The 55,545-nt window shown below is 64.4% G+C and carries 57 protein-coding genes, 1 tRNA gene, 1 other RNA gene and 1 pseudogene (2 of these 60 cut by a window edge); 20 read left to right on the top strand and 40 right to left on the bottom strand.

Annotation, left to right across the window (positions count from 1 at the left end; translation table 11 throughout):
• From AAC645_RS00570 to AAC645_RS00545, 6 genes are all read right to left on the bottom strand, one after another.
• Positions 1–817: the 5' portion of a hypothetical protein gene (locus AAC645_RS00570; RefSeq protein WP_340313063.1), read on the bottom strand. It extends 17 nt beyond the left edge of the window; the window shows 817 of its 834 coding nt (coding positions 1–817); the start codon lies at positions 815–817; its stop codon lies off the left edge, out of view.
• 219 nt (positions 818–1,036) lie between these two features.
• Positions 1,037–1,198 carry a hypothetical protein gene (locus tag AAC645_RS00565; protein ID WP_340313062.1) on the bottom strand — a complete coding sequence of 54 codons (162 nt, stop codon included), beginning with the start codon at positions 1,196–1,198 and terminating at the stop codon, positions 1,037–1,039.
• Between the two features lie 373 nt (positions 1,199–1,571).
• Entirely contained in the window at positions 1,572–2,861 is a 1,290-nt protein-coding gene (locus tag AAC645_RS00560) for a nucleotide sugar dehydrogenase (RefSeq protein ID WP_340313061.1), read from the bottom strand.
• A 30-nt stretch (positions 2,862–2,891) separates the two neighbouring features.
• Entirely contained in the window at positions 2,892–3,920 is a 1,029-nt protein-coding gene (locus AAC645_RS00555) for an SDR family oxidoreductase (protein ID WP_340313060.1), read from the bottom strand.
• Positions 3,921–4,207: 287 nt separating this feature from the next.
• Complete coding sequence (locus AAC645_RS00550) at positions 4,208–4,573, bottom strand: type II toxin-antitoxin system VapC family toxin (protein WP_340313058.1); 366 nt, start codon at positions 4,571–4,573, stop codon at positions 4,208–4,210.
• Entirely contained in the window at positions 4,570–5,034 is a 465-nt protein-coding gene (locus AAC645_RS00545; RefSeq protein ID WP_340313056.1) for a DUF7662 domain-containing protein, read from the bottom strand. The genes AAC645_RS00550 and AAC645_RS00545 overlap by 4 nt, the downstream gene beginning before the upstream one ends.
• A gap of 88 nt (positions 5,035–5,122) precedes the next feature.
• On the opposite strand from AAC645_RS00545, the gene AAC645_RS00540 reads away from it, so the two are divergent.
• The 3 genes from AAC645_RS00540 to aguB are packed head-to-tail and all read left to right on the top strand — an operon-like array spanning position 5,123 to position 7,314.
• Positions 5,123–6,109, top strand: a complete 987-nt coding sequence (locus tag AAC645_RS00540; protein ID WP_340313317.1) for an agmatine deiminase family protein — start codon at positions 5,123–5,125, stop codon at positions 6,107–6,109.
• Complete coding sequence (locus AAC645_RS00535; protein WP_340313055.1) at positions 6,106–6,456, top strand: DUF3147 family protein; 351 nt, start codon at positions 6,106–6,108, stop codon at positions 6,454–6,456. Before AAC645_RS00540 ends, AAC645_RS00535 begins: the two co-directional genes overlap by 4 nt.
• 9 nt (positions 6,457–6,465) lie before the next feature.
• Positions 6,466–7,314, top strand: a complete 849-nt coding sequence (gene aguB, locus AAC645_RS00530; RefSeq protein WP_340313054.1) for an N-carbamoylputrescine amidase — start codon at positions 6,466–6,468, stop codon at positions 7,312–7,314.
• Between the two features lie 9 nt (positions 7,315–7,323).
• Here aguB and AAC645_RS00525 read toward each other — a convergent pair whose 3' ends face one another.
• Positions 7,324–8,586: a dicarboxylate/amino acid:cation symporter gene (locus AAC645_RS00525; protein WP_340313053.1), complete on the bottom strand. Its 1,263-nt coding sequence runs from the start codon at positions 8,584–8,586 to the stop codon at positions 7,324–7,326.
• Between the two features lie 85 nt (positions 8,587–8,671).
• Here AAC645_RS00525 and AAC645_RS00520 point away from each other — a divergent pair, with 85 nt between their 5' ends.
• Both AAC645_RS00520 and AAC645_RS00515 read left to right on the top strand, forming a co-directional pair.
• Positions 8,672–9,091, top strand: coding sequence for a response regulator (locus AAC645_RS00520; RefSeq protein ID WP_340313052.1), 420 nt, complete (start codon positions 8,672–8,674; stop codon positions 9,089–9,091).
• Between the two features lie 481 nt (positions 9,092–9,572).
• The gene (locus tag AAC645_RS00515; RefSeq protein WP_340313051.1) at positions 9,573–10,943 is read left to right on the top strand and encodes an AmpG family muropeptide MFS transporter; all 1,371 of its coding nucleotides are present in this window, start codon (positions 9,573–9,575) and stop codon (positions 10,941–10,943) included.
• On the opposite strand, the gene AAC645_RS00510 is transcribed toward AAC645_RS00515, so the two are convergent.
• Positions 10,914–11,708 (bottom strand): transporter, encoded by a 795-nt coding sequence (locus AAC645_RS00510; protein WP_340313050.1) that lies wholly within the window; start codon positions 11,706–11,708, stop codon positions 10,914–10,916. The genes AAC645_RS00515 and AAC645_RS00510 overlap by 30 nt on opposite strands.
• A 140-nt stretch (positions 11,709–11,848) precedes the next feature.
• Here AAC645_RS00510 and AAC645_RS00505 point away from each other — a divergent pair, with 140 nt between their 5' ends.
• Together AAC645_RS00505 and mtgA are read left to right on the top strand one after the other, a co-directional pair.
• On the top strand, positions 11,849–13,267 hold the full coding sequence (locus AAC645_RS00505; protein WP_340313048.1) for a hypothetical protein: 1,419 nt from the start codon (positions 11,849–11,851) through the stop codon (positions 13,265–13,267).
• 14 nt (positions 13,268–13,281) lie between these two features.
• Positions 13,282–13,977, top strand: a complete 696-nt coding sequence (gene mtgA, locus AAC645_RS00500) for a monofunctional biosynthetic peptidoglycan transglycosylase (RefSeq protein ID WP_340313046.1) — start codon at positions 13,282–13,284, stop codon at positions 13,975–13,977.
• Positions 13,978–14,020: 43 nt separating this feature from the next.
• Here the strand turns inward: mtgA and AAC645_RS00495 are convergent, their stop codons facing one another.
• The 6 genes from AAC645_RS00495 to AAC645_RS00470 all read right to left on the bottom strand — a co-directional run bounded on the left by AAC645_RS00495 (position 14,021) and on the right by AAC645_RS00470 (position 18,654).
• A complete protein-coding gene (locus tag AAC645_RS00495; protein WP_340313045.1) occupies positions 14,021–14,359 on the bottom strand; it encodes a YbaB/EbfC family nucleoid-associated protein in 339 nt (112 codons plus the stop codon).
• Positions 14,356–15,975, bottom strand: a complete 1,620-nt coding sequence (locus tag AAC645_RS00490; protein ID WP_340313044.1) for a DNA polymerase III subunit gamma/tau — start codon at positions 15,973–15,975, stop codon at positions 14,356–14,358. The genes AAC645_RS00495 and AAC645_RS00490 overlap by 4 nt, the downstream gene beginning before the upstream one ends.
• A 53-nt stretch (positions 15,976–16,028) precedes the next feature.
• An RNA gene (gene ffs / locus AAC645_RS00485) (signal recognition particle sRNA small type) lies at positions 16,029–16,126 on the bottom strand.
• 46 nt (positions 16,127–16,172) lie between these two features.
• Positions 16,173–16,508: a 2Fe-2S iron-sulfur cluster-binding protein gene (locus AAC645_RS00480; RefSeq protein ID WP_340313042.1), complete on the bottom strand. Its 336-nt coding sequence runs from the start codon at positions 16,506–16,508 to the stop codon at positions 16,173–16,175.
• Positions 16,505–17,599, bottom strand: a complete 1,095-nt coding sequence (locus AAC645_RS00475) for a cysteine desulfurase family protein (RefSeq protein WP_340313040.1) — start codon at positions 17,597–17,599, stop codon at positions 16,505–16,507. The genes AAC645_RS00480 and AAC645_RS00475 overlap by 4 nt, the downstream gene beginning before the upstream one ends.
• The gene (locus tag AAC645_RS00470) at positions 17,596–18,654 is read right to left on the bottom strand and encodes a cysteine desulfurase family protein (protein WP_340313039.1); all 1,059 of its coding nucleotides are present in this window, start codon (positions 18,652–18,654) and stop codon (positions 17,596–17,598) included. Before AAC645_RS00470 ends, AAC645_RS00475 begins: the two co-directional genes overlap by 4 nt.
• A gap of 108 nt (positions 18,655–18,762) precedes the next feature.
• On the opposite strand from AAC645_RS00470, the gene AAC645_RS00465 reads away from it, so the two are divergent.
• A complete protein-coding gene (locus AAC645_RS00465; RefSeq protein ID WP_340313037.1) occupies positions 18,763–19,410 on the top strand; it encodes an alpha/beta hydrolase in 648 nt (215 codons plus the stop codon).
• A gap of 65 nt (positions 19,411–19,475) precedes the next feature.
• Here AAC645_RS00465 and AAC645_RS00460 read toward each other — a convergent pair whose 3' ends face one another.
• The 6 genes from AAC645_RS00460 to aspS form a co-directional block, all read right to left on the bottom strand.
• Positions 19,476–20,939, bottom strand: coding sequence for a globin-coupled sensor protein (locus tag AAC645_RS00460; protein WP_340313036.1), 1,464 nt, complete (start codon positions 20,937–20,939; stop codon positions 19,476–19,478).
• A gap of 120 nt (positions 20,940–21,059) precedes the next feature.
• Entirely contained in the window at positions 21,060–21,236 is a 177-nt protein-coding gene (locus AAC645_RS00455) for a hypothetical protein (protein ID WP_340313035.1), read from the bottom strand.
• Positions 21,237–21,450: 214 nt separating this feature from the next.
• Positions 21,451–21,525 (bottom strand) — tRNA-Val (locus tag AAC645_RS00450).
• Between the two features lie 152 nt (positions 21,526–21,677).
• Positions 21,678–21,950, bottom strand: a complete 273-nt coding sequence (locus AAC645_RS00445; RefSeq protein WP_340313033.1) for an HU family DNA-binding protein — start codon at positions 21,948–21,950, stop codon at positions 21,678–21,680.
• 145 nt (positions 21,951–22,095) lie between these two features.
• Positions 22,096–22,881, bottom strand: coding sequence for a polyphosphate kinase 2 family protein (locus AAC645_RS00440; RefSeq protein ID WP_340313031.1), 786 nt, complete (start codon positions 22,879–22,881; stop codon positions 22,096–22,098).
• Positions 22,882–23,160: 279 nt separating this feature from the next.
• Positions 23,161–24,939: an aspartate--tRNA ligase gene (gene aspS / locus AAC645_RS00435; protein WP_340313030.1), complete on the bottom strand. Its 1,779-nt coding sequence runs from the start codon at positions 24,937–24,939 to the stop codon at positions 23,161–23,163.
• A 92-nt stretch (positions 24,940–25,031) separates the two neighbouring features.
• Here aspS and rnd point away from each other — a divergent pair, with 92 nt between their 5' ends.
• The gene (rnd, locus tag AAC645_RS00430; RefSeq protein WP_340313029.1) at positions 25,032–26,207 is read left to right on the top strand and encodes a ribonuclease D; all 1,176 of its coding nucleotides are present in this window, start codon (positions 25,032–25,034) and stop codon (positions 26,205–26,207) included.
• Between the two features lie 5 nt (positions 26,208–26,212).
• Here the strand turns inward: rnd and AAC645_RS00425 are convergent, their stop codons facing one another.
• Positions 26,213–27,712, bottom strand: coding sequence for a Ppx/GppA family phosphatase (locus tag AAC645_RS00425; RefSeq protein ID WP_340313027.1), 1,500 nt, complete (start codon positions 27,710–27,712; stop codon positions 26,213–26,215).
• Between the two features lie 111 nt (positions 27,713–27,823).
• Here AAC645_RS00425 and AAC645_RS00420 point away from each other — a divergent pair, with 111 nt between their 5' ends.
• The 4 genes from AAC645_RS00420 (at position 27,824) to AAC645_RS00405 (ending at position 30,936) form a co-directional block, all read left to right on the top strand.
• Positions 27,824–28,333, top strand: coding sequence for a thioredoxin family protein (locus AAC645_RS00420; protein WP_422785775.1), 510 nt, complete (start codon positions 27,824–27,826; stop codon positions 28,331–28,333).
• 44 nt (positions 28,334–28,377) lie between these two features.
• A complete protein-coding gene (locus AAC645_RS00415) occupies positions 28,378–28,617 on the top strand; it encodes a hypothetical protein (RefSeq protein WP_340313024.1) in 240 nt (79 codons plus the stop codon).
• 533 nt (positions 28,618–29,150) lie between these two features.
• The gene (locus tag AAC645_RS00410; protein WP_340313022.1) at positions 29,151–29,858 is read left to right on the top strand and encodes a PEPxxWA-CTERM sorting domain-containing protein; all 708 of its coding nucleotides are present in this window, start codon (positions 29,151–29,153) and stop codon (positions 29,856–29,858) included.
• Positions 29,859–30,330: 472 nt separating this feature from the next.
• Positions 30,331–30,936 (top strand): phosphatase PAP2 family protein, encoded by a 606-nt coding sequence (locus tag AAC645_RS00405; RefSeq protein ID WP_340313021.1) that lies wholly within the window; start codon positions 30,331–30,333, stop codon positions 30,934–30,936.
• Here the strand turns inward: AAC645_RS00405 and AAC645_RS00400 are convergent.
• The 3 genes from AAC645_RS00400 to AAC645_RS00390 are packed head-to-tail and all read right to left on the bottom strand — an operon-like array spanning position 30,933 to position 34,951.
• Positions 30,933–33,059, bottom strand: a complete 2,127-nt coding sequence (locus AAC645_RS00400) for an RNA degradosome polyphosphate kinase (RefSeq protein WP_340313316.1) — start codon at positions 33,057–33,059, stop codon at positions 30,933–30,935. The genes AAC645_RS00405 and AAC645_RS00400 overlap by 4 nt on opposite strands.
• Positions 33,060–33,116: 57 nt before the next feature.
• Positions 33,117–33,740: an HdaA/DnaA family protein gene (locus tag AAC645_RS00395; protein WP_340313020.1), complete on the bottom strand. Its 624-nt coding sequence runs from the start codon at positions 33,738–33,740 to the stop codon at positions 33,117–33,119.
• A complete protein-coding gene (locus AAC645_RS00390; protein WP_340313019.1) occupies positions 33,737–34,951 on the bottom strand; it encodes a heavy-metal-associated domain-containing protein in 1,215 nt (404 codons plus the stop codon). Before AAC645_RS00390 ends, AAC645_RS00395 begins: the two co-directional genes overlap by 4 nt.
• Before the next feature lie 133 nt (positions 34,952–35,084).
• On the opposite strand from AAC645_RS00390, the gene purM reads away from it, so the two are divergent.
• The 4 genes and pseudogenes from purM (at position 35,085) to AAC645_RS00370 (ending at position 37,777) form a co-directional block, all read left to right on the top strand.
• Positions 35,085–36,191, top strand: a complete 1,107-nt coding sequence (gene purM / locus AAC645_RS00385; RefSeq protein ID WP_340313018.1) for a phosphoribosylformylglycinamidine cyclo-ligase — start codon at positions 35,085–35,087, stop codon at positions 36,189–36,191.
• Positions 36,167–36,763, top strand: a pseudogene (gene purN, locus AAC645_RS00380) (phosphoribosylglycinamide formyltransferase); the annotation flags it as partial. The gene purM and the pseudogene purN, both read left to right, overlap by 25 nt.
• A 7-nt stretch (positions 36,764–36,770) precedes the next feature.
• Positions 36,771–37,397, top strand: coding sequence for a hypothetical protein (locus AAC645_RS00375; RefSeq protein ID WP_340313016.1), 627 nt, complete (start codon positions 36,771–36,773; stop codon positions 37,395–37,397).
• A complete protein-coding gene (locus AAC645_RS00370) occupies positions 37,397–37,777 on the top strand; it encodes an MmcQ/YjbR family DNA-binding protein (protein ID WP_340313015.1) in 381 nt (126 codons plus the stop codon). Before AAC645_RS00375 ends, AAC645_RS00370 begins: the two co-directional genes overlap by 1 nt.
• 99 nt (positions 37,778–37,876) lie before the next feature.
• Here the strand turns inward: AAC645_RS00370 and ndk are convergent, their stop codons facing one another.
• On the bottom strand, positions 37,877–38,299 hold the full coding sequence (gene ndk / locus AAC645_RS00365) for a nucleoside-diphosphate kinase (RefSeq protein ID WP_340313014.1): 423 nt from the start codon (positions 38,297–38,299) through the stop codon (positions 37,877–37,879).
• Positions 38,300–38,447: 148 nt separating this feature from the next.
• Between ndk and AAC645_RS00360 the strand changes: the two genes are divergently transcribed.
• Entirely contained in the window at positions 38,448–40,070 is a 1,623-nt protein-coding gene (locus AAC645_RS00360; RefSeq protein WP_340313013.1) for a GMC family oxidoreductase, read from the top strand.
• 85 nt (positions 40,071–40,155) lie between these two features.
• The gene (locus AAC645_RS00355; protein WP_340313012.1) at positions 40,156–41,799 is read left to right on the top strand and encodes a M28 family peptidase; all 1,644 of its coding nucleotides are present in this window, start codon (positions 40,156–40,158) and stop codon (positions 41,797–41,799) included.
• Between the two features lie 39 nt (positions 41,800–41,838).
• On the opposite strand, the gene queA is transcribed toward AAC645_RS00355, so the two are convergent.
• From queA to AAC645_RS00315, 8 genes are all read right to left on the bottom strand, one after another.
• Entirely contained in the window at positions 41,839–42,867 is a 1,029-nt protein-coding gene (gene queA, locus AAC645_RS00350) for a tRNA preQ1(34) S-adenosylmethionine ribosyltransferase-isomerase QueA (protein WP_340313011.1), read from the bottom strand.
• Between the two features lie 27 nt (positions 42,868–42,894).
• Positions 42,895–43,686 (bottom strand): peptidylprolyl isomerase, encoded by a 792-nt coding sequence (locus tag AAC645_RS00345; RefSeq protein WP_422785774.1) that lies wholly within the window; start codon positions 43,684–43,686, stop codon positions 42,895–42,897.
• Between the two features lie 125 nt (positions 43,687–43,811).
• Positions 43,812–44,312 (bottom strand): pantetheine-phosphate adenylyltransferase, encoded by a 501-nt coding sequence (coaD, locus tag AAC645_RS00340; protein WP_340313008.1) that lies wholly within the window; start codon positions 44,310–44,312, stop codon positions 43,812–43,814.
• 24 nt (positions 44,313–44,336) lie between these two features.
• A complete protein-coding gene (locus tag AAC645_RS00335) occupies positions 44,337–45,227 on the bottom strand; it encodes a polyprenyl synthetase family protein (RefSeq protein WP_340313006.1) in 891 nt (296 codons plus the stop codon).
• A 2-nt stretch (positions 45,228–45,229) separates the two neighbouring features.
• A complete protein-coding gene (locus AAC645_RS00330; protein WP_340313005.1) occupies positions 45,230–45,475 on the bottom strand; it encodes an exodeoxyribonuclease VII small subunit in 246 nt (81 codons plus the stop codon).
• A gap of 150 nt (positions 45,476–45,625) precedes the next feature.
• Positions 45,626–46,309 (bottom strand): DUF1013 domain-containing protein, encoded by a 684-nt coding sequence (locus tag AAC645_RS00325; RefSeq protein WP_340313004.1) that lies wholly within the window; start codon positions 46,307–46,309, stop codon positions 45,626–45,628.
• A gap of 115 nt (positions 46,310–46,424) precedes the next feature.
• On the bottom strand, positions 46,425–47,453 hold the full coding sequence (locus AAC645_RS00320) for a glycosyltransferase family 4 protein (RefSeq protein WP_340313003.1): 1,029 nt from the start codon (positions 47,451–47,453) through the stop codon (positions 46,425–46,427).
• 5 nt (positions 47,454–47,458) lie between these two features.
• Positions 47,459–48,298 carry a UDP-2,3-diacylglucosamine diphosphatase gene (locus AAC645_RS00315; protein WP_340313002.1) on the bottom strand — a complete coding sequence of 280 codons (840 nt, stop codon included), beginning with the start codon at positions 48,296–48,298 and terminating at the stop codon, positions 47,459–47,461.
• 228 nt (positions 48,299–48,526) lie between these two features.
• Between AAC645_RS00315 and AAC645_RS00310 the strand changes: the two genes are divergently transcribed.
• Positions 48,527–49,111 (top strand): glutathione S-transferase family protein, encoded by a 585-nt coding sequence (locus tag AAC645_RS00310; RefSeq protein ID WP_340313001.1) that lies wholly within the window; start codon positions 48,527–48,529, stop codon positions 49,109–49,111.
• Between the two features lie 63 nt (positions 49,112–49,174).
• On the opposite strand, the gene AAC645_RS00305 is transcribed toward AAC645_RS00310, so the two are convergent.
• The 7 genes from AAC645_RS00305 to AAC645_RS00275 all read right to left on the bottom strand — a co-directional run.
• Complete coding sequence (locus AAC645_RS00305; protein WP_340313000.1) at positions 49,175–49,714, bottom strand: peroxiredoxin; 540 nt, start codon at positions 49,712–49,714, stop codon at positions 49,175–49,177.
• 100 nt (positions 49,715–49,814) lie between these two features.
• The gene (locus AAC645_RS00300; protein WP_340312999.1) at positions 49,815–50,573 is read right to left on the bottom strand and encodes an ABC transporter ATP-binding protein; all 759 of its coding nucleotides are present in this window, start codon (positions 50,571–50,573) and stop codon (positions 49,815–49,817) included.
• The gene (locus tag AAC645_RS00295; RefSeq protein WP_340312998.1) at positions 50,573–51,355 is read right to left on the bottom strand and encodes an MlaE family ABC transporter permease; all 783 of its coding nucleotides are present in this window, start codon (positions 51,353–51,355) and stop codon (positions 50,573–50,575) included. The genes AAC645_RS00300 and AAC645_RS00295 overlap by 1 nt, the downstream gene beginning before the upstream one ends.
• 11 nt (positions 51,356–51,366) lie before the next feature.
• The gene (locus tag AAC645_RS00290; RefSeq protein WP_340312997.1) at positions 51,367–52,413 is read right to left on the bottom strand and encodes an alanine racemase; all 1,047 of its coding nucleotides are present in this window, start codon (positions 52,411–52,413) and stop codon (positions 51,367–51,369) included.
• A gap of 28 nt (positions 52,414–52,441) precedes the next feature.
• Positions 52,442–54,052 (bottom strand): MFS transporter, encoded by a 1,611-nt coding sequence (locus tag AAC645_RS00285; protein ID WP_340312995.1) that lies wholly within the window; start codon positions 54,050–54,052, stop codon positions 52,442–52,444.
• 44 nt (positions 54,053–54,096) lie between these two features.
• On the bottom strand, positions 54,097–55,020 hold the full coding sequence (locus AAC645_RS00280; RefSeq protein ID WP_340312993.1) for a tyrosine-type recombinase/integrase: 924 nt from the start codon (positions 55,018–55,020) through the stop codon (positions 54,097–54,099).
• Between the two features lie 47 nt (positions 55,021–55,067).
• Positions 55,068–55,545, bottom strand: partial view of a hypothetical protein gene (locus AAC645_RS00275; RefSeq protein ID WP_340312992.1) — the 3' portion only. It continues 1,322 nt past the right edge of the window; only the last 478 of its 1,800 coding nucleotides appear in the window; the start codon falls outside the window, past its right edge; the stop codon is at positions 55,068–55,070.

Raw genomic sequence — 55,545 nt, 5'->3', positions numbered from 1 at the left:
CAGCGACAACGCCCACTCCCGTCACCGTGATCGCCGCCGCGAAACTCGCCAGGCCGAACAAGGCTGCGCCTTGGCCTACATGGAAATATTCGAAATGGCTGGGAAAGCGAGCGATCGTCGCCAGCCTCAGGATGTTCACCATCGCCATGGAGGCTGCCGAAGCGGCGCAGACGGAGAGGAGTGCCGGGGTCAGCCTTAGCTGCAGCATCTGGGTGACGACGGCGAACAGCAATATGGACAGCGACATGTTGTGCAGCGATGAACAGCCGAGAGCGACATATAAACGGCCGGCGCCACCGAACAGGTCGACGACGTTGCCCTGAACGCTCGAGCCCGCGATAGCGGCAGCGAGATAGGCATCCAGTCCGAGCAACATCGGCCCGAAAAACGCCAACAACAGGCGCCCCCAGATCAGCGGCCCGGTCAGCGCAAGCATGATGATCGCAACATGGCGGGCCGCGGATGCGCTCGTCGATGTGGCCAGGAGATAGGCTCCGCCGAGCGCCACCGCGATGGCCCCGCCGAAATTGAACGGAACGGCGGCGAGGATCACCATCGACGCCAGCACCGGATGATCCAGCGGCGTCAGCGCTTCACCCTTGTCGATCTTGCCCGGAATCACGAGCATGACGATCAGCGCGAACCAGATGATCGCGCTGACGCCGCCCAGTGAAAGCAACGCGCTGGCAATGTCCTGCCCATGCCATGCGGTCGCCAGCTTGCCTGCCAAGGCATTGACCGCAGCGATCGCACCGACGATTGCGAATGACTCCGCCCTGCCATTGAGGAAGGGCAGCCAGTGGATAGACCGGCTCACCTCAAGAGCCGGCTGCAAAGCCCGGAACGGACGTTGCACACCAGCTTAGGGTGGCGACCAGGATGGCGAGCCGCATTATCTTCTGCATGGATCGGTTCCCAATCTTGTGTAGAAACCTACAAATAAGCGCCGGCCGCCTGTCTTTCACATGCGCACTATGTGTAACTCCAAGTTTCCGGGAAGACCGGCACCGAAATGAACATTACGAAAGCAGGTCGATCAGCCATGGGCTGCCCCGATCAGCCCTATCGCCACAATTATGACGACAAACGCGACCGTATCTCTCCATATGAACACGCCGTTGCCCGAGTGCGTATCGACGGCGTCCTTCACGGCCCGAACTCGGCAATATCCCCATTGGCGGAAATGCAAGATATTCATCGCCTGCTCCTTTATACCGGATGTCGCCGCCAACTTTGTGAAACAGGCCAAGCGATCAGATAAATTGGTCAGCTCCGAGCGCGGGCCATCAATATCTGGGAGAGGCCGAGTGGACTGCATCCTCTCCGCCTGCCCGGCCCCTCTGCTGGCGAGGATAGTCGCCGGACATGGCGACGCCAGCGCTCGCACGAGGTAGTCCGGAATCCCGCAACAGGATCAGGAAGCGCGACAGCCCCGGTTCCGATCAGCTTCAGCCAATTGCTTGGCTGCATGGCCGCAGCTCTCTGGCTCGCGCTGTCGCTGTTGAGCGGCGACGCGCCCCAAAGTCAGGGCATTGGCAACAGGCTGACAGCGACCGCCTGCTATCGCAGCGTCAGAGCGACCAGCGCCGCACATGCTGGGGAAGATCGAAGCCGCTCCACATACCCTTGAGATCCGCAACCAGCCCGCCGTCGTTCACCAGGCCCGCAAGCGTCGCCGCCGGCAGGCCGGCATAGGCGGCGTGTGATACCGCACCGACGACCACGTCGTAGCGGCCTGCCAGTGCATCGCCGGCCAGCGTCACGCCATATTCGTGTTCTGCTTCAGCCGGGTCGGCAAGCGGATCGTGGATCACGACTTCGTGCCGCAGCCATTCGAGCCGGCGCACCACGTCGATGACCCGCGAGTTGCGCAGATCTGGCACATTTTCCTTGAAGGTCAGCCCCATCATCAACACCCGCGAGCCGTTGCCGATCCGCTCGTGAATCTGGTCGGCGATCCATGCGCCCATGCCGTCGTTGATGCCGCGGCCCGCCAGGATCACGCGCGGATAATGGCCGAGCTGCTGCGCCAGATAGCTCAGATAATAAGGATCGACGCCGATGCAGTGACCGCCGACCAGTCCCGGCACGAAGCGCAGGAAATTCCACTTGGTGCCGGCCGCGGCGAGCACGTCCCAGATCGATATGTCGATCTTGCCGAAGATCTGGGTGATCTCGTTGACGAAGGCGATATTGATATCGCGCTGGGCGTTCTCGATGACCTTGGCCGCCTCTGCGACCTTGATCGACGCCGCGCGGAAGGTGCCCCCCGTGGTCACCGCGCCATAGATTGCGCAGAGCTTGTCGAGCACCTCCGGATTTTCGCCCGCGACCACCTTGGTGATGCGATCGACGGTATGCTCGCGGTCGCCCGGATTGATCCGCTCGGGGCTGTAGCCGAGAAAGAAGTCGACCCCGCGCCTGAGCCCCGACAGCTTCTCGATCTCCGGCCCGCACAGATCCTCGGTCACGCCGGGATAGACGGTGCTCTCATAGACGATGATCGTGCCACGCCCCGGCTTCAGCACCTTGGACAGGCTGCGCGTCGCGGACATGACCGGGCCGAGATCGGGCCGATTGGCGTGATCGACCGGCGTCGGCACGGTGACGATGAACACGTCCGCATCCGCCGCTGCCTGAATGTCCGTCGACAGCTCGAGCGACGATGCCGCGAGTTGTTCACCGGTCAGCTCATTGGTGCGGTCATGGCCGCTGCGCAGTTCGCCGACCCGGCCATCGTCGATATCGATGCCGACGGCGGAAAAATGGCGGGCCAGTGCGACCGCCAACGGCAGGCCGACATAGCCCAGGCCGATCACCGCAACCCGGCTGCCGCCTTTTACGCCCTCTTCGCTACTCACAAGCCTTCGTCCCCCGCTCGCCAAGCCCGGCTATGGCGCCCCCACCTTGGCGGTCTGCATATACCAAGGCAATGCCTCGGCTAACCCTTCGGCGATGCCGTGGCTGGGCCGGTAGCCGATCATGCCCGCAGCGGCGCTGGTATCCGCCAGCGAATGCCGGACATCGCCAGCGCGAAACTCCGCATGGACCGGCGCGCGATCATAGCGGACGCCGTGCTCGGCCAGCCCGTCGCGCAGATATCCGAACAGCTGGTTGAGGCTGGTCCGTTCTCCGACCGCGACATTGAGCAGCGCAGCCTCGCCGACCGGCCCGAACAGCGCCCCCCGCACATTGGCCTGCACCGCATTGGCGACATAGCAGAAGTCCCGGCTCGTCTCCCCATCGCCGTTGATGACGACATCCTCGCCAGCGATCATCGCCGCGGTCCAACGCGGGATCACCGCGGCATAGGCGCCGTTCGGATCCTGCCGCGGCCCGAAGACATTGAAATAGCGCAGGCCCACCGAACCGAAGCCATAAGCGCGACAATAGACCTCGGCGTGAAGCTCATTGTTGAGCTTTGTCAGCGCATAGGGCGACAACACTCTCCCGAGCCGGTCCTCGACCTTGGGAAGATTCGGCTCGTCGCCATAGACCGAGCTCGACGAGGCATAGACGAAGCGCTTCACCCCAGCGACCCGCGCCGCATCGAGCATGTTGACGAAGCCGGTGGCGTTGACGTCATGCGTGGTCAGCGGATCGGCGAGCGAGCGTGGGACCGAACCGAGCGCCGCCTGGTGGAGGACATGCTCGACGCCATCCACCGCCCGCTCGCAGGTTGCGCGATCGCGGATGTCACCTTCGATGAACTCGAAATCGGCCCATGCGGCCGGCCCGACCCGGTCCTGAACATCCTGCAGATTGCTGCGGTGGCCTGTCGCGAAATTGTCGAGCGCGCGCACCTTCTGTCCGGCGCGGAGCAGGCTTTCGACGAGGTGCGATCCAATGAAACCCGCCGCGCCGGTCACGAGCCAGTGCGCCGGATGCGACGCAAGCGCGTGCTGGAGATCCATCGTCATGACCGAGGCGTAGCCGAACTTTCGGAGTACGGGAATTGCGTCGCCTCGTTTTTCCCAGGGCAATCGGGTGAATGTCGAAGGCCTATCCTGGCCCGTCATCCCGACGAAAGTCGGGACCCATAACCGCAACGAAGACGGATAGAACCGCGCGGTTCGGTCCTTTTTCTTCCAATCCAGCGTGTATGGGTCCCGACTTTCGTCGGGATGACGCGCTTTTGACCGACAAACCTTAGCCCAGGATAGGCCTGCGACATTCACCCGATTGCCCTGCTCGTTTTTCCTCGCCGCTAGTCGGCCTTTGAAGCCAGGCCCATACGGTCGGCTGCGGCGCGAAGCCTGCGGTCGCGCGTCCACAACGCTGCCCCAGCGCTGCGAACCGATGCGAGCAGGTGAACATCGACATAGCCGATCCCGGTTCCGGCGAGATCTTCACATTCGATCAGCTTCAGAACATCGTCTTCAGGCGCGACAGGCGCCTGCGGAGCTGCGCGCAGGTTTTCGAGTATGGAGGCCCGCGAATGCAGATGGCCCAACGCCAGTTCGCCGATCACGAACGGATGCAGCATCACCAGTTGCTGTGTGAGACAGGAGATCAGCGCTGCTTCGCCGCGTCGAAAATGATCGGCCCATACCGATGTATCGACAAGGATCATTCACCGCGCCGGCGCGGAGGCGCGGAAAATTCCGGCATTGTGCCGCCCGCCTCCGCCAGGCGACGAGCCGCCTCGCGTTCGATCAAGGCCCTCATGCCTTCCCGGACAAGATCCTCATCATTTTCTATCCCACTGTATCGACGGGCATCTTCGAACAGCCTCTGGCTCGATAAAGCCGGCGCCGCGGCACTCGGATAATCACGGCCACGCATGGCTGGCATTCGGCGAAACCGCACCTTGCGCTGCGAAAGGTCGAGTTCGCTGGTCTGCCATCCCGCCGCTTGCCACGACTGTGACTGGCTGTGCCCCGCTCCAGATTGGTTAGCCCACCATGCCGGGTACCGGGAGGCGCTGGCCGGCAAGCAGAAGCCGAGCACCTTCTCGATTTCGTCGAAGTCGACGAACCACTCATCCTGGGAGAGCAGCGAAAGATGGCGTTCCAGCGCGTCATATTTGGCCACAGCGAGTTCCTTTAGTGATTTTAGTATATCATAACTATACCATCGGCAATGACTTTCCTTGGTCACGCTCAGTAGCTATCTCGCGCGCATGACCGACTATCGCCAACCCGCCGAATGGGCCCCGCACGACGCCGTCTGGATCGGCTTTCCCAGCCATCCCGAACTCTGGGAGGACGATCTCGAACCTGCGCGCGGCGAGGTGATCGAGTTCGCCCGCGCCGTTCACGCCGGCGGCCGGGGCGAGCGGGTCATCCTGGTTGCCGCCGACGAAGCATCGGCTGATCGCGCCCGCGAACTCGCCGGGGAAGCGGCCGACGTAATCGTCGAGCCTTTCGGCGATATCTGGCTGCGTGATACCGCGCCGATCATCGTCGCCGGCCCGCGCGGACGCGCCGCGACGGATTTCGGCTTCAACTGGTGGGGCGGCAAATATGACCTAGCCGGCGACGAGAGCATCGGCGCTCGGCTCGCGGCACGATCGGGCCACGCACTTCGCCGCGGCGACTGGATCTTCGAGGGCGGTGCGATCGATATCGACGGCACCGGCCTCGGCGTGACCACCGAGCAGTGCCTGCTCAACCCGAACCGCAATCCCGGCCTCGACAAGGCCGCGATCGAGGCGCGGCTCGGCGAAGGGCTCGGCGTCGACCGGCTGCTATGGCTGGGAGACGGTCTCGCTAACGATCATACCGACGGCCATATCGACAATCTCGCTCGCTTCGTAGCCGAGGGCGTCATCGCCATCCCCGAGCCGGCTGGTGCCGATGATCCCAATGCCGCCGTCTATGCCGATGCCAGGGCGCGCGCCGATGCGTTCGGCCTCACTATCGTCGCTATCCCCTCCCCCGGCGCGGTCGAGCGCGATGGCGAGATCATTCCCGCCTCCTATATGAATTTCTACATCGGCAACGCGACGGTGGTCGTGCCGCTCTACGGCGCCGCCAATGACGAAGCCGCGGTCGACGCCATCGCCGGGCTCTTTCCGACGCGCAGTGTCGTGGGCTTCCGCGCCGATCATATCTTGACCGGCGGCGGCAGCTTTCATTGCATCAGCCAGCAATTGCCCGCGGCATGATCGCCTTCCTGATCCGCGCCGCATTGTCGGGGCTGATCATAGCGTTGATCGCTCTCGTCGCACGCCGGAACCCGGCAGCCGGCGCGCTGGTCGCCTCGCTGCCCCTGATCTCGGTGCTGGCGATGATATGGCTTTGGCACGACACCCATGACGCGCCCCGGCTGGCCGAGCAGGCCGAAGCGACCTTCTGGTACATAGTGCCGTCGATGCCGATGTTCCTGCTGATGCCGTGGATGCTGCGCCATGGCAGCTCTTTCTGGCTTTCGCTGGCCGCCGGTTGCGTCCTGACGATCCTTCTCTATCTGCTGACCGTCGTCATCGCGGCGCGCTTCGGCGTCCGCCTGTGAGGAAATGAGATGACCGAGATCACCGTTGCCGCGCTGCAGCTCGCCTTGAGCGACGACATCGACGCGAACATCGCCGAGGTATCGAAGCTCGTCCGCGACGCCGCGAAGCGTGGCGCGAAGGTCGTGCTGCCGCCCGAATTGTTCGAGGGTCATTATTTCTGCCAGGTCGAGGACGAGGGCCTGTTCGCCCGCGCCCGGCCCACGGCCGAGCACAAGTCGGTCATCGCCATGCAGGCGCTCGCGGCCGAGCTGAAGATCCATATCCCGACCAGCTTCTTCGAGGCCGACGGACCGCATCATTATAACAGCCTCGCGATGATCGATCCCGATGGCCGGATCATGGGCGTCTATCGCAAGAGCCACATTCCCGATGGTCCCGGCTATGAGGAGAAATTCTATTTCCGCCCGGGCAATAGCGGCTTCAAGGTATGGCCGGCGCAGGGCACGACGCTGGGCGTCGGCATATGCTGGGACCAATGGTATCCGGAAACCGCACGCGCGATGATGCTGATGGGCGCCCAGGTTCTGTTCTACCCGACCGCGATCGGCAACGAACCGCATGATCCCGATCTCGACACCAGCCGGCTATGGCGCCGCGCGATGATCGGCCATGCCGTGTCCAACGTGGTGCCGATCGTGGCCGCGAACCGGATCGGCACCGAGAATGGCCAGACCTTCTACGGCCACAGCTTCATCTGCGACGAACGCGGCGACCTGCTGGCGGAGTTCGGCCGTGAGGAGACGGGCGCGCTTGTGGCGACGCTCGACATAGATCTCGCCAAGCGCCACCGCGCCGCCTTCGGCTTCTTCCGCGACAGGCGGCCTGAACTGTACGGCCGGTTGACGCAGGATATCTGAGCGCGCCGCTCAGGGCGCGTGCGGCGGCTCGATCTCGGCGGGTTCGACCATGTCCAGCCCGCCCTCCCATTTCGCCACGATCACACTCGCCACCGCATTGCCCACCACGTTGGTCGCCGAGCGACCCATGTCGAGGAAATGATCCACCGCGAGAATCAGGAGCAGCCCGCCTTCGGGGATGTTGAAGAAGGCCAGCGTCGAGGCGATCACCACGAGGCTCGCGCGCGGCACGCCCGCCATGCCCTTCGACGTTACCATCAGGATCAGCAGCATCGTGATCTGGTGACCGATCGTGAGCTCGATCCCGTAAGCCTGGGCGATGAACATTGTCGCGAAGGTGCAATAGATCATCGAACCGTCGAGATTGAACGAATAGCCGAGCGGCAGCACGAAGCTGGCGATGCGCCGCGGAACGCCGAACCGGTCGAGCGCCTCGAGCGTGCGCGGGAATGCAGCCTCGGACGACGCCGTGCTGAAGGCGAGCAGGATGGGCTCGCGGATGTAGCGGATCAACAGCTTCGACCGCCCGCCGACGATCACGAAGCACAGGCTCAGCAGCACGATCCACAGGATGATCATCGCCAGGTAGAAGCTGCCCATGAACTTGCCGAAGCTGATCAGGATCATCGGCCCCTGCTCGGCGAGCGCGGTGGTTACCGCCGCGAACACGGCGAAGGGCGCGAACCGCATCACATAGTCGGTGATCTGGAGCATGACCTGCGCCAGCGCTTCGATGCCGCGCAGCAGCGGCGCACCGCGTTCGCCGATCGCGGTGACGGCGACGCCGGTAAACACCGAGAAGACCACGATCTGCAGGATTTCATTGTTCGCCATCGCCTCGAAGAAGCTTTTGGGCACCAGATGGGTAACGAAATCCTTGAGCGAAAAACCGGCCTGGGCGAGCCCGGCGCTGGCGTTTGCCGGCGGCAGCACCAGATCGGCGCCGACGCCGGGTTGCAGCAGGTTTACCATGATCAGCCCGAGCGTCAGCGACAACAGGCTCGCGCCCAGGAACCAGCCGATCGAGCGTGCTCCAACGCGGCCGAGAGCGGCCGTGTCCCCCATATGCGCGATGCCCGAAACCAGCGTGGCGAACACCAGCGGCGCGATAATCATCTTGATCAGTCGCAGGAACACATCAGTAAGGATCGAAATATAGCCCGTAACGTTAGTCAGGGTAGCGGGATCGGTGATCGTCGCGTTGAGCGTGATGCCCACCGCGATACCGGCGATCATCGCAAAAAGAATGTACAGGGTGAGGCGCTTGGCCACGGGCGTCTCCGAAACAAGATATGGATCGTGGTCGGGCCAAAGCGGGGCGGGGTCAAGTATCGGCCGTGCCGGATGGGGAGAGGCGATGTTGTTCGAACGAAGCGACCGGAGGATCGTGAAGCTGCTGATCGTCGAGGACGAGCCGCTGGTTGCGTTCGATAACGAGCATTTTCTGGCAACCCACGGCTACACCGTTGTCGCCACCGTCGACAATGCGCCGGCCGCACAGGCGCTCATCGCCGAGGGCGGCATCGACCTGGTCCTGTGCGACGTCAAGCTCAACGGCAGCGACGGACACGACGTCGCGCTTGCCGCCCATGCGGCGGGTATCCCGTTGCTGTTCGTGACCGCCACCTGCCCGATCGACGCACCGGATCTTGCGGCTGGCTGCCTGGCCAAGCCTTACACCCAGAAGGACCTCAAGCTGGCGATCGAGGCGGTGGCGGCGCGGCTCGATGGCGACAAGCCGAAACGGGTGCCGAAGGTGCTGACGCTCTACGGCTAGGGTGACGATCTCCCTCCCCTCATTGTCCTTCTCGGGCATGCCCTCCTGCGTCTCCCCAGCGAAAGCTGGGGTCCATGTCTTTCGCCATTTTCGATGCCATCGAGAAGGAGAGAGACATGGATGCCAGCCTCCGCTGGCATGACCATGGAGAAATTCGGGGCGGCAGTGAGCGAAAGCGGGAATCCATTACTCGTCCCGGGATGCTGTGTTCGCTATATGTTCTTGCATTTTCGCCCCCTTCCCGCTACCTCTGGCCACGGAAAACCGGGCCCGCGCGCCCGCAACGGAAGGAGGGCAGGAAAGAAAAAATGAAAAAACGAGCAAACAACCCCATGCAACCGGCAACACGTCACTTTCGTGTTGACGATGTGCCATCCGCGGTCGGGTTTCGAACCGAGCTTTGCACGGCTTATCTGGCGCGGGCCACTGGCGCGAAGACGCCGCGTCTTTTCTCTTGGGAACTCCCCGCTATGCTCAGCCGATGAATAGAATATCGGGGGGTGACGGCGCGGCCGTCGAGAGCAGAGGTTTCATTGCGGCGGTGCGGCCCTATACCGAGCCGGCACCGCTGGCCGCGCTGTTTCTCGGCATGAGCTCGGGCTTCCCCTATGCGATGATCGGCGCCACGCTGACCACGCGGCTCGCGCAGGACGGGATCGACAAGAAGGTGGTGACCGCCTTCACCCTCGCCTTCCTCGTCTACAATCTGAAGTTCCTCTGGGCCTGGATCGTCGACGGCGTGCGGCTTCCCCTGATCGGGCGGCTGGGCCAGCGCGTGTCGTGGATGCTGGTGATCGGCACGCTGGTGATCGCGGCGGTTTGGAATCTGGGGCTTGTCGATCCCAGGGCTAGCCTCTCGCAGACCGTGGTCGCCGCGATCCTCGTCGGTGCCGCGGGCGCGACCTTCGACATCATCATCGACGCCTATCGAATCGAATTGCTCGAGGCGCGCCAGCTCGGCGTCGGCGCGGGCATGTCGCAATATGGCTGGCGGATCGGATCGACCGCGGCGGGTGCGCTGGCGCTGGTGCTGGCCGATCGCGCGGGCTGGAACATCGCTTATATGGCCTGCGCTGCCTTCGCGCTGCCGGCAATGATCGCCGCGCTGGTGATGGGCGAGCCCAAGCGTCACCGCGAGCCGGCGATGCGGCGGACGCGCAGCGAGGTCCTGGCCTCGATCGTCGGCCCGCTGCTCGAATTTTTCCGGCGGCGCGGGGCGGCGCTGGTGCTGCTGTTCATCCTGCTCCACAAGATCGGCGACACGCTGGCGAACCTCACCTTCCGGCTGCTGTTCGACAGCCTAGGCTACAGCAATGACGAGATCGCGATCTACGATGTCGGCTTCGGTTTCTGGGCTTATCTGATCGGCATCTTTATCGGCGGCATCCTCTATTCCCGGCTCGGCATGAAGCGGTCGGTGCTGGTCAGCCTGTGGCTGATGGCGGTCTCCAACCTCAGCTTCGCCGGGCTGGCGGCGAGCGGGCACAGCAACTGGGCGATGGCCGGCGCGATCGGCTTCGAGAATATCGCGAGCGGAATCGGCGGGGTCTGCCTGGTCGCCTATTTCTCGGCGCTGTGCGACCTGCGCTTCACCGCCGCGCAATATGCGCTGATCTCGGCCGCGGCCAGCGTCGTCGGCCGCATCCTGACCGGCACCACCGCCGGCGCGATGCTCGAGTCGATCGGCTATGTAAACTTCTACCTGATCACCACCGTCGCGGCCCTGCCCGGCATCGCCCTGTTCTGGCTGATGATGCGCGCCGGGCTGATCGACGAGTCGATCGGCAGCGCCGGCGAGGACGACGACGCCCCGGACGACGGCCTAAAACCGCCGCGACACGCCGAAATATAGCTCGACATCCGCAGCATGCCGCAACCCGGCATTGGCACCCACATCGAATTGCACATCGTCGCGCGGCTGCCATCCAAACGACAGGCCGGCAAGCTGCTCGGTCGCATGGCCACCCGGATCGCGATCTCGGGTCGCCTGATATTCCGCGGTTGCGGCGATGGTCTTACCAAGCTTCGCCGCGATGCCGGCCACCGCGCCATAAGCGAGATGACGGCCATTGCCGTCTTCGTCGGCAGCCGCATCGATCTCGGGCGTCAGCGACAGGCTGAACCTGTCGTCCAACTCGTAGGAGACGGGAACGCGCAGGCCCGCAGCCCAATCCCCTACACCGATCGGCTGGCGACCCGTCGGCAAGGTCGCGAACGGCATCACCGCCAGCGAAAAACCCGAGCCATCCGGGTTATGCAGGTTCTGGCGCATGGCGATGGTCATATCGCCGACACCGCTCCGCCGCGAACGCGCGCCGGTCAGCCTGTCGCGGTCCCTTTCCCTTCCAAAGCTCGTCCAGCCGAGCTGGATCTCGGTGCTGTCGCCCACGCCGTAGCGGATCAGGACATCGCCCAGTACCAGCCGATCGCTTCGCTGCGCGTCGTCGCGCTGGAGCGTCCAGTCCGCCAGACCGACCTCCAGCGAGGCATGCCCGCGGTCGATGGTGCAGGACGGCGTGCCGAGCCCTGGCCGGTCGGGACAATAGTCGCGAAGCTCCGCCACGGCCGGTCCCGACAGCCAGAGGAGGATCGACCCGGCGGCGACGCGTGCGAACATGGCAATTCCTTATCCTGTGACGAGCACCACTGACAGCGGCAGATCGCGCTGTTACGATGCGCGACATGACGGGGGATGGGCAAGCGCGCCGGGGGACGCGGGCGGTTAGAAATATTGCGACGATCGCGCTCGCGATCGTCATGCTTACGCTTGTCTCCTCGGCGTTGCTGACCGGCCCGTCGCTCGATGACTATTGGACGATCTACCTGTCCGATCCCGCCCCCGGGCTTGCCCGCCTCGCCGAGCAACGCTGGGCGCAGGACATCAGGCCGCCGCTGTTCGATGGCTGGGCCAGTCTGTTGTCGACGGCCGGCTTCAGCTCGGTGCCGATCGCCCGGCTCGTGTCGAACCTGCCGGTGCTACTGCTGCTCGGCTACAGCGCCCGCCGCTTCGCGAAGCGGCTGCCCGACCAGGCCCCCTTCTACGCGATCTTCCTGCTTCTGATGCTGTCGGCACCCGCGACGATCAGCGCGTTCGGCATCTACCGCGGCGATTTCTGGCAGCTTGTCGCCTTTGCGATGCAGATCATATTGGCCCGGCACATTCTGTTCGCGCAGCAGGATTATAAGAGCCGGCGCGATGGCGCGATGGCTATGCTTGGCATCGTAGCGACCATCGCCGCCATCGTCCTCGACTATGGCGGCGCCCTGTTCGGCGGCGTGCTGGCGATGGCGACCATGCTTGCCGCGATCGCGCGCGGCCTGCGGCGCTGGTCGCGGATGCTACTGCTCGCCCTCATCCTGTCGATCGCCGCGGTCGTCTACATGATCTCGTGGCAGGCTCCGGTCTGGAAAGAACAGTTCGATCTCTACCAGAACTGGATCGAGATGGGCGAGAGATCCTCGACCGCCATCCTGATCGCGCTGATCGCGGGGACTATCCTCCACAACCCGGTCGCAATCGCTGGCGCCTGGCTGGGACGGCTGGGCTGGACCAAGGAAGATACCGCCTTCGTCATCCTGACCGGCGCTACGCTGGTCGCAGCCCTCGTCGCCATCAGCCAGATCGATGCCCAGCGTCGGCTGATCACCGCCAGCAACACTGCCGATATCGCCGTCCTCATCGCCGCTCTCATGGCAGGGGCCGGGGCGAAGATCGCCGACCGGCGATTGTGGATGACGATATTGGCAGGAGTGGCGGTGCTGTCGAGCCTCATCGGCCTGGCGGTCATCGGTATCGACGGCGGCTGGCAGGCCGGCGCGAAGAAGATTGCGCGGATCGTCGATAGTTGTCCCGGGACGACGGTTTACGCCGCGTCGGGCTGGCGCCTCGACGATGGCAGCCATTCGCGCGCCGCACAGCGAGAAGAGCCGGTGTTCGCGCTCGGCTATAAACGCCTTGGCAGCGCACACAGTTTTACGCCGATCCTCTTATCCCCAGGCGCACCACTTACGGCTGTCCCAGGCGCGTGCCCAACGCTGCTGTGGATCGAGCAGGTACCGCACAAGACGGTCAAACCCGTCCTCGCGTTGCAAGCAGCCGGCCTCAACGGACTTGAAGCTGCGCGTTTGAGTGTGATCCGCACCAGCACGGGACTTATCGTCCGCGCCGACCGCTGATATCTGCTGGCGCCATGACACGACAGACCTTCGCTCGCCGCGCCACGCGCTGGCTGTTCCGCGCACTCCTCATCTTCGTCATCGGTTCGATCGCCTGGGTAGGGCTCTATCGCTTCGTGCCGCCGCCGGTCACCGTCACGATGCTGTCAAATGCGATCGACGGACGCGGTATCGCCAAGGACTGGATGCCGCTGGATGAGATCGCGCCCGACATGGCGCGCGCCGCGATCGCCGCCGAGGACGGCAATTTCTGCAGCCATCACGGCTTCGATTTCAAAGCGATGCAGAACGCTCTCAAGAGCAATCTGCAGGGCGAGCGGCGGATCAGAGGCGGCTCCACGATCAGCCAGCAGACCGCCAAGAACGCGTTTCTGTGGCAGAATGGCGGCTATCTGCGCAAAGCGCTGGAGGCGTGGTTCACCCTGCTGATCGAGACGCTGTGGCCGAAGCAGCGGATCATGGAGGTCTATCTCAACGTCGCGGAAACCGGCCTCGGCACCTATGGCGCCAATGCCGGCGCGATGCGCTATTTCCATCATGACGCGTCGCGGCTGAGCCGCGCCGAAGCGGCACGCATCGCAGCGGTGCTGCCGCTTCCGAAGAAGCGCGAGGCAGTCGCGCCGAGCGGCTTCACCCGCCGCTACGGCAATATGATACAGCGCAGGCTCGGCCAAGTCCGCCGTTATGGGCTGGACAGTTGCCTGAAGTGACGGCGCGTTTTCGCAACAGGCGTGAAGCGCCTGCCTGCCGGCCTCAGCTGAACGGCAGCTTGAACCCTGCCGGCAGCGGCAGGCCCTGCGTCATCTTCTGCATCTCTGCATTCGACGCTGCGTCAGCCTTGGTGCGGCAGTCGTTGAGGGCCGCCGCGATCAGGTCTTCGAGCATCTGCTTTTCGGATGCGACCATCAGCGAATCGTCGATCGATACGCCTAAGATCCGGCCCTTGGCGGTAGCGCGAATCTTGACCAGCCCGCCGCCGGCCGCGCCTTCCACTTCCAGCTTGTCGAGGCCGGCCTGGGCCTCCTCCATCTGCGCCTGGATCGTCTGGGCCGCATTCTGTGCGGCGGCGATCATTTCCTCGAGACTTTTCATGATGCGAGACTCCGTGGTTGGGGCGCGCTGTAGCCGATCAGCTCGGCATCGGGGAAGGCCTCGCGAGCAGCCCTCACCAGCGCGGAATCGAGAATGGCCGCCCTCGCGGCATCCTCCTCTGCAAGTTCCCGGTCGCGCATCGACGGCGCACCGCCGTCGCGCACGGTGCCGATCGTCCAACGCTCACCGGTCAGATCCTTCAGCGCCGCGACCAGGTTGGTGAAGAACTCCGGCTTCAGCTTTTCGGTTTCAGCGACCAGCAACTCCGTACCGGCCAGCTTGGCTACCCGGGCATGATCGTGGAACTGCAGCGCGAGCAGCGCCGCCTTCGGCGCGAGCAGCGCATGCAGTTCTTCCGGCGTGGCCGGCAATACCGCAGGCGGGGGCGCCGCCGCCTGGACCGGCGCGGCCTGCCGTTCGGGCGCCGCCGGCATCGCAGGGGTTGCGCCGACAGTCAGTTCGCCGGCGGCGAGCTTGCGCGCAAGGTCACCCGGATCGGGAAGCTGGCTGGCGTGGACGACGCGCAGCAGCGCCATTTCCGCCGCCTCGATCGGCATGGCGGCCGTCTGAACCTCGCCATGGCCCTTCAGCAGCAGCTGCCAAAGCCGGTGCAACGTCGCGAAGCCAAGCTTCCCGGCCCATTCCGCATAGGCTTCACGCTCCTCGACAGACAGCGCTGGGTCCTCGGTGCCGGCGACCTTGGCACGGGTGACGCCGTGGCAGGTCTCGAGCAGGCCGTGCAGCATTGCCACCGGCTCGACCCCGAGTTCGTACTGGGCGCGAATGCCGGCGAGCACCGCTGCCGCGTCGCCCTTGAGCATCTCCCCGAACAACCGCCGGATAGCGCCTCTGTCGGACAGGCCCAGCATGTCCCGCACCTGCGCCGCCTCGACCTTGCCCGAGCCGTGCGCAATCGCCTGGTCGAGGATCGACAGCCCATCGCGCGCCGAGCCTTCGGCGGCGCGAGCGATCAGCGCGAGTGCCTCGGCCTCCGCCTCGACGCCTTCCGCCGCAACCACCGCCGCGAAGTGCGCGGCAAGCTTGTCGGCCGAGATCCGCCGCAGATCGAACCGCTGGCAGCGCGACAATACCGTGATCGGCACCTTGTTCACCTCGGTCGTAGCGAACAGGAACTTCACATGGGCGGGCGGCTCCTCGAGCGTCTTGAGCAACCCGTTGAAGGCCGGCTTCGACAGCATGTGGACTTCGTCGATGATGTATATCTTGTAGCGCGCCGAGACCGAGGAATAGCGCACCGCCTCGATGATCTCGCGCACATCGTCGATGCCGGTGTGGCTGGCAGCATCCATCTCGACCACGTCGATATGCCGTCCCTCCGCAATGGCAACACATGGCTCGCAGACACCGCAGGGATCGATGGTCGGGCCGCCCTGCCCGTCCGTGCCTATGCAGTTGAGCGCCTTGGCGATGAGCCGCGCAGTCGAGGTCTTGCCGACGCCGCGCACGCCGGTGAGCAGGAACGCATGTGCCAGCCGCTCCCGGCGGATCGCATTGCCGAGCGTCGTCACCATGGCATCCTGGCCGATCAGCTCACCGAAATTCTGCGGCCGATATTTGCGCGCGAGGACGCGATAAGGTTGCTGGGATTCGGACATGGCGGAAGCTTACCCAGTCACCACAAGGTTGTCGTTTCAATTTTATCGTGATTCTAGGTGGGAGCCGGAACGACCCGATACGAAATCGTTGCGGCTGCTTCCTTCCGGACCTGACCGGGTTGGCGACGGCATCGTCCGCCCGACTCCCGCCGCGCATATGGGCGAAGCGCGCCGCCGATGCAAGCCGCTGGCCGGCCTCAGCGCCCCTGCATGTTCCGCGACGCGCCCGGCATGCGGACCGTCAGGCTGTCGAGCCCCTCGTCCAGATGGATCTGGCAGGCGAGACGCGATGTTCGTGTGACGTGGCTGGCCAGATCGAGCAAGTCCTCCTCCATCTCCGATGCGCGCGGTAGTTTGGAAAAATCGGCTGCGTCGATGATGACATGACAAGTCGAGCAGGCCATCTGGCCTTCGCACGTGCCTTCGAGCGGCTGGCCATCCGCCTGCGCCACCTCGAGCAGCCGCTTGCCCGGTGCTCCATCGACTTCGCGACGACCCTCGCCGTCGGCGGATATGAAGGTGACCCTGGTCATACCGCCCACATGAGCTGCCTCTCGGTGGCGTCGACCAGTAAACTGGTCGCCCGCTCGATCTCCTGCTCGGTAGTATAGCGGCCGAAGCCGAAGCGGATGCTCGATCGCGCCTCCGCATCTGAAAGGCCGATTGCCTTGAGGACATGGCTGGGGCGACCGGATCCGCTTGCACAGGCCGATCCGGCCGAGAAGGCGAGTTCGCGGACGTTGGAGATCAGCCGCGCCGCGTCGACCCCATCGGCGCGCAGGTTGAGATTCCCATGATAGCGATGCGCGAAGGAGCCGTTGATCGTCCACTCGGGTCCGAGCCGGCTGGTCGCGATCCGCCAGAGCCGATCGAGGTGCGCCTTATCCTCTTCCTGCCGATCCTGCATCAGCGCCGCCGCCGCGCCGAACCCGGCGCATAGCATCGGCGCCAACGTGCCCGAGCGGCCGATGGCCTCCTGCCCGCCGCCGTGCAGCAGCGGCTCGATACGAACGCCGTCGCGGATCCACAGCGCGCCTATTCCCTTGGGTCCGTGGATCTTGTGCGCGGCGAGGGCAACCATGTCGCAATTGTCGGGAATATCGACACGGCCATAGCCTTGTACGGCGTCGCACAGGAACAGCGCACCCGCCGCACGCGCCAGATCGGCGATTTCCGAAACAGGCTGGATCACGCCAATCTCATTGTTCACGAGCATCGCCGCGACCAGACCGGTACCCGGCGCTATCGCGGCGCGGACGTCATCCAGGTCGACAATGCCATCCGGTCCGACCGGTAAGATCCGGACCTCGCGCCCCCGCCGGGCTTCGGCGCGCACGCTGTCGAGGACCGCGGCATGTTCGGTGGCAAGCGTCACGATCGGTCCGCTGCTGCCCTTGATCGCCCAGTTCAGGGCCTCGGTCGCGCTGCCGGTAAAACCGATCTGTCCGCCGGGGGGGCAAAGCGACTCGACCTGCTCGCGCGCCACCTCCACGGCCGCCGCAGCCTCGCGCCCCATGCGGTGCGGCGAGTGTGGGTTGCCGAACTTGTCATCGAGAAACGGCAGCATCGACTTTCGCACTTCCGGTGCCAGCGGAGTCGTCGCTTGATAATCGAGATAGATCATGCCGCTCTCCTATGTGCCGATGTTTCGATCGCCTTCCATTCGGCGACCACCCGGTCGATATCGGACTCGATAGTATCCGGTCCGAAGCTGATCCGCACCACCTCGCGTGCCGCCGCTTCGTCCCAGCCCATGGCGGCGAGGACGTGGCTCGGCTTGAGGCTTCCGGACGAACAGGCGCTGCCCGCGGACACCGCGATCCCGGCAAGATCGAACCGAATCAGCTGGGCCGTCGCAGCGACACCCGGCATGCGGTAGCTGGCGATGGTCGGCAACCGCTCGGCGCCGTCGGCGACGACGATGCCGCCCGCCTCGCGGATCGCCGCATCGAGCCGGGCGCGCAGAATGCGCGCTCGATCGAGCCACCCGGTACCAGCCTCCAGCGCCGCTGCGAAACCCAATATGGCCGGGAGATTTTCTGTCCCGCCGCGATAGCCCTGCTCCTGGCCGCCGCAGGCCGCCAGCGTCGCAAGGTCGCGAACGAGCAGCACACCGATGCCGGGCGGACCACCAAGCTTGTGCGCCGACACTGCGATGAAATCGGCATCGGGCAGCGGCATCTTGCCGGCGCTCTGCGCGCAATCGGCCAGCAGCAACCCTCCGGCCGCGCGAGCCGCCTCCACATGCTCGCGAAGCGGCTGGATAACCCCGGTCTCGTTGTTGACCGCCTGGACTGCAACCAGCGGCATGTCAGGAAGCGGCATGGAGGCATCGACGGTCCCGGTATCCGAGGCCGGTATCTGTAGGGCATCGCCGGCGGCCCTCCGCACGGCATCATGCTCGACCGCGGAAATTATCCGTGCGCCCGCCTTGGCCCGGCGCAGGACGATCTCGATCGCCTCGGTCGCGCCGCTGGTGAAAATGATGGGGCCGTGGAAATCGAGCGCACGGCCGATCCGCGCCCGAGCATCCTCCAGCGCCGCCCGCGCCCCACGGCCTTCGGCATGCGGCGAAGACGGATTCGCCCAGCGCTCCAGGCCGTCCACCATCGCAAGCCGCGCGGCCGGCAGAAGCGGCGTGGTCGCAGCATGGTCGAGGTAGAGGCGGGGCGTTGCCAAGGCGCTATGCTCCATTTGATTGCGCGCGGTGCGCCCCTCCTTATATAGGCGTTCGATCGAACGCGCACCATCCGCGCAGTCCGCCCAAGCCTGTCCTGAAGGATATCGATGCCCGAAGTCATTTTCCCCGGTCCCGAAGGCCGCCTCGAAGGCCGCTTCAACCCCGGACCGCGTCCGCGCGCACCTGTGGCGATGATCCTTCACCCGCACCCGCAGGGCGGCGGCACGATGAACAATCGGATCGTGCAGGCGCTATACCAGACGTTCGTCCGCCGGGGCTTCGCGACCCTGCGGTTCAACTTCCGCGGCGTCGGCAAGAGTCAGGGCGTATTCGACAACGGCATCGGCGAGTTGTCCGATGCGGCGTCCGCGCTTGACTGGGTGCAGTCGATCCATCCGGAAGCGCAGACCACCTGGATAGCCGGCTTCAGCTTCGGCGCCTGGATTGGCATGCAACTGCTGATGCGCAGGCCTGAGATCAAGGGCTTCATCTCGATCGCGCCGCCGGCGAATATGTACGACTTCACCTTCCTGGCGCCGTGCCCCTCGTCGGGCATCATCATCCAGGGTGATGCCGACGAAGTCGTCACCCCGGGTGCTGTGCAGAAGCTGGTCGACAAGCTCCGGACGCAGCGCCACATCACGATCCATCATGACGTGATCCCCGGCGCGAACCATTTTTTCGCCGATGAGATGCCGCAGCTGATGAAGTCGGTAGACGATTATCTCGACATGCGGCTGTCAGGGGATCGCTAGATCCTGAGAGGTTCAGGCTGCCCGGCCTGAACCCTCAATGTTTGAATCTCATGCGAGAGCCGGATTCACGCAGCGGCTCTCCATGATCGGCCGGTGCTCGCCTTGGGTGCGGCAACTTGCCGACCCTCATCGAGCGAGAAGTGCCCGACCAGTTCGACCAGCCGATTCGCTTCGGAGGAAAGGCTACGGGCGGCGCCGGTGGCTTCTTCTATCGCCGCGGCATTCTGCTGGATTGCCCGGTCGATCGATCCGACCGCGACGTTGACCTCGCTTATGCCGGTCGCCTGCCCCTGCGACGTCGAGGCGATGCCGGACACAAGCGTGCTGATTTCCTGGATACGGCCAGCAATGCGCTGAAGCATCTCTCCGGTTTCGCCCACAAGCTGCACGCCGGCACCCACCTGAGCCGAACTCGCCGTGATCAGAGACTTGATGTTCCGGGCCGCATCGGCCGACCGCTGCGCCAGCGCCCGCACCTCGTTGGCTACCACCGCGAAGCCTCTGCCGGCGTCGCCCGCTCGAGCCGCCTCAACGCCTGCATTCAACGCCAACAGATTGGTCTGGAAGGAGATCCCGTCGATAAGACCGACGATCTGCGATATCTCGGCCGAGGATTTTTCAACATTGGCCATCGTCTCGATCGCGGACCTGACCACGGCCTCCCCGCCCTCGGCGTCCTTCCTGGCACCATCGACCGATGCGCGCACGGCTGCCGCATCCTTCGCCGTATCGCGCAACGCACCGGTGATATGCTCGATGGCTGCTGCTGCCTCCTCGATGCCACCGGCCTGCTGCTGGGTGCGCTGCGCAAGATGGTTCGACGCTTCGGCAATTTCGAACGAACCGGTGCGGATCAGCGAGGCTGCTTCAGACACTTCCAGCAACGTAGCGCGCATATTGCCGCGCATCGCCTCATAATCCTGTTCGATTTTCCTATAGTCGGGGCCGAGCCCGGCGACCGGCGTCGCCACATCCCCGGCTGCCAACCCACCAAGCGCGGTACCGAGCCGGGAGATAGCCTCGTTGCGTCCCCGATTCGCCGCTTCCAGATAGGTGGAAATGGCGATCTGCATGTCGAACAGGGCGTATTTTACGAGAGTGCCGATCGCTCGCGACAGCGCCTTGCCGCTCAGGCGGCGGCGCGCCGATTGCGCCATCATGCCCTGGATGACGCCGTCGATCATCAGAGCGTAGCCGCCGATATACCAGACGGGGTCCAGACCGATGCGCGCGTGGACATCGCCGATACGCTCCGCGCTCGTGACAAACGCGTCGTCGATGCCGGTCGAGAATAGACGAGACCAGTGCTCGACCTGCTTGTTGCGGGCATGGCGGACATTATCAGGCCCGCCGAACAAAGCCGAAAGGTGCGGATCCCGAGCAATTTTCGCATATAGCGTATCGAGCGCGTCGGCTGCATGCTGCTGGATGCCGTCCAGGATCAGCGGCATGGAAGCCGCGGGGCCAAAACCGAGATCAAAGAAAGAGAGTTGCTGCGAAATATCGATCTTGGCGGATGGGGTGTCCATGTCATCTCCTATTTCGAGATGCTTTAGGGAAGTTCAGTTAATCGATCCTGAAATAGGTAATAGCCCTAGGGTAACATCAGTTGCGCCAGCATGGCGCCGATCCAGAATAGCTGCCCTGGATCAGCTGGGCGGTAGCACCCAGATGGCGACATTGACGAACATCACGATGGCAGCACCGAGCATCAGAAGCGCGCGTCGGCGGTCACGGCCTTTGACAAGCAACCAGATTCCGCCTGCCGCAAGCAAAATGCCTGCCAGCATGAGAAGCGACAAAATCAGTCCCGCCGGCCCTGTCATTGCGATGTCTCCCAATTGGGTTGCAGGCCATCCTGCGCCAAGTGATTTTTTGCAACTTGGTGTGCTGCGGCCCGCTCGGCGGGAGCGCGCCGAGCCTCCTCATGCCGAGGCCAATCGGCGGCCCGTGCCGAGCCTCGTGCGCGGCGGCGAGGTCAACTGCGCCATCCCACACTGCGCAGCTCCGAAAAAAAACTGGGTTTTTCGAGTTTCAGAGTGGTGGGCGCAGCAGGGTTTGAACCTGCGACCCCTGCGGTGTGAACACAGTGCTCTACCACTGAGCTATGCGCCCACTCTGACCGCGACGCGAGCAAACTCGCGTGCGGGCTGAGCGGATAGGGCGGGATTTTCCTGCTGTCCAGCCCAAAAAGAAGGCCGCGCGCCTAGCGGTACAACGGCCTCCCCCCTATCGCCTCGCCGTGCGGCGAGGCGTCCTCTGATCGATCAGTTGACCGCGTCCTTCAGGCCCTTGCCCGGCTTGAACTTGGGCTGGCTCGACGCATCGATGTTCATCGGTTCACCGGTCCGCGGGTTGCGGCCGGTAGACGCTTTGCGCTTGCTTACCGAAAAGGTACCGAAGCCGACAAGGCGCACTTCGTCACCACTTTTTAGCTGAGACGTGATGGAATCGAACACCGCTTCGACCGCCTTCGACGCATCATTCTTGGTCATGCCGGTCGTTTCGGCCACAGTGCCGATAAGCTCCTGTTTATTCATGCTTCATCCCCTAATCACTTATTTGGCTACCCGCGGCACAACCGACGTTACCAGTCGCCGCGGCCGGCGTTGTGGCCGCAGCGGCGATGCTGCAACAATGATGCAATATCCGCAAGAGCCGACAAGAGCGCTTTTAGCGCTGAATTCATGCTTTTTCGGGGTGATCGAGTTGTGCTTTCGCGTAGCGCTCGAAGTGTGGGTCGAGTTCGGGAGGGTCGACGGGCACGACCCGCTCCAGCATGTCGGCGATATGGGTCAGGGCCGCGATCCGCGCCGCCTTCTTGTTGTTGGCATCGATAATGGCCCAGGGCGCCCAGCGCGTATCGGTTTCGCGGAACATGTCCTGGATGGCGTCGATATAGTCCGCCCTCCGCGCGCGGTTGCGAAAATCCTCGGGTGTGACCTTCCAGCGTTTCCACGGATGGTCGAGCCGGTCGGCGAGCCGCTTGTCCTGCTCTTCCTGGGTGACGTGGAGGAACAGCTTGACGATGGTGACGCCGTCGGTCTGCTGCTGCGCCTCGAATTCGTTGATTTCATCATAGGCGCGTCGCCATTGGCGCTCGGTCGCATAATGCTCGACCCGTTCGACCAGCACACGACCATACCAGCTGCGGTCGAAGATAGCGATGCGGCCCTTGCCCGGGATTTTCTGCCAGAATCGCCACAGGAAATGCCGCCCGCTCTCCTCTTCGGTCGGCGCGCCGGTTGGCCACACATGGAAGTGGCGCGGATCCCAGCCCATCGTCAGCCGCTGGATCGCGCCGCCCTTGCCGGCCGCATCCCAGCCTTCGAACATGATAATGCTGCGGATGTTGCACACCAAGTGCGCCACCTGAAGGCGCGACAGCCGCTTCTGCACCTGGGCAAGCGCAGCGTCGTAATCCCCTGCGAACGCTTCGCCCCGCTCATAGTCCGCCAGATCGATGGCCAACGCGGTGATACTCCCTGCCTCGAACCATTGCTGCATAGTCGCACGGCAACGGCACATTAAGCGCGAGAGATGCTTAATAGTTTCGCAAGCGTCCTGCTATGGGACATTTTGAGTGAGCCCTCAAACGCCGGCGGCCAGCATCCGCTGGCCTTGGCTTCCTCCCCCGGATCAAGTCCGGGGTCGGACGCGCTTACGCGCTTGCCTCTTCGAAACTGCAACAGCTCGGACCATGATCCCGGCATAGGGACACGCCGGTGCCCCGAAGGCCAAAGACCAGCCTCAGCCCTTCTGCTGCTCTACGATCCGGATGTTCAGCTCGCGGAGCTGCTTCAGGCTGACCGGCGATGGCGCGCCCATCATCAGGTCCTCGGCCTTCTGGTTCATCGGGAACAGCACGACCTCACGGATATTCGGCTCGTCAGCTAGCAGCATGACGATGCGATCGATGCCCGGCGCCGAACCGCCGTGCGGCGGGGCGCCATATTTGAACGCATTGATCATGCCCGAGAAATTCTCGTCGACCTGCTCCGCGGTGTAACCGGCGATCTCGAACGCCTTGTACATCACATCGAGCTTGTGGTTCCGGATGGCGCCAGAGGACAGCTCCACGCCATTGCAGACGATGTCATATTGATAGGCGAGGATGTCGAGCGGATCCATTGTCTCCAGCGCGTCCATCTCGCCCTGCGGCATCGAGAAGGGATTGTGGCTGAAGTCGACCTTCTTGGCGTCTTCGTCATATTCGTACATCGGGAAATCGACGACCCAGCAGAATTTGAACACGCCCTGCTCGATCAGGCCCAGTTCCTCACCGACTCGGGTGCGCGCCGCACCGGCGAGCTTCGCGGTCGCGAGCTCCTTGCCGGCAGCAAAGAACACGCCGTCGTCGGGGCCCAGACCAAGCGCGGCGATCAACTTCGCGGTCGCCTCCTCGCCATGGTTCTTGGCGATCGGGCCGCCCGGCTCGCCGGACTTGATGTTGATGTAGCCCAGGCCGGCATGGCCCTGCGACCGCGCCCAATCATTCATGTCGTCGAAGAATTTGCGGCTCTTCGCACCGGCCCCCGGCGCGGGGATCGCGCGGACCACGCCGCCGCCCTCGACGATGCGGGCGAACAGCCCAAAGCCCGAGCCCACAAAATGCTCGGTGACGTCGGTGATCTCCAGCGGGTTGCGGAGGTCGGGCTTGTCCGAGCCATAACGCAGCATCGCGTCGCGATAGGCGATCCGCGGGAATGGCGCGGGGGTGACGGCGCGGCCGCGGGAAAATTCCTCGAACACACCATGCAGCACCGGTTCGATCGCCGCGAACACATCTTCCTGGGTGACGAAGCTCATCTCGAAATCGAGCTGATAGAATTCACCGGGCGAACGGTCGGCGCGGGCATCCTCGTCGCGGAAGCAGGGGGCGATCTGAAAATAGCGGTCGAAGCCGGCGACCATCAACAGCTGCTTGAACATCTGCGGCGCCTGCGGAAGCGCGTAGAATTTACCCGGATGCACGCGGCTGGGTACCAAATAGTCGCGCGCGCCCTCGGGGCTCGATGCGGTCAGGATCGGGGTCTGATATTCGGTGAAGCCCTGCCCGATCATACGCTGGCGGATCGAGGCGATCACATTCGAGCGCAGCACGATGTTCGCATGAATCCGGTCGCGGCGAAGATCGAGGAAACGGTAGCGCAGGCGGATATCCTCGGGATAATCGGCCTCGCCCGCCACCGGCATCGGCAGCTCCTGCGCCGCCGACTGGACAGACACTTCACGCGCGCGCACCTCGATGTCGCCGGTCGACAGGTTGGTGTTTGCCGCCTCCGCCGAACGCGCCACCACGTCGCCAGTGATCGTCACCACCGATTCCACCCGAAGCCGCTCGAGCTGTTTGAAGGCGTCGGACTCGATGTCGGTGACGATCTGGGTCAGGCCATGGTGATCGCGCAGATCGACGAACAGCAGATTGCCATGATCGCGCTTGCGATGCACCCAGCCCGACAGGCGGACCTGCGATCCGACGTCCTGGGCGCGGAGCTGGCCGCAATGGTGGGTGCGATAGGCATGCATCTATGTTCGACTTTCAGGTGAATTTGCGAGCGGTGCGCTTCGCGCGGGCGCGCAGTGCTTGTCAAGCGTTGTAACCCAGCTATGCACGTCCGATGCATATTCACCCCTTAATTACAGACAGTGCGACGCTCGCCAATCTGTGTACCCGCCTGTCCAACTCGGCGTTCGTCACCGTCGACACCGAATTCATGCGCGAAAGCACCTACTGGCCGGATCTGTGCCTGATCCAGATCGCGAATACCGAGGAGGCCGCCGCGGTCGACCCCAAGGCGAAGGACATCGACCTCAAGCCGTTGCTCGACCTGATGGTCGAGAATGACGAGGTGCTGAAAGTCTTCCATGCCGGCGGCCAGGATCTCGAAATCGTGCACAATCTCACCGGCAAGACCCCCTATCCGCTGTTCGACACCCAGGTGGCGGCGATGGCCATGGGGCTCGGCGAGCAGATCGGTTATTCGAACCTGGTCGAGACGATGCTCGGCATCAAGCTCGACAAGGGCGCGCGCTTCACCGACTGGGGCCGCCGCCCGCTCGACAAACGCCAGATCGACTATGCGATCGGCGACGTCACCCACCTCGCCGAACTTTTCCCGCGCATGCTCGAAAAGCTGCGCAAGACCGGGCGTGGCGGCTGGCTTGATGTCGAGATGGAACGGCTCGGCGATCCGGCGAGCTATGCGAACCTTCCCGAACTCGCCTGGACCCGCATCCGCCTCCCCAGCCGCAAGCCCGAGGTGCTCGGACGCCTCAAGGCAATTGCCGCCTGGCGCGAGCGCGAGGCTCGCTCCAAGAATTTGCCGCGCGGGCGCATCGCCAAGGACGAGACGATTGCCGACATCGCATCGCACCCGCCGCGCGAGCAGGCCGATCTCGCGAAGGTGCGCGGACTTTCTCCGAACTGGGCGCAGAATGATATCGGCGCGCGGCTGATGCAGGCGATTGCCGATGCCCAACCAATGAGCGAGGCCGAGATGCCGCCGCGCGAGGACCGCAAGCCCGGCCTAGGCAAGGAGGGCGCGCTGGTCGCCGATCTGCTCAAGCTGCTGCTCAAGGTCCGTTCGCGCGATGCCGACGTCGCCCCACGCCTGATCGCCCGCGCCGACGATCTCGAACTGCTCGCCGCCGGTGTTCGCGACCTGCCGATGCTGAAGGGTTGGCGCCACGAGATCTTCGGCAAGGATGCGCTGGCGCTGGTCGAGGGCCGGCTCGCGTTCAGCGTCCGCAATGGCAAGATGGTAATGTCCGCACTCGACAACGGCGAAGGCTGAAGCGGCTATTCCACCACGAGCTTGGGGGCCACGCCGAATGATGCGGCGAGCGTCTTGTGGCGGCGTTCGACCGACTCGCCGTACAGGATCATGTTCTCGCGCTCGACATGAAGCTCGAGATGCTTGGCCTTCAGCGCGAGCCGGCTACCGACCAGCGCGTCGGCGACACCGCCCGAAAAGCGCTGGCCAAGACGCAGCGCGAAGCCCCAGCGTCCCGCGGTGACGATCTCCGATGGCGAGCAGATGCTGCTGATCACGGGCGCACAGCCCTGCCCGCCGAAGCTGGTCCACAGCGCATGCGCCATCATTCCCCGCCCGCGCGAGTCGATGCCAACCCAGTTTCCGTGCAGGGCCGTTTCCACGCCGCGCTCGGCGCGGAACTCGGGGTGCGCGCGCCAGCCCACGTCAGCCAGCAAGCAAGTGGCGTGGCGGATCCGGGCGTCGGCGGGGCTCTCCGTCTCGAACAGGGGCGCGATCCATCGTTCGAGCAGATCACCATGCTCGGGGAAGCGTCCCTGGCGGGCGCCCTCCTCACGAGTCGAGGTGATCAGCGGATCCTGGGCGCGCTGATATTCCGTCAGTTCGTCGTACAGTAGTCCCTCGCGCAGCCCGTAGGCCGAAACGATCAGCTCGCTGGAGCCGAGACGGCGGACGACATGGCTAAGCAGCGAGGCCGCGTTCGCCAGGGTAGGAATACGCGCGCCGGACAGGCCCACTACGTCGCGGAGGCGCTTGCGATCGAGGTGGGCGAGGACGCGAACGAGGTGCTGTGCCTTTTCCGGCGGCATCCAGTAATGATGCACGATCGGCAGCGGATATTCTGTCAGGTGCATGTCGAGCCGGGCAAGCGAGCGCCAGGAACCGCCGACCATGTAGAAGGGCAGACCCGCTCCTTTGCCGGTCCATCCGCTCTTTTCGATCGTCTTCGCCACGAGCGCCGCCAATGCGCGCGGCCCGCGCTCCCGAACCGCGCCGATCCGCAGCACGCCGAGCGGGAAGGAACTGGTCTCGCGCACCTCACCATCGACAATCCGGGCGAGTTCGAGGCTGCCGCCACCGAGATCGCCGACGATGCCGTTGGCCTGTGAGATCGACGCAATGACGCCCAGGCCGGCCATCCGCGCCTCATCGTCCCCGGACAGCAGTTCGACCGGCAAGCCGAGATCGAGAACGCGATCGATGAACATCCTGCCATTTGCGGCCTCGCGTACGGCCGCTGTGGCCACGGTGCGCGGACGCGGCACGCCCATCTGCTCGGCCAGACGCTGGAATCGTGCCAGGCTCCCCAGCGCGCGCTCCATGGCTTCGGGCTCGAGCGAACCGTCCCGCGTAACCCCCTTGCCGAGCCCCACCATGACCTTTTCGTTGAACAGTGCGGCAGGGATTCGCGCAGGCCCATCGTAGATCACGAGCCGGATCGAGTTCGACCCGATGTCGATGATCCCCATGCGGGCATGGCCGGGCGCCGGATTCCTGGCGCGGCGAAACATCGAGATCGCTGACATATATTACCTGTGTAGCGGATTTAGCCGTCGGATCAAACGTGCCGCATGGCTATTGAGGTCATGGCGGCGTCGTTCTACCCCATCAATATCGATCAGAGCCGAAAGTCCGCCATGCGCCTCCTCCGCCTCCTGCTCATCCCCGCCCTGTTCCTTGCGCCGGCACTGCAGGTGGCTGCGCGCTCGCCCGCCAAAGCCCCAAAGGTGGCAGACAGCCAGATCGTCCGGCCCCTGCCGCTCCCTTATGACGTCGATGCCGACGCAGAGGCGCAGCTTCGGGCGGCACTGGCTAAAGCCAAGGCAGGAAACAAGCTCGTGTTGATCGACCTGGGCGGCAACTGGTGCCTCGATTGCAGGGTGCTCGCCGGCGTGATGGATATTCCCGCACTGCGCGCCTTCATCGCGAAACATTACGAACTGGTCAGCATCGATATCGGCCGGATGGACAAAAACCAGCAGATCCCCGAGCGCTACGGCATTTTGCGGCTGAAAGGCGTCCCAGCGCTGCTCATCGTCGACCCGCAGAGCGGCAAGCTCATCAACAAGGACCGGATCTTCGCGCTCGCCGACGCTCGCTCGATGACGGCGCAGGCGCTGGCCGACTGGCTCGCGAAATGGGTTTGAGCGACTCTCCATCGGCCCACGACCCATTTCCTGGAGCTAGGGCGATGAACGATATCAACTGGGATGCTGCGGCCGAGGTACATGAACGGGACGATGGTGGGTCCGACATGTATTATGGATTCAAGACGTTGAAAGGGGGCTCTTTGGCCGAGCTCGTCGCTTATGTCATGGCATTGCCGACTGAGCAGCGCGAACGCGTGGTGATCGACGCCGCGGGCGTTGGATCCATGAACATCCATGAGATCGGCGCGCTGGCCGAACGGAGCGATTTTCCCGAAACATGACACTGCAGCAGTCGCTGTATCCCGTCTTGCATGCGCTGATCGCGCTTCTGACGCTGGGGTGGCACAGGCTGATTAGCTGCGCATGGCCTGCCGCGGCATAGCCCGCTCTGCTCTGCGCGCCCTTTGTAACAGTTCTGAGCATTTTATCCCGCTGAACGGTCGACCAATCGTTTCGGCAGACAGAGAAACCCGCGCAGTCTTGGCGATGCCGATACGTAAATATTGGTTAATTTTCCGTAGAATACTAATGAATTCCACTATGTCCTCTGCCCTCTTCGATCCACGTCCGTAATGGGATTGGGCCGGAACCGTTATCCTGGATTTATGTTCTCACATTACAAATAGATGTAAGATCCGTTCCTAGCACGCCGCCAACTCGTCGTGCTGAATCTCACCAGTGTGGGACGGATGTACTTGCACACTTTTTTTTCGAGGCACTGAGATCGGCGCAACACATCATTTCGGCTCCGCAGTGTTCCTCGTGTTTAGTGTGGCGATGATTATGGGAGGTTTGAATGGGTCGATTTTCAATCATGTTGCCGATCATCGGGTTGGGCCTGATGGCCACACCATCCTTGGCCGGGATCATCACCAACGACACGACAATCAACGGCGTCACGCTTGATTTCGGCGCAGAGCCTCCTCTTGCCGAGATGGTGAAGAACAACAGCGCGCCGAATGGCACGACGTTGACGCTGGCAACGCAGCCGAGCAACATTCCCATCAACTATACGGCGCCGACGACTCTTGAAGCTTCCGGACAGGGAAATGGCTTCGCATTCGTCAGCGGCCTCGGCAATGGCGCAAATGAGCAGGGCTTTTCCAGCCTGACGATCAGCCCTCAGTCCACGGCACTCGGGTTCAGCGCGATCAATTTCAACATCGCCGCCCTCGGCACCGGAAATAACACCTGGTATGGCGACATCATCCTCGATCCGGCCAATGATGATCCGCTGATCAAGTTCGAGAACGTTGCCTTCAACACCGGCGGGGAGAACAAGTTCGCGATCTTCTCGGACAGCAATACGCTGTTCTCCTCGATCACGTTCAGCGGACTCTCGACCGCCGCGGACGGCGGGGTCGCGCAGAACTTCGACAGCATTCGTCAGGTATCGATTAATGTTGCGGCGGTTCCCGAAGCGTCGACCTGGGCGATGATGATCGTCGGATTCGGCTTCATCGGCGCGCAAGTGCGTTCGCGCCGCCGCACCGGAAGCCTGCCGAAGCTTTCCGCAGCCTGATACCATCGAAAAGGCGTTGCCCTGCGGCAGCGCCTTTTCGGCTGTCGGCCAAACAACTCCCTCAAGCGACGCGGCTGTGACCGCAATAGGGCTAGGCAACAATCTGCCCGCCGGGTCCGCCGCCGCATGCCCGGACCAGCGCGGTCGAGACGATCGCCCGCACCCCGCCGGGTCAGGTCCCCGACGATCGCCTCAGCCTGCTGGAAATCAGTGTTCATTCCAACGGCCATGACCAGAACTCCCACGGCCCGGGCCAACAGCACCCGGTAGCCCTTCCCATCGGTCCGGAGCCGAATATTGGCACACCGCCACGACCACGATGCGTTTGCGAGCTTTACTGGGCCGTGATCGGTGGGGCGCGAACAATATCGGCCGGGCCAAGATAGCCTCCGCGAAGAAACTGGATGAGGGCGAGGCCGCTATTCCGCGCGCCCTGTTTGTCAGATGCGTGGATTATATGCGAAGGCGATCCATGCCGTTGAACTATTGGTCGAAAATGCTGCTGCTCGCGTTGGGCATGGTGCTGATGCTGGCCGGAGCTTTGCTGTGGTTGCGGCATGCCTCGATCGATCTGCCCGTATTCGAGGCGCTGAGGCTCGACGCGCGCAGCGGCTGGGCGCCTTTCATCGTTGGCGTCACCCGGCTTGGCGGCTTCCCCGTGCTTGGGCCGCTGGCGTTAGCAGTGGCGGGCCTGCTCGCCTGGCGGAAACGCGGCCGAGAAGCATTGTGGCTGCTGCTAACCATAGCCAGCGGGCGCTTGATGGTAGAGGCCATAAAGCTGCTATTTGGACGCGAACGTCCGCCGCTGTCCGGGCAACTCGCCCCGGTGACCTCCTACAGCTTCCCCAGTTCGCACAGCGCGGGCACCATGCTGACCATGCTCGCGCTGGCGATGGTCTTTCCGGCGCAAGGAAGCCCCATGCTGCTCCCCGCGCTGGCGATAGGCTGCGTCATAGGGTGGAGCCGGATCGCGCTTGGCGTGCATTGGCCGAGTGACGTGCTCGCCGGGCTGGGGTTCGGGATGCTGTGGGTCGGGACGGCGCAGCGCTGGCTGCATCCGTCCGGCAAGACTAACTAGCTCCCGCGCCGCAAGGACAGTTTCGGCACTTGCCCGCTCTGGCGCAGCGCCGCGCCGCGGCCCGAGAGCGATGGATTGGTCATGAAATAGCGATGAAGGTTGAAGGCACGCCGCCCCGGTGCGACCCGCTCATATTCGCCATTGGGCAGCAGCTGCCAGCTCTGCTCCTCGTCGATCAGGTTCGCCACCATCACCTGATCGAGTATCTGCGCGTGGACCGTCGGGTTCTCGATAGGCAGGAGATATTCGACCCGGCGATCGAAATTGCGCGGCATCCAGTCGGCGGAGCTGATCAGCACCTTCGCCTGGCGATTGGGCAGGTCACCGCCGTTGCCGAAGCATACGATGCGGCTGTGCTCCAGAAAGCGGCCCACGACCGACTTGACGCGGATATTTTCCGAGAGGCCCGGAACGCCGGGTCGCAGGCAGCAAATCCCGCGAACGATCAGGTCCACCTGCACACCGGCCGAACTCGCGCGATAGAGCTTCTCGATGATGGCGGGATCGACCAGCGAGTTCATCTTAGCCCAGATCGCCGCATCGCGGCCGGCACGGGCATGATCGATCTCGGCGTCGATCAGCCTGCATAGCTGATCACGCATGCCATGCGGTGAGATGGTCAGCAGATCGAGATCGGTCGGCTCGACATAGCCGGTGATGTAGTTGAACAGCTGCGCCGCATCGCGCCCCAGCCGCGGATCGGCGGTGAAGAAACTCAGATCGGTATAGATACGCGCCGTGATCGGGTGGTAATTGCCGGTCCCGAAGTGGCAATAGGTCCGGTGCCCTTCGGCCTCGCGCCGCACCACCACCGACACCTTGGCATGTGTCTTCCAGTCGATGAAACCATAGACGACCTGGACCCCAGCCCGTTCGAGCTGCGAGGCCCACATCAGGTTCTGTTCCTCGTCGAATCTCGCCTTGAGTTCGACAACGGCCGTCACCGACTTCCCCGCCTCGGCCGCATCGACGAGCGCGCGGATGACTGCGGATTGCTTGCCTGCACGGTAGAGCGTCTGCTTGATGGCGATGACATCGGGATCCGCCGCCGCCTGTCGCAGGAAGGCCAATACGACGTCGAACGTCTCATAGGGATGATGGACGACGATGTCCTTCGAACGAATCGCCGCGAAGCAATCGCCGCCATGCTCGCGGATGCGCTCCGGAAAGCGCGGCGCGAAGGCTGGAAATTTGAGATCGGCGCGGTCCTCGTCGACCAGCTGCTCGAGATCCGCGATTCCCAGGAAATTGCCCGATTCGGTGATGAAGGCATCGGCGCCGCCAATCTGGTCCTTCCACAGCGGTTCGAAGGAGGAGGACATTCCGCCTTCGAGTTCGAGCCGGATCACGCGTCCGCGCCGCCGGCGCTTGATCGCCGTGCGGTAGTAGAGAACGAGATCCTCGGCTTCCTCCTCGATTTCGATATCGCTGTCACGGATGATCCGGAGAGCACCCTGCCCTCGCACAATATAGCCGGGAAACAGAACGGAGGTGAAGCGGCGCACCAGCGTCTCGATCGCGACATAGCGCGCGCCATCACCGGGCAGGCGGATGAAACGCGGCAGCGTATTCGGCACCATCAGCAGTTCGAAGATCTGCTGGCCATCGGACTGCCGCGTCAGATCGAACAACAGGCTGAAGCCCTTGTTCGGGATGAACGGGAATGGATGGGCGGGATCGAGCGCCTGGGGCGTGAGCACCGCGAAGATGTGGTTACGGAAATAGTTTTCGAGCCAGGCGGCATCGGCGCCGTCGATATCGCCTTCTTCGAGCACGATGATGCCCGCGGTGGCGAGCTCGCCATGCAGGCGATCCCAGACAAGCTGCTGGTCGGCCATCAGTTGGTCGGCGCGCTTGGTGGCGCCCTCGATCTGCTGGGCCACGGTCAGGCCGTCGGGCGATAATGCATCGACCCCTTCCAGCAGCTGGCCCTTGAGACCCGCGAGCCTGACCATGAAGAACTCGTCGAGGTTATTCCCGGAGATCGACAGGAAGCGAAGCCGCTCGAGCAGCGGATGGGCGGGGTTGCACGCCTCGTCCAGCACCCGCTGGTTGAAGGCCAGCCAGCTGAGCTCGCGGTTGAAATAACGATCGCGCAGGGCGATCGGATCGGCCGGTGCCATACCGCCGACGAGATCTTCGTCCCGAACAGGTTGTTCTATCGATTCCATAGCCGCCCACTATAACAGCTTATATGTATCCTCCGTGACTCCGATCGCCGCAAGTGCCTCGCGGGCTATCGGCAGGGTGATGGCCCTGCGCCGCGCAAGCGCCGCTTCGTCGAGCGCATCGACGATCCTGCCGATGCCGATATAGCTGCGCTCGATCCGCGGCACGACATAGCGGATCACTTCGGGTCGCGCCGCCAGCCCACGGGCGTGGAGCAGCTTCTCGATCAGCCCGCCAATCAACGGCGTGTCGGGCTCCTCGATGGCGACATGCGGGCTGGCGAGCAGCCGCGAGCGCAGGTCGGGCAGGCGGATCTTCCATTTTGCGGGCGCGAGGTCTGCCGCCAGCAGCAGCGGCTTGCGATCGGCCTGTGCGGTGTTCCATGCGTGGAACAGCCTCTCTTCGTCCTGGGCGTCGGCATTGTCCACGAAACGGCCGCCGCTCTTGGCGGCGAAGATCCGGCCAAGCAGGCTTCGCCCGGATTTTCGCGGGCCGGTCAGCACCGTCGCCATCACCGGCCATAATGCCCAATGTTCGAGATGCTTCACCGCAATGCGATTGGCGTCGCTGATGATGAAGTCACGCTCGTCCGCGTCGGCCGGCCATTGGAACGGCAGCGCGATCTGATCCGTCATCGCGCTGGCTGGCTACCGCCGCGCCGGATGCGCACTCCGCCGGCGATGTCCTCGACCTGCCAGCCGCGCGCCACCAACGCCTCGCGAAACGCGATCGGCGGTCCCGAGAAGCTGATCCGGAAGATCGAGGTGCCGCCGAGCGCCAGGCTCGATGTCTGCACGACCGTCACGCCTGGCATAGCCCGCAAGGCCGCTTCGTCAGCCCGCAGCGTCGCAGCGTCCGGCGTGTCAGCCTGCACCGTGATCGCGGCGGTTACCGCCGAAGCGATCTGCGACAGCACGTCGTCGATCGGCACTTCCTCGACCGGCGTCTCAATCACCAGCGACGGGTCCGGCCGCAGCGCCCCTTCCTGGAGAGCGCGGACATACGCGGCGTCGATGCGCTCGATCCCGCGGTCGAGCATTGCCGGCAAGGCATCGCCATCGTCGGCCGTGAGCGTGAACTGATCGATGACCGCGCCATCCGGGCCGTGCCGCGCGACAAACTTGCCGATCATCGGCCCCCCCGGCCACTGCCGGAACAGGGTCACTTCGGGAACCACGATGTCCGCAGCACCATATTGATCGAGCAGCATCCGCCACCAGCTGCGCCCCGGCCGCCGGGTCTGGGCCGCGTTGAGCAGAACGGGATCGACGCCGGTCCCGGACACGCGCACATAGTCGACCGGGCTGTTGTTGGTGCGGAACCGCGCCCACGCCTTTTGCCATTCGGTGCGCGATTCGAAGGAGACTGGCGTGCCGCCGCTCCACTGAATCGGGATCACCAGCATCGGCGCGGAGCGGCGCACCGCGCCCTTTGCGCCGAGCAACTCACCGGCGCGGGCACGATCGAACAGGACGCCAAGGCTGGCGATATACCGGTTGGGGCCGATCTGTTCATGCTCGACGACGATGCCGCCGCTGATCGAGTCGAGCGTCGAATCGGGCAACCCGGGTGCGTTCTCCACCGGCTTGCCGTTCACCCGCGCCCAGAGCATTTTCCAGCCCTTGCGCTGCGCTTCGCGCCAGCCGCCGCTGCGGGCCTGATCGGCGGTGCGGGCGGCGACATCGACCTTGATGCCGTCGACCTCATAACTCCCGGCACCACCGATCGGCGGCACGCCGCGCTGGTCCGGCCGCTCGAGCTGAGCGAACGCCAGCGCCGCAGCGAACAGCGCAGCGCCCAGGGTCGACATCGGGACAGGACGGAAAAGACGTTCGGCGATGGTCACAAAGCGCCTTTTGGCGACTTGCCAATGGAAATCCAAGTGCGATGTAGCTTGATTGTGTCTGGAGCCTGATCCACGCCCTCAGAGGTAGCGCAAAGCGCTTCCACTTCGGACGATCAGGCTTTAGGCGGCTCTAATGACCGACAGCACCGACCAGCCGACCAGCTACACCTACGCCAAGGCCGGCGTCTCGATCGCCGCAGGCAATGCGCTCGTGAAAGCGATCGGTCCGCTCGCCAAATCGACCCGACGCCCTGGAGCCGACGCGGACCTGGGAGGCTTCGGCGGCTTCTTCGACCTCAAGGCGGCCGGTTACAAGGATCCGCTCCTGGTGGCCGCGAACGACGGCGTCGGCACTAAGCTCAAGCTCGCGATCGACAGCGGGCGGCATGATGGGGTCGGCATCGATCTTGTCGCGATGTGTGCCAACGACCTGATCGTGCAGGGTGCCGAACCTCTGTTCTTCCTCGATTATTTCGCGACGGGCAAACTCGATAACGGGATCGCCGAGCGGGTGATCGCCGGGATCGCCGAGGGCTGCAAGCTGGCCGGCTGCGCGTTGATTGGTGGCGAGACCGCGGAAATGCCCGGCATGTATGCCGATGGCGATTACGACCTCGCCGGCTTTTGCGTCGGCGCGGTCGAGCGGGACGAGGCGCTGACCGGAAACCGCGTCTCCGCGGGGGATGCGATCCTCGGGCTCGCTTCCTCCGGTGTGCATTCGAACGGCTTCTCGCTGGTCCGCCGGCTCGCTGCCGACAAGGGTTGGAAGCTCAATCGCCCTGCCCTGTTCGATCAGGATCAGCTGCTGATAGAGGCGCTGATGGCGCCGACCCGCATCTACGTGAAGTCGCTGCTGCCGCTGGTTCGATCGGGCAAGGTCCGTGCAATGGCACATATCACCGGCGGCGGGCTGCTCGAGAATATCCCGCGCGTCCTGCCCGACGGGCTCCACGCCCATGTCGATGCCGATGGCTGGGAGCAGCCCCGGCTGATGGCGTTCCTCCAGGCGCAGGGCCATATCGAGCCGGAGGAAATGGCGCGCACCTTCAACTGCGGCATCGGCATGGCGCTGATCGTAGCGCAGGATGATATTGCCGCCGTCACCCGCGAACTCGAAGCGGCAGGCGAGACCGTGCTGCGCGTCGGCAGGATCGCAGCCGGCGACAAGGGCTGCACGGTAACGGGATCGGTCGAGACCTGGAGCGCACAGGCGGCATGGTCGGCGACGCATCTGGGTTGACGGTGAAGCGCATCGTCAAAGCCCCCGTCGCCATCCTGATCTCGGGCCGCGGCAGCAACATGGCTGCGCTGATCGCGGCGTCGCGCGCTGGCGATTGCCCTTATGAGGTCGTCCTCGTTGCCTCGAACAAGCCGGACGCAGCGGGCCTCGCCACGGCGCGCGACGCCGGGATCGCGACCTTCGCGCACAGCCACAAGGGCCTGACCCGCGAAGAGTTCGACTCGATCATCGACGGCGCGCTGCGCCAGGCCGGCGCCCGCTATGTCGCGCTGGCCGGCTATATGCGGATACTCTCGCCCGCTTTTATCGCCGGTTGGGCCGGACGGATCGTCAACATCCATCCGTCGCTGCTCCCGAAGTACAAAGGGCTCGACACCCATGCCCGTGCTATTGCGGCCGGCGATGTGGAAGCAGGCTGCTCGGTCCATCTGGTGACGCCGGAACTCGACGACGGCGAAGTCATCGCCCAGGCGCGGGTTGCAATTGAGCCGGGCGATACGCCAGACATTCTTGCCCAGCGCATCCTGGTCGAAGAGCACCGGCTTTATCCAGACGCGCTTGCGACCTATATCCGGGCGCATGGCTGATCAGATTTCCGATGCCGCCATGCGGCGGCGATGGCTGCGCTGGCTGACCCTCGGCGAGATCCTGGGCGTGGCGGCGCTGGTGATATCCGGCCTGACCTTCTGGAACAGCTACAGCGAGCGGCGGCACAACGAAGTTGCCAGGACGGTCGAGGAAAAGCAGGCGACCGCCAAGGCCCGCACGCTGATCCTAAAGGCAGAGCGGGACAAGGACGGCGAGCGGCTGACGCTGACCCCTGCCGGCGACCAGGTGATTCAAGGCCAGACCATCGCTTTCCCCAAGGCCCTCGACGTCGATCCGATCGACAGCACCGATCCGCGCGTCGAGGCGCGCTGGTTCGCCGAAGGCCTCAAGAAGGCACGACGCGCCGCGGGGGAGGACGAAAAGGTCCGCGGCGATGCACGCGTGCCGGTGGCGATAACCACACGCTTCACTGCGGATGGCGCGCTGGCCGAGGACGTGACGCTGTACGATGTCGGCTATATTACCGAAAACAGCCTGCTGGGCGGAACCTCGATCAGGCTGCGCGGCCTGTCGCTGATCGGACGCAGCACCGCGAAAGCCGCCCCGGCTCGCCTTGATGCGCTGTGGAACGCGCGCCATAGGGGCACGCCGCGCTGATGGCGGCATCCGAGCCTGCGGCCCTCCATGCCCGGATCGGCAAGCTCGCGGCGGCGCTGCCACAGGTCGAGGAGAAGGTGTCGCACGGCTCGCCCTGCTGGCGAGTGGCCGACAAGCGCATGTTCGCCTATTTCTGGCACAACCACCATAGTGACGATCGCACCGCCCTTCTCGTCAAGACCAGCGGCGTAGAGGAGCAGGAGATCCTGATCGAGATGGACCCCGATATCTATTTCAAGCCGCCCTATCTCGGCCCGTCCGGCTGGGTCGGCGTCAGGCTCGATCGCCCGGAAACCGATTGGGAGCTGGTCGAGCACCGGCTGCGCGAAAGCTGGCGTCTGGCGGCTCCGCCAAAGCTCGCGGCGATGATGGATTTCTGACGCCCTGTCCATCTCGTCGGCCCAGCGGGCGGCTTTTCGAGAAAAGCCGCCGCGCCGATCATCACCAGCGCGGCGCAACCGCCCATCAGACCAATGGGTTCAGCCGACGATCTCTTCCGGCTTGAAGAAGAAGTCGATCTCGATCTTGGCGTTTTCGAGGCTGTCCGAACCGTGGACGGAATTGGCCTCGATCGACTCCGCGAAAGTCTTGCGGATCGTGCCTTCGTCGGCGTTGGCCGGGTTGGTCGCGCCCATCACTTCGCGGTTCTTCGCGACGGCATTCTCGCCCTCGAGAACCTGCACCACAACCGGGCCGGAGATCATGAAGCTGACCAGTTCGCCGAAGAAGGGGCGTTCGCGGTGGACGCCGTAGAAGCCCTCTGCCTGCTCCCGGCTCATCTGGATGCGCTTCGAGGCAACGACGCGCAGGCCGGCCTCCTCAAGCTTCGCCGTAACGGCGCCGGTCAGGTTCCGGCGGGTCGCGTCGGGCTTGATAATCGAAAAGGTACGTTCGGTCGCCATGGCCGAGCGGCTCCATATATTGAGGGTGATTGGAAGATGGGCGCGCCTTTACTGTGTGCGGCGCGCAATGGCAAGGCGGCGGGGTGGAATAGCGGTCGTGATCCGGGCGCGCCGCATCTATAGCTGCCGGAGGCGACACAGGATCGGTATGACAAACGACCCGACCGACTTCGGGATCTACGACTATGTCATCGCCGGCGCAGGCTCGGCCGGCTGCCTGCTGGCGAACCGGCTCTCGGTGAACCCCGACAATCGCGTGTTGCTGCTCGAAGCCGGCGGCAGGGACGATTGGATCTGGTACCATGTGCCAGTGGGGTATCTGTTCGCGATCGGGAATCCCCGGGCCGACTGGATGTTCGAAACCGTCGAGGAGCCAGGGCTGGGTGGCCGCAAGCTGCCTTATCCACGCGGCAAGGTGATCGGCGGCAGCTCCTCGATCAACGCCATGATCTACATGCGCGGCCAGGCTGCGGACTATGACGGCTGGCGGCAGCTCGGCCTCGCCGGATGGGGGTGGGACGACGTGCTTCCCCATTTCCTGCAGCATGAGGATCATATCGCGCCGCAGGGAGCGCATCACCGCGCCGGCGGAGAATGGCGGATCGAGTATCCGCGCGTGCGCTGGGACATATTGGATGCGATCCGCGATGCCGGCGCTGCCGCGGGGATCGCGCCGGTCGACGATTTCAATGGCGGCGACAATGAAGGATCGTCCTATTTCCAGGTCAACCAGCGTGCCGGCCGTCGCGTCAGCTCGGCCGGCGCCTTCCTGAAGCCAGCGCTCAAGCGACCGAACCTTCGGCTGGAAACCGGCGTGGAGGTAGAGCGCGTCCGCTTCGATGGCCGGCGGGCCACGGGGCTGGTCTTCCGCCGCGGCGACGAGCGGCTCGAGGCGAGGGCCGCCGGCGAAGTGATCCTCGCCACAGGCGCGGTCGGATCGCCCAAGCTGCTTCAGCTGTCCGGCATCGGGGATGCGGAGATGCTGGGCCGCCTGGACATCCCGCTGATTCACCATTTGCCCGGCGTCGGCGGCAATCTGCAGGACCATCTCCAGATCAGGCCGATCTTCAAGGTCCGCGGCGTACGGACGCTCAACAGCGACTATGCCAACCTGCTTCGCCGCGCTGCGATGGGCCTCCAATATGCGCTGTTCCGCAAGGGGCCGTTGACCATGGCGCCATCGCAACTCGGTATGTTCGCGCGTTCGTCAAACGATTACGCCACGCCCAATCTCGAGTTCCATTTCCAGCCGCTCTCGCTCGACAGATGGGGTGATGGGCTTCATCGCTTCGGCGCCTTCACCGCCAGCGTGTGCAATCTGCGCCCATCGAGCCGCGGCCGCATCGACCTCGCCGGCGCCGACCCTGCTGCCCCGCCGCGCATAGCGCCCGGCTACCTGTCGACCGACGAAGACCGGCGGGTGGCGGTCGACGCGCTGCGGCTGGCGCGCAGGATCGTCGGGCAAGCCCCGCTCGCCCGCTATGCGCCCGAGGAGTTCCGGCCAGGCGTGGAGGCGCAAAGCGACGCCGAACTGCTCGCCGCGGCGGCCGAGCTCGGCACCACCATCTTCCATCCCGTCGGTACCGCAGCGATGGGGCCCGCCACGGATCCGCACGCGGTATTGGACGAACGGCTGCGCGTGCGCGGGATCGAGCGGCTGCGGGTCATCGATGCGTCGGCGATGCCGAGGATCACGTCGGGCAACACCAACGCACCCACGCTGATGATCGCGGAGAAGGGCGCGGCGATGCTGCTGGAGGACCGTTGCTGACGGCCTCGTCGGTCTGGACTTTTCCGTCCGAGTATAATCGTTTATCTGCAATAACTTGTTGCCCGTTGCTGCACTGGATTTTGACATGCGCAAGATCGTCGCTTTGCTCTCTGCCACGGCCTTCCTTTCCCCGGCGCTGTCTGCTGCTCCCGCGCCGGTCTTCGATCCGGCCCGCGCCAGTCAAGACGTCAAGATACTCGCCGATGACAGCTTCGAAGGGCGCGCACCTGCGAGCGAGGGTGAAAACAAGACGGTCGCCTATATCAGCCAGCAGATGAAGGCCGCCGGGCTCCAGCCCGGCGGCCCCGGCGGCAAATGGACGCAGGAGGTGCCGTTGCTCGAATCGGATATCGTCGGTGCTCCGTCACTATCCCTGAAGCTTGGCGATGGCACCGCGCGGGGCCTGACCCAGGGCAGCGAGATCGCCGTTCGTTCGGCGCTCGACGGACGGGATCGCGTCGAACTGCGCGCGGCGCCGCTGGTGTTCGTCGGCTATGGCGTCAGGGCGCCGGAGCGCGGCTGGGACGACTTCAAGGGCGCCGATCTCAAGGGCAAGATCATGGTCGTGCTCGTCAACGACCCCGACTTCGAAGGCGGAGAGGGAGACTTCGGCGGCAAGACGATGACCTACTATGGCCGCTGGACCTACAAATATGAAGAAGGCGCACGGCTGGGTGCGGCCGGCGTCCTGGTGATCCACGAATATATCCCGGCCTCCTATGGTTGGGCGACGGTCAAGAACTCGAACATCAACACGATGTTCGACATCGTCCGCGCCAATCCCGCCGCCGAGCATGTGCCGCTGGAAGGCTGGATCCAGCGCGATCTTGCCGCCGACCTGTTCAAGGCCGCCGGCCTCGATCTGGATGCGATGAAGAAGGCGGCGCAACGCAAGGATTTCAAGCCTGTCCCGCTCAATGCGACACTCGACGCATCCTACGCTGTTAAGGCCGAGACGATCGTGTCCCACAACATCATCGGTCGCCTGCCGGGCGCCAGACATCCGGCCGAGACGGTGATCTATTCCGCGCATTGGGATCATCTCGGCGTCGGGCCACCCGACGCAAAAGGCGACCGCATATATAATGGCGCCAAAGACAATGCCTCGGGCGTCGCCAGCCTGCTCGAACTAGCCCGTGCCTTCGCGAAGGCTCCGCCCACCGACCGTTCGATCGTCTTCCTCGCCGTCACCGCCGAGGAGAAGGGGCTGCTCGGTTCGGAATATTATGGCGCCAATCCCGTCTACCCTCTGGCGACCACCGCCGGCGTGATCAACATGGACAGCGTGTTCGGGCTGGGTGCGGCAAAGGACTTCACCATCTCGGGTGTCGCCAAGCTGGGCCTGCTCGATATGCTCGTCGCGGAAGGCAGGAAGCTGGGCCGCGTCTATGTTCCCGACCCGCGCACGGAAACCGGCGGCTTCTACCGCTCGGATCACTTCACGTTCGCGCAACAGGGCGTCCCCGCCATATCGTTCAAGCCGGGCATGGATCTGCTCAATGGCGGCGTCGAGCGCGGCCGGGCGCTCAGCGATGCCTACATCAAGGACGAGTACCACCAGCCCGCGGACGAGTGGAGTAGCGATTGGGACCTGTCGAGCGTGCAGCCGGACCTGACCCTGCTCTACAACACCGGCAGAGCGCTCGCCGACAGCCGCGCCTGGCCCGAGTGGAGCGCCGATTCCGAGTTCAAGGCGAAACGCGACGAGACGGCGGCGCAGCGGAAGTAAGGCCGTCGAGGGATTGGACGCAGGCGTGGCGGTGCAGCCTCAAGGCAGCAACAGGCTCGCATCGCCATAGCTGTAGAAGCGATAGCCTGTCGCAATCGCGTGGCCATAGGCCGCCTGCATCCGCTCGCGCCCCATCAGCGCGCTGACCAGCATGAACAGCGTCGACTTCGGCAGGTGGAAGTTCGTCATCAGCCCGTCGATGCCGCCAAAGCGATAGCCGGGTGTAATGAAGATCGCGGTGTCGCCTTCGAATGGACGGATCATGCCTTCCTCGTCGACGGCGCTTTCGATCAGGCGCAGACTGGTGGTGCCGACCGCTATGACCCGCCCACCGGCGGCCCGCACGGCATTGAGCCGTCCGGCAGTGGCGGCGTCGATCCGGCCCCATTCGGCATGCATGCGGTGGTCGTCGGTATCATCCGCCTTGACCGGCAGGAAGGTACCGGCGCCGACGTGGAGGGTCAGCGTTTCGGTGCCGATCCCGGCCTCGTAGAGCGATGCGATCAGCTCCGGCGTGAAGTGAAGCGCGGCGGTGGGTGCCGCGACTGCGCCCTTTTCGCGGGCGAACATCGTCTGGTAATCGTCGAGGTCGCGCGCGTCCGCCGGGCGTTTGCCCGCGATATAAGGCGGCAGCGGCATTCGCCCCGCCCGTTCGAGCAGCAGTTCGACCGCCTCATCCCCCGCGAAATCGAGCAGGATCGATCCGTCGTCGCCACGCTCGGCGGCGATCGCGGAGACCCCCGCGCCGAAGTCGATCGAGTCCCCGGTCCGCAGGCGCTTCGCATTGCGGACGAAGGCACGCCAGCGGCGCAATCCCTCGCGTTTGTGCAGGGTGGCGCCGATCCGCGCCTCACCGCGCCGCCCCTCCAGCTGGGCCGGGATGACGCGCGTGTCGTTGAAGACCAGGCAATCGCCGGCGCGCAGCAGCGCCGGAAGCTCGGTAACGGCATGATCGGAGAAACCGCCCTCTTGCGGCACCAGCAGCAGCCGCGCGCTATCGCGCGGACTGGCGGGCCTCAGCGCGATATTGTCGGACGGAAGGTGGAAGTCGAAAAGGTCGACGCGCATGTGCGAGCCTGGTTCAGCAGACGGACGTCAGCGCGGCGGGGCTGCCGCCTCGTCGCTGGTGACATTGCCGACCGCCGCGTCGGTGGTGGGCGGCGAACCCGCATCGCTAGTTGATGGCGTATCTGCCGAAGGAGCAGGAGTCTCGGCGGGTGCGGGCTCGGCGGGCGTCGGCTTCGGCGCGTCCGCAGGTTTCTCTTCCTTCGGAGCCTTGGCCTTCTGCTTCTTCGTCTTCTTGCCGGTCTCCGCGACCGGCGCCGCGACCGGCGCGGGTGGCGGTGGCACGAAAGCTGCCGGCGCGATTCCCTGATCGTCCGACTCGATGGACGCATGCACGATCTTGGAGGGGTTTGCCGGCGGCTCACCCTTCTCGATCGCATCGACATATTCCATGCCGCTCGTCACCCGCCCGATCGCGGTATAGTTTCCGTCAAGGCTGAGGTTGGGCTGCAGCATGATGAAGAACTGGCTGTTGGCGCTGTCGAGCCCTTCCGCCCGCGCCATCGCCATGGTGCCGCGAACATGGGGAAGTTCGTTGAACTCCGCCTTCAGGTCGGGCAGATCCGATCCGCCCTCGCCGGTTCCCTTGGGATCACCGCCCTGCGCCATGAACCCTTCGATCACGCGGTGGAAGATCAGCCCGTCATAGAAATGGCGACGCACCAGCGTCTTCACCCGATCCACCGAGTAAGGCGCCTTGTCCGGGCGGAGCAATATCTTGACGCGCCCCCCTGTCGACAGGTCCAGGTTGAGAATGTTCTGCGGATCGGCCGGCGGCGCGGCCGCTTCCGGTGCAGTCTGCGCGAACGCCATGCCGGCCATGAACAGGCCTGAAAGGGCCGCAACAACGAACTTCGATCGCATCAGACATATTCTCCACACCGCGCTTGGCGCGCGGCCTCGTTAAGTCTCGCAGGCTTGCCACGCGCTGAACCGGCCGCCAGAAATCAGCTGCCCTTCTTACCGATCTTTTCAACGCGCGCGACGACTTCCTGCACCACCCGCTCGGGCACGAAGCGATGGATCGCGCCGCCGTAGAGCGCGATCTCCTTGACGAGCCGCGAAGCGATCGGCTGGAGGGCGACATCAGCCATCAGGAATACCGTCTCGACTCGGTTGTTCAGCTGCTGGTTCATGCCCGCCATCTGATATTCATATTCAAAATCGGCAACCGCGCGCAAACCGCGAACGATGATCGAGGCGCCCATCTTCTCGGCGAAATCCATCAGCAGCGAGTCGAACGCCACGATTTCGATCTTGTCGCCGAGATCCTCGGTTTCGCGGCGAACCATCGCCAGCCGCTCCTCGAGATCGAACATCGGCGATTTGGACGGATTGGTGGTCACCCCGACGACGAGCTTGTCGACCAGCTTCGCGCCACGCCGGATGATGTCCATATGGCCGAGCGTAACGGGATCGAATGTCCCCGGATAGACGCCGATGCGCATGAAATGTGCCTCCCCCCTGATGGCTTATCGGTCGCGGTCGACTGCGTAAGCCGCAATCTCGCGTAGCAGATCGGCTTCCCGCCCGAAATTGCCCAGGTGGCTGATCGCCTGCTGCGAAAGCGAGCGGGCCTGCGCCCGGGCGCGGTCCGCGCCGAGCAGTCCCACGAAGGTCGCCTTGCCTGCGGCGGAATCCTTGCCGGCGGCCTTGCCCATCGCCGCAGGATCGCCCTCGGCATCGAGCAGATCGTCGGCGATCTGGAAGGCGAGACCAAGATCGTGCGCATAACCGCGCAGCCGGGTACGGCCTTCGGACGGCAGCCGGCCCAGGATCGCCCCGGCTTCGATCGCGAACCCGATCAGCGCCCCGGTCTTGAGCTGCTGGAGCCGAGTGATATTTCCCAGGTCGGACATCGTCGCCGCTGCGGCCATATCCATCGCCTGTCCGCCGACCATCCCCCCCGGGCCCGCCGCGGCCGCGAGCGCGGCGACCAGTTCGGCACGGACGAACGGATCCGCATGGGTCGCTTCGGCTGCCAATATCTCGAAGGCGAGCGCCTGGAAGGCATCGCCGACAAGGATGGCTGTCGCCTCGTCATAGAGCTTATGGACCGTGGGGCGACCGCGGCGGACGTCGTCATCGTCCATCGCTGGAAGATCGTCATGGACGAGGCTGTAGACATGGATGGCCTCGACCGCGACACCGACGCGCAAGGCGCATTCCGGATCGACAGCAAACAACCGCGCCGCACCACACACCAGCAACGGCCGCAGCCGCTTGCCGCCACCGATGGCAGCGTGACGCATCGCTTCGTAGAGACGGCGGCGGCTGTCCTCGGGCGGAGTCAGCAAGGCATCGAAGCGCGTATCGATTTCGTGCGCGATGCGCTCCAGTTCGGAGGAGAGCAGCTCCGCCATGGTCAGCTTGCCGTGAAGGGCTCTGTCCCCTTCGGCGTGCCGTCGGCGCCGATGCTGATCTTCTCGATCCGTGCCTGCGCAGCCTTCAGCCGCGCCTCGCACTGGCGCTTCAGCGCATCACCTTTCGCGTAGAGCTCGATTGATTGATCGAGCGGTACATCGCCCGATTCCAGCTGCCGCACGATCGTCTCGAGTTGCTTGAGGGCGTCCTCGAAGGAGAGATCGGCGAAGGCGGCGGTATCATCCATGGGATCGGCTTTTGGGCTTGGTGTGGAGGAGGGTCAAGCTGCCCTCCGAGGAATACGTCGCCCAGGGGTAAGCTGGTACGACAACGGCTCCCCCGGCGGCGCGACACAGAGTCACCGCCGCGCCGGGCACCGCCGGGGCGACGAGGATTCTTACTTCTTGAACGGATCCTGGAAGGCGGGGCCGCTGAACAGCGCCGCTTCCTGCTCGGCGAGCGTCATCTCGGCGACCTTGCCGGCGGCATCGCGCTCGGCGCGGAGCTGCTCGATCAGGGCCTCGCGGTCGCCCTCGAGGCGGGTGTCGGTCGGCGCTTCGATGCCTGCCGCCTTCGCTGCCTTCGCCACCACCGCGTCGAGTTCGCGCTGCGAGCAGAGGCCGAGCGTTACCGGGTCCTTGGGCACGATATTGGCAATGTTCCAATGGGTGCGGTCCCGGATCGCGGCGATCGTCGTGCGAGTCGTACCGATCAGCTTGGAGATCTGGCCATCCGACACTTCGGGATGATTGCGGATGATCCAGGCGATGCCGTCGGGCTTATCCTGGCGCTTGGAAACCGGCGTATAGCGCGGCCCCTTGGTGCGGCGCTGCTGATCGGGGCCCTTGAGCATCACCAGCCGGTAATTCGGGTCCTTCTGGCCCTTTTCGATCTCCGACATGCTGAGTTCGCCGGCGCGCACCGGATCGCGCCCGGTCAGCTTGGTCGCCGCCATATCGTCGGCGATCGCCTGGACCTCGAGGATGTGCAACCCGCAGAAATCGGCGATCTGCGGAAAGCTGAGCGCGGTATTGTCGACCAGCCATGAAGCGGTGGCGTGGGGCATGAGTGGCTGGGCCATGACGGTCTCCAAAAATAAAAGAGGCCGCCCCGTCACGGAGCGGCCGAAGCATGGATGCCGATGTACTGAAACCGCGCGTTCAGCACAAGCTCCTCTTGCCGGAGAGAGCGGAGGATCAAGCCGCCAGCCGAGCCCTGCCCTCCCCCTGCGGAACGAGCGCCGAGAGAAACTGCTCTGCGCTGCGACGCCAGCCAAAGGTCGCGCCATAAGCCGCCGCCGCGCTCCGGTCGCGGGTCAGCGCCTGCGCGATCGCCTTGCCGAGATCCTTATCCATCGCGGAGGAGGCGGGATCGAGGATGTCGACCGGGCCGGTGACCGGATAGGCCGCGACCGGCGTACCACAGGCCAATGCCTCGATCATCACCAGTCCGAAGGTGTCGGTGCGGCTTGGAAAAACGAACACGTCTGCGCCTGCATAGGCTGCCGCCAGCGCATGGCCATGCAGTGCCCCGAGAAACGACGCCTGCGGATAGGCGCGTTTCAGTGCCGCGCTGGCGGGGCCGTCACCGACCACCACCTTGGTCCCGGGTCCCCCGCACGTCAGGAACGCCTCGATATTCTTTTCGACCGCAACCCGGCCTACATAAAGCTGGATCGGACGCGGCAGCTCCGCAAGCGCGAGATGCGGAGCCTGTTCGGGGCTGAACAGGCCGAGATCGACGCCCCTGCCCCAGCGCCGGACCGGCGCTATGTGGTGACGCTCAAGGATCGCCTCGACCGAGGGGGTTGAGGCCAGCACGGCGGCCGAGGGGCCATGGAACCAGCGGATATAGCGCCAGAACCATTCAGCCGGCATGCCGGTGCGTTCGGCGAGATAATCCGGGAATTGGGTGTGATAGGCAGTGGTGAACGCGAAGCGCCGGCTCAGGCAGTGGCGCCGCGCGGCGAGGCCGATCGGTCCCTCTGTCGCGATATGGATGGCGTCCGCCCCAAAGTCGGCGATCCGCCGGCCGACACCCGCATGGGTCGTCAGGGCGAGCCGTATTTCGGGATAGCTGGGACAGGGCACCGATCGAAATTGATCTGGCGCGATGACGCACACCTCATGCCCCATGGCGCCCAGTTCGGCGCTGACCGCCTGCAGGGTGCGGACGACGCCGTTGACCTGCGGGCTCCACGCATCGGTGGCGATGGCGATGCGCACGCCGCTCAGGCCGCCAACGCGGTGGCGGCGTGGCGGGCGGCGATCTCGTCGGCCCAGTGGAGCACCTCCATGCGGCCGTCGAAATGCTCGACCAGCGCAGTGCAGCCCTCGACCCAATCGCCGTCGTTATAATAGACTATGTCGCCAAAGTTGCGGATTTCGGCGGTGTGGATGTGGCCGCAGACCACCCCGTCGACGCCGCGTTCGCCCGCCTCGTGCGCCACAGCTTCCTCGAAGCGCGAGATGAACTCGACGGCGTTCTTCACCTTGTGCTTGGCATGCTTCGACAACGACCAGTAGGGCAGGTTGAACCGCTGCCGCACCGCATTGATCACGACGTTGAGCCGCATCAGCGTTTCGTAGGCAAAGTCACCGGCGAAGGCGAGCCAGCGGTGGCACATCACCACCGTGTCGAACTCGTCGCCGTGCGTCACGATCAGCCGGCGTCCGTCGGCGGTCTCGTGGATCGCGTTGCGGCGTATCTCGATGCCGCCGAAGGTCATGCCCGAATACTGACGAAACATCTCGTCATGATTGCCGGGGATGAAGACGACGCGGGTGCCCCGCTTTGCCCGTTTCATCACGCGCCAGACGACATCGTTGTGCGCTGCCGGCCAATACCAGCTGCGTCGCAGCCGCCACCCGTCGATGATATCGCCGACCAGGTACATCGTCTCACTGTCGGTAGAATCGAGGAAGTCGATCAGCATCTGCGCATTGCAGCCGCGCGTGCCGAGATGGATGTCCGACACCCAGATCGTGCGGAAGCGGCGGCGCTTGCCGCGCCCCTCGGGGATGGCGGGCGCGTGGCCCTGATACGCCGCTATTCGGGTGATGGCATTCATTGCTCGTCTCCTGCTGGATGACGAGCCGACGCTATGATTCCCAATTGTTACAGCCACCTCGCTGGATTCTTGCAGCTTCGTGACACATGCCCGGCGGTTCGCTTCTCAGAACAAAGAACGTCCAGCGATACCAACGCCATAAGGAGCCCTTGTGAGAACCGCCTGCAACTTTGTTTTCCTTCATGACGGTACGGGATATCCGCTTCTAACCGCGTTCAGGGGGATATCATGCAGATCTATGGCGATTCGATCTCGGGGAACTGCCTCAAGGTGAAATGGACGGCCGACCTGCTCGGCATCGATCATCGCTGGATCGAAACCAGCGTGCTCGGCGGCGAGACGCGGACCCCGGCGTTCCTGGCGATGAACCCAGCCGGTCAGGTGCCGCTGGTCCGGTTCGCCGATGGCAACATCCTCGCCCAGTCGAACGCGATCATGCTGGCGCTTGCCGAAGGATCGTCGCTGATCCCGATAGAGTTCTACGCACGGGCGAAGATGCTCGAATGGCTGTTCTGGGAGCAATATAGCCACGAACCCTATGTGGCGGTGGCGCGGTTCCAGGTCCATTATCTCGGCAAGCCCCTATCCGAGTTGGAGCCGAAGATCGTGGAGCGCGGCAACGCGGCGCTGAGACTGCTCGACAAGGCAGTATTGGGGCGGGCTTTCCTTGTGGCCGACACGCTCAGCCTGGCCGACATCGCCCTCGTCGCCTATACGAGGGTGGCTGGCGAGGGCGGCTTCGATCTGGCTCGCTATCCCGCGGTCCAGCGTTGGATAGGGCGGGTGGAGGATGCCGCACGGATCAACGACTGAGCGGAACGGGCGTGGCGACGATTGCCGCAACCGGGCCAGGCCCCCACCGCCCGATCCGCCGCCTTATGCCGCCGGATGCGCCTTCAGCCAATCCAGGACATTCTCCGGCGCGCTCACACCATAAGGATCCTCGTCGGTGCCTTCGTCGTTGATGCCTGGCTCCTCGAACCAGGCGACGATCTTGCCGTCCTCGACGACCATCGCATAGCGCCACGACCGGTAGCCGAAGCCGAGATGCTGCTTGTTGATCAGCATCCCCATCCGGCGGGTGAAGTCGCCCGAACCATCGGGAAGCAGCTTGGTCTTCTGGAGGCCGAGATTCTTGCCCCACTGGAACATGACGAAGGCGTCGTTGACCGACAGGCAATAGACCTCGTCGGCGCCGGCGGCCTTCAGGTCGTCATAGCTGCGCTCATAGGCGGGGCACTGTTCGGTCGAGCAGGTCGGGGTGAACGCGCCCGGCAAGGCGAACACGGCGACGCGCCGCCCCTTGAACAGATCGCCAGTCTGCACATCCTGCCAGCGGAACGGGTTGGGGCCTCCGACGCTCTCGTCGCGAACGCGAGTCTTCAGCGTCACATCGGGTACGGTACGTCCGAGCATTTATCGTCCTTTCTTGATGGGATGACGCTTAATGGCCACGGGCGATTAATCGATCCAACGATAAAAGGCGTTCTCAGTGATCGGATATACCGAACAAGTTCTAGCGGATCGGGCCCTCGGCTCGCCCCTGAACGAATTGATCCACATATGGGTTGCCGCTGTCGTACAAACGATCGCGCGGGCCCCGCCAGATGATCTTGCCCTGATAGAGCATCGCCACGCGATGCGCGATCTTGCGCGCCGAGGCCATGTCATGCGTGATCGTAAGGGCGGTGACGCCGAGATCCTCAACCAGCTCGACGATCAGGTCATTTATCACGTCCGCGCGGATCGGATCGAGGCCAGTGGTCGGCTCATCGAAGAAGATGATCTCCGGCCGCGGCGCAATGGCACGGGCAAGCGCCACGCGCTTCTGCATGCCGCCGGACAATTCGCTCGGGCGAAGATCGAGCACCTGGGAACCGAGGCCTACCCGCTCGAGATTTTCGGTCGCGATCCTACGCATGTTCGCGGCGTCCTTCATCCGTCCCTGCGTCAGGGCGAAGGTGACGTTGCGCCAGATCGGCAGCGAATCGAACAGCGCCGAGCCTTGGAACAGCATGCCGAACTTGGCGCGGGTGCGCTCCAGTTCGCGCGACGACATCGTCAGCAGATCTTCGCCATCGATGCGGATCGCGCCGCGATCGGCCTTGAGCAGGCCGAGGATGATCTTGAGCGTGACCGACTTGCCGCTGCCCGACTGGCCGATGATCGCCATCGACTCGCCGCGCTCGACTTCCAGGTTGACGCCTTCGAGAACGGCATTGCCGCCGAACGCCTTGGCGACGTCCTGGAGCACGATCTTATAGTCGTCCGCCATCAGCCGAACGCCATCAAGGTGATGATCAGGTTAGACAGCAGGATCAAGATGAAGGCGGAAACCACCGCGTCAGTGGTAGCGCGGCCGACACCGGCAGCGCCGCCCTGAGCCTTGAAACCATGATAGCAGCCCATCAGCGCGATGAAGAAGCCGAAGAAGGCGGATTTCACCAGCGCCATCTGCAAGTCGGTCGCGGTTAGGAACTGGCGGGTGGTGTTCAGATAGCCGACGGCGTTGAAATCGAGCTTGTAGACCGCGACGAAATAGCCGCCGAATATGCCGATCGCATTGGCGGCGAGCACCATCAGCGGAATGGCGATCAAGGCGGCGACGACGCGCGGCGCGATAAGATAACGATAGGGATCGGTCCGCAAGGTCGACAGCGCATCGAGCTGCTCGGTGACCCGCATCGTGCCGAGCTCCGCCGCCATGGCCGATGAAACGCGACCGGCGACCATCAGGCCAACCAGCACCGGTCCGAGCTCCCGCACGATGCCGAGCACGACGATCGCCGGCACCGTCGATGTCGCATTGAAGCGCGATCCGGCCGTGAAGGTCTGTTGCGCCAGCGCGGCGCCGGAGAAGATGGCCGTCATGCCGACGACCGGCAGCGAGAACCAGCCAATCTGCATCAGCTGCTCGAACAGGCGCGCGGGGTAATAGGGCGGCCGTACCGCGCGCGCGAAAGTCGTCACGGCGAACATCGTCACCCGACCTACCGAACCCAACGCGTTTATCAACAATCGGCCGATTGCGGCCAAGAAGGCGATGACTGGCTGCAAATGAAACTATCCTAGTCGTTCCAGCGCCGCTGATAGCGGGAGCCTAGCCCAGTCAGCAACTCATATTGCGACAGGCCGGTCTCGCCGGCAGCGGTCTCCAGGCGATAGTCGACCTCGAGCCAGTCGCCTTCGCCGAGCTCCGCCGTGCCCGCATCCACGGCGACCAGATCCATCGAGACCCGCCCGACCAGCGGACAGGCGATGTCACCAAACCGCGCGCTGCCCCGCCCTGCGAAAGCCCGCAGATATCCGTCGGCATAACCGAGATTGAGGATAGCCACCCGGAGCGGCGCCGCGGCGGTGAACGTCGCGCCATAGCCGACGGTAGCGCCCGCCGGCACGTCGCGCATCTGGAGGATCTGCGCCTCGATGCGGACGACCTGCGCGATATGACCAGCCGCCTCGGCGCGCGGAATTCCGCCATAAAGCGCCAGTCCGGGACGGATCAGGTCGAAGCCGAAAGCCAAGCCGAGGCACGCCCCTGCCGAGTTCGCAAGGCTGTGCCGCCTGGCTGGAATGTGCGTGGCGATATCGGCGAAGCTTGCCCGCTGGCGCTCGTTCATCGCATTGTCCGGTTCGTCGCCACAGGCAAGATGGCTCATCAACAGGTCAATCTCGAGGCCGTCGAGCAGGCCGGAGCATGCCTCCGCGATGCTCAGCCCGAGCCGGTTCATGCCGGTGTCGATCATCACGTCGCAGGGCCGCCCGGGCGCGGCCGCCTTCCAACGTGCGACCATCGCCGGTGTATTGAGCACCGGCCGGCCGCGCGACGCCAGCGCCGACGCCATGTCCTCCTCGCGCACGCCATGGAGGACCGACAGGGCCGCGCCATGAGGCAAGGCACCAAGCGCGTCGGCCTCGGCCCAGGTCGCCACGAAGAAGTCACGGCATCCCGCCCCGGCAAGGCGCCGCACCACCTCGCGCGCGCCAAGACCGTAGCCGTCCGCCTTCACCGCAGCCCCCGCCGGCGCACCCGCATGGGCGGCCAGCCAGCGCCAGTTGGCGACGAGCGCGTTGCCGTCGAGGATCAGGCGCAGGGGATAATGGTCGGGGTTCACGATCCGGCCGATAGCCGTCCTGCCCCCGCTATTCCAGTTCTTTGCCAGCGGTCTCCGGCAGCCAGATCAGCGAGACGAGGAAGGCCATCGCCACGACCCCGACCGTGTACCATAGCCCGGCGAAAGGGTCGCCGGTGCGCGCAACTATATATTGGCTGATGAACGGCAGGAACCCGCCGAAATAGCCGGTGCCGATATGATAGGGTATCGACAGCGACGTGTAGCGCACACGCGCCGGAAACAGCTCGACCAGCAGCGCTGCGACTGGTCCATAGGTCATGCCCGACAGCAGGCCGATCACGAGTAGCAGCAGCACGATGCGCACCGCACCGGCAAACGGAGGCGTGATCTTGTCCAGCTTGTATCCCGCCGCGCCCAGCCCGGTTTCCAGGCCGTCGGCGTCGCTCGCATCGACAGGCGTGCCGCCGATGGTCACACTCGGAGCCGGCGACGCACCCTCGACCTTGGTGTAGGCGATGCCCTTTTTCGACAATATGTCGAGCACCTTGCCGCAGGCGGTCGCCTGTTCCTTTGCGAACGGATCATAGCTGCAGTCGCTGCCGGTGACGACGACCGGCGCGCGTTCCATGGCGTGAGCCAACTGCGGGTTGGCGGCGTCGGCGATCCAGTGGAACAGCGGGAACATAAGCACGAGCGTCAGTGCATAGCCGATCAGGATCGGCTTGCGCCGGCCGATCCTGTCCGACAGCCAGCCGAACAGGATAAACCAGAACAGGCTGCCGACAGCGGACGCGCCGACGATCAGCCGGGCAGCGTTATCGTCCATCCGGAGGCTGTTCTGAAGGAAATACAGCGCCTGGAACTGGCCGGTGTACCAGATGACGGTCAGCCCCGCCGATATGCCGAACAGCGCGACGAGGATGATCTTCACCCTGGCCCAGCTATTGAAGCTCTCGCGCAGCGGGTTGGACGCAATCTCACCATTTGCCTTCATCTCCTTGAAGACAGGGCTTTCTTTGAGCTTGAGTCGGATCCAGAGCGACACGGCGAGGAGAAGCAGCGAGAACAGGAAGGGGATGCGCCATCCCCAGGCTGCGAAAGCGTCCTTGTCGACGAATATGTTCGAAGCGAGCACCACCGTCAGGCTGAGAAGGAAGCCGCCGATCACCCCAGACTGGATGAAGCTGGTGTAGAAGCCGCGGCGGTGTGCGGGGGCATGTTCGGCGACATAGACGGCGGCACCGCCATATTCGCCGCCCAGCGCAAGGCCCTGGAGCACACGGCACAGCACCAGCAGCACCGGCGCACCGACACCGATCGTTTCGTAGGTCGGCAATATACCGACCGAGGCGGTGGCGACGCCCATCATCGCGATCGTCACGAGGAAGGTATATTTGCGCCCCAGCCTGTCGCCGAGCACACCGAACAACACCGCGCCAAGCGGCCGCATGCCGAAGCCGACTCCAAAGCTGGCGAGAAAGATCAGGAAGCTGACGGCCGGATTATCGGACGGAAAGAAATGACCCGAGATGATGCTGGCGAGCGTGCCATAAACGAAGAAGTCATACCATTCGAAGACCGTCCCGAGCGTCGAGGCGATAACGACCAGCCGGTCGCGTTTTGCATCGAACTCCACCCCACCCGTCGCCATGCCGCTATCCTCAGCCCGGTTTGCCATTGCTGCCGACGCCTATGGCAGAGCGTGCGCGGAGACAAGCGCCACTACGGCGTCCCCTTCGGCGGAGAACCGGTGTGCCGGCCATGCGCCGCATCCATCAGCGGATGCCGGCTGTTGACCAGCTCGACCAGATGCGCACTGTTCACATGGGTATAGATCTGGGTGGTCGCGATATCGGCATGCCCCAACATCGTCTGCAGCGCGCGCAAGTCCGCTCCGCCTTCGAGCAGATGGGTGGCGAAGGCATGTCGCAGCACATGCGGGCTGATCCGCTGCGGTGGAATGCCGGCCTCGGCGGCAAGCTCGCGCAGCAGCTGGAACAGCCGCACCCGGCTCAGATGGCCGTGCCCCGATGGGAACAAAAAGGGCTGGTGGGCCGGAGCATGCACGCTCCACTCGGCCACCGCAGCCCGCGCCCGATCGGAAATCGGCACCAGCCGCTCGCGTCCCCCCTTGCCGCGCAGGATCAGGAACGGCTGGTCGCCGCGCAGAGCATGGCGCGGCAGCGACACTAGTTCGGTCGCGCGCAGCCCGGAGCCGTACAGCAGCTCGACCAGGGCAATCAGCCGCAAGGTCAGCGGATCGCCATGCCGATCGCGGCGGCGTTCGTCGAGCACCTCGAACAGTCGGGCGATATCGCCATGGGAGAGGATGCGCGGCAGGGCGCGCTGGGTGGTCGGCCGCGGCAGCGCGTCGGAGGGGTCGTCGGCGCGAATGCCCTCCTCCTCCAGAAACCCGTAGAAGCGCCGCAGCACCGATGCCTTGCGCGCGACGCTAGTCCGGCTGAGCGCCATCCACTCGGATCCGAGCCTCTGGAGAGCAGCCGTGTCGGCCCTGACGAGGGCTCCGGCTAGCAGTTCGGAGGCTCCGCGCAGGTCGGATCCATAGGCCAGCAACGTATTCTTCGCCGCTCCGCCCTCTGCTGCGAGCATCTCGAGAAACTGCAGGATAGCCTCAGCGTCTTTCACTGCCTCTTGTCCCGTTCCGACCGAACGAAGTCGCGACGTGCACCGAACTATTGCAAACGCGTCATCGCCTCGGCAGCGATCATCCGGGCTTCGCCTTCGAGACCAACGTCGTGAAGTGCGCGGATCATCGTCGCGAACATGGCGGGCGACACGCCGCTCCAGCTGACCTTTTGCAGGCCCACCGCGACCAGCAGCGCGACCGTTGCCGGTTCCTTGCGGTCGGCGGCCTGGAGCAGCATCCGCGCCCAGCTGCTGCGATTGTCGAAGCCGACCTTGTAATCGACCAGCAGCTTCAGCTGCTCCGGGCTGTTCATCCGGTCCAGCCCCGCCAGCGCGCCCAGCAGCAGCTTGAGCTTCTGCGGATTAGCTTCCGCCCAGCGATCGGCGACGCCGGCCAGCCGATCCGCCGACAGGTCGACCGCGAGGCGCGGCGTTCCCACCGCCAGGATGGCCCAGGCGGCATCGCCTTTTTCTGGCGACATGCCGGCAATCACCGGTGCCCAGGCCGCCGCTTTGCGATCGAGC

It is taken from the genome of Rhizorhabdus argentea, assembly GCF_037861105.1.
Taxonomy (GTDB): domain Bacteria; phylum Pseudomonadota; class Alphaproteobacteria; order Sphingomonadales; family Sphingomonadaceae; genus Rhizorhabdus; species Rhizorhabdus argentea.
The sequence above is the reverse complement of the archived record's forward strand: the minus strand, read 5'-3'. Positions and strand labels throughout refer to the sequence as shown.

What these genes read in the sequence shown, in the direction of transcription:
- AAC645_RS00520 (WP_340313052.1), top strand. Translation starts at nt 8,672, where the DNA reads ATGTTGTTCGAACGAAGCGACCGGAGGATCGTGAAGCTGCTGATCGTC.
- AAC645_RS00300 (WP_340312999.1), bottom strand. Translation starts at nt 50,573, where the DNA reads ATGGCGGACGACTATAAGATCGTGCTCCAGGACGTCGCCAAGGCGTTC.
- AAC645_RS00445 (WP_340313033.1), bottom strand. Translation starts at nt 21,950, where the DNA reads ATGAATAAACAGGAGCTTATCGGCACTGTGGCCGAAACGACCGGCATG.
- AAC645_RS00490 (WP_340313044.1), bottom strand. Translation starts at nt 15,975, where the DNA reads ATGTCCGAATCCCAGCAACCTTATCGCGTCCTCGCGCGCAAATATCGG.
- AAC645_RS00395 (WP_340313020.1), bottom strand. Translation starts at nt 33,740, where the DNA reads ATGACGGATCAGATCGCGCTGCCGTTCCAATGGCCGGCCGACGCGGAC.
- AAC645_RS00540 (WP_340313317.1), top strand. Translation starts at nt 5,123, where the DNA reads ATGACCGACTATCGCCAACCCGCCGAATGGGCCCCGCACGACGCCGTC.
- AAC645_RS00420 (WP_422785775.1), top strand. Translation starts at nt 27,824, where the DNA reads ATGCGCCTCCTCCGCCTCCTGCTCATCCCCGCCCTGTTCCTTGCGCCG.
- AAC645_RS00475 (WP_340313040.1), bottom strand. Translation starts at nt 17,599, where the DNA reads ATGATCTATCTCGATTATCAAGCGACGACTCCGCTGGCACCGGAAGTG.
- AAC645_RS00555 (WP_340313060.1), bottom strand. Translation starts at nt 3,920, where the DNA reads ATGACGATGGATCTCCAGCACGCGCTTGCGTCGCATCCGGCGCACTGG.
- AAC645_RS00480 (WP_340313042.1), bottom strand. Translation starts at nt 16,508, where the DNA reads ATGACCAGGGTCACCTTCATATCCGCCGACGGCGAGGGTCGTCGCGAA.
- AAC645_RS00505 (WP_340313048.1), top strand. Translation starts at nt 11,849, where the DNA reads ATGCTTACGCTTGTCTCCTCGGCGTTGCTGACCGGCCCGTCGCTCGAT.
- purM (WP_340313018.1), top strand. Translation starts at nt 35,085, where the DNA reads ATGACCGACAGCACCGACCAGCCGACCAGCTACACCTACGCCAAGGCC.
- AAC645_RS00355 (WP_340313012.1), top strand. Translation starts at nt 40,156, where the DNA reads ATGCGCAAGATCGTCGCTTTGCTCTCTGCCACGGCCTTCCTTTCCCCG.
- aguB (WP_340313054.1), top strand. Translation starts at nt 6,466, where the DNA reads ATGACCGAGATCACCGTTGCCGCGCTGCAGCTCGCCTTGAGCGACGAC.
- AAC645_RS00515 (WP_340313051.1), top strand. Translation starts at nt 9,573, where the DNA reads ATGAATAGAATATCGGGGGGTGACGGCGCGGCCGTCGAGAGCAGAGGT.
- ndk (WP_340313014.1), bottom strand. Translation starts at nt 38,299, where the DNA reads ATGGCGACCGAACGTACCTTTTCGATTATCAAGCCCGACGCGACCCGC.
- AAC645_RS00330 (WP_340313005.1), bottom strand. Translation starts at nt 45,475, where the DNA reads ATGGATGATACCGCCGCCTTCGCCGATCTCTCCTTCGAGGACGCCCTC.
- AAC645_RS00315 (WP_340313002.1), bottom strand. Translation starts at nt 48,298, where the DNA reads ATGAATGCCATCACCCGAATAGCGGCGTATCAGGGCCACGCGCCCGCC.
- AAC645_RS00565 (WP_340313062.1), bottom strand. Translation starts at nt 1,198, where the DNA reads ATGAATATCTTGCATTTCCGCCAATGGGGATATTGCCGAGTTCGGGCC.
- AAC645_RS00425 (WP_340313027.1), bottom strand. Translation starts at nt 27,712, where the DNA reads ATGTCAGCGATCTCGATGTTTCGCCGCGCCAGGAATCCGGCGCCCGGC.
- AAC645_RS00325 (WP_340313004.1), bottom strand. Translation starts at nt 46,309, where the DNA reads ATGGCCCAGCCACTCATGCCCCACGCCACCGCTTCATGGCTGGTCGAC.
- AAC645_RS00400 (WP_340313316.1), bottom strand. Translation starts at nt 33,059, where the DNA reads ATGGCACCGGCCGATCCGATCGCCCTGCGCGATCGTTATTTCAACCGC.
- aspS (WP_340313030.1), bottom strand. Translation starts at nt 24,939, where the DNA reads ATGCATGCCTATCGCACCCACCATTGCGGCCAGCTCCGCGCCCAGGAC.
- AAC645_RS00550 (WP_340313058.1), bottom strand. Translation starts at nt 4,573, where the DNA reads ATGATCCTTGTCGATACATCGGTATGGGCCGATCATTTTCGACGCGGC.
- mtgA (WP_340313046.1), top strand. Translation starts at nt 13,282, where the DNA reads ATGACACGACAGACCTTCGCTCGCCGCGCCACGCGCTGGCTGTTCCGC.
- AAC645_RS00370 (WP_340313015.1), top strand. Translation starts at nt 37,397, where the DNA reads ATGGCGGCATCCGAGCCTGCGGCCCTCCATGCCCGGATCGGCAAGCTC.
- AAC645_RS00495 (WP_340313045.1), bottom strand. Translation starts at nt 14,359, where the DNA reads ATGAAAAGTCTCGAGGAAATGATCGCCGCCGCACAGAATGCGGCCCAG.
- AAC645_RS00455 (WP_340313035.1), bottom strand. Translation starts at nt 21,236, where the DNA reads ATGACAGGGCCGGCGGGACTGATTTTGTCGCTTCTCATGCTGGCAGGC.
- coaD (WP_340313008.1), bottom strand. Translation starts at nt 44,312, where the DNA reads ATGCGCATCGGCGTCTATCCGGGGACATTCGATCCCGTTACGCTCGGC.
- AAC645_RS00305 (WP_340313000.1), bottom strand. Translation starts at nt 49,714, where the DNA reads ATGCTCGGACGTACCGTACCCGATGTGACGCTGAAGACTCGCGTTCGC.
- AAC645_RS00375 (WP_340313016.1), top strand. Translation starts at nt 36,771, where the DNA reads ATGGCTGATCAGATTTCCGATGCCGCCATGCGGCGGCGATGGCTGCGC.
- rnd (WP_340313029.1), top strand. Translation starts at nt 25,032, where the DNA reads ATGCATATTCACCCCTTAATTACAGACAGTGCGACGCTCGCCAATCTG.
- AAC645_RS00460 (WP_340313036.1), bottom strand. Translation starts at nt 20,939, where the DNA reads ATGGACACCCCATCCGCCAAGATCGATATTTCGCAGCAACTCTCTTTC.
- AAC645_RS00285 (WP_340312995.1), bottom strand. Translation starts at nt 54,052, where the DNA reads ATGGCAAACCGGGCTGAGGATAGCGGCATGGCGACGGGTGGGGTGGAG.
- AAC645_RS00410 (WP_340313022.1), top strand. Translation starts at nt 29,151, where the DNA reads ATGTTGCCGATCATCGGGTTGGGCCTGATGGCCACACCATCCTTGGCC.
- AAC645_RS00415 (WP_340313024.1), top strand. Translation starts at nt 28,378, where the DNA reads ATGAACGATATCAACTGGGATGCTGCGGCCGAGGTACATGAACGGGAC.
- AAC645_RS00465 (WP_340313037.1), top strand. Translation starts at nt 18,763, where the DNA reads ATGCCCGAAGTCATTTTCCCCGGTCCCGAAGGCCGCCTCGAAGGCCGC.
- AAC645_RS00335 (WP_340313006.1), bottom strand. Translation starts at nt 45,227, where the DNA reads ATGGCGGAGCTGCTCTCCTCCGAACTGGAGCGCATCGCGCACGAAATC.
- AAC645_RS00535 (WP_340313055.1), top strand. Translation starts at nt 6,106, where the DNA reads ATGATCGCCTTCCTGATCCGCGCCGCATTGTCGGGGCTGATCATAGCG.
- queA (WP_340313011.1), bottom strand. Translation starts at nt 42,867, where the DNA reads ATGCGCGTCGACCTTTTCGACTTCCACCTTCCGTCCGACAATATCGCG.
- AAC645_RS00360 (WP_340313013.1), top strand. Translation starts at nt 38,448, where the DNA reads ATGACAAACGACCCGACCGACTTCGGGATCTACGACTATGTCATCGCC.
- AAC645_RS00405 (WP_340313021.1), top strand. Translation starts at nt 30,331, where the DNA reads ATGCCGTTGAACTATTGGTCGAAAATGCTGCTGCTCGCGTTGGGCATG.
- AAC645_RS00310 (WP_340313001.1), top strand. Translation starts at nt 48,527, where the DNA reads ATGCAGATCTATGGCGATTCGATCTCGGGGAACTGCCTCAAGGTGAAA.
- AAC645_RS00345 (WP_422785774.1), bottom strand. Translation starts at nt 43,686, where the DNA reads ATGGCCGGCATGGCGTTCGCGCAGACTGCACCGGAAGCGGCCGCGCCG.
- AAC645_RS00510 (WP_340313050.1), bottom strand. Translation starts at nt 11,708, where the DNA reads ATGTTCGCACGCGTCGCCGCCGGGTCGATCCTCCTCTGGCTGTCGGGA.